Below are 57,671 nucleotides of genomic sequence, written 5' to 3' on the forward strand. Positions count from 1 at the left end.
CCTCGTATTCAAGGAGGCCATTACCTGAGTGGCTTTACTCACCCCGAAGTGCCCATTTTCGTTTACAGCCAAGCCAATGGCTTGGAACTGCGCCCCATGAAATGGGGGTTCATACCCAGTTGGTGCAAAGATGCCACCTTGGCCACCAAACTTTGGAACCAAACGTTGAATGTACGGAGCGAAAGCATGTTCGAAAAAACCTCATTCCGTGCTGCGGCCAAGGACCAACGAGGCATTGTGCTGCTTCAGTCCTTTTACGAGCATCATCATTTTGGCAAACAGAGCTATCCTTTCAATATCCGCCTCCGCTCGGAAGAAGCTATGTATGTGGCCGTGATTTGGGATGAGTGGGTAGATAAGCTGAGCGGAGAACTGCGGCCAACCTTCAGCATTGTAACGGTAGAAGGCAACGAACTGATGGCCGTGTTGCACAATAACCCCAAGTTAGAAGGGCCGCGCATGCCTCTCATTCTGAAGGAAGAAGCAGTAGAACAGTGGCTGATGGGCGATGGAGCAGAAAGCAAAGAACAGCTCTTGGCGCTGTGCAAACCCTTTGCTGCCAGCGAGATGAAGGCGCATGCCGTGCAAAAGCTAAGCGGCAAAGCGGCATTGGGCGATGTGAAAGAAGCCACACAGGTCTTCGAATATCCTGAATTGATGTTCGATACGGATCTGATGGATGCCTTGAGTGACTGAAGCCGGCCCTGAGGTTTCATTCCAAATCTTACACCAATACCCTGGAATTCCATAACGCAAGCTTGCGGCTTGAGTGCTTATTTCGTTGCGCAACGAAAACCACGGTCATCCATCGCTCCGATTTCCATAGTATCTACGCTGAATATGCAGCCCTCGTGTATAACGCGTGCCTCAACTATTTGCAAAACGCCCAAGATGCAGAAGAGGTAACACAGGATGTGTTTCTGAAAGTGCACGCCAAGATGGATGGCTTCAAGGCCGAAGCAGAACTGAAAACCTGGATCTATCGCATAGCCATTAATCAGTGCCTCGATTTTCTAAGAGCCAAGAAACGCCAGAAACGTTTCGGTTTCCTGCTTTCCATCGGAACTGCGGTGGAGGAAAATTCAGCTGCTTTTGCAGCGTTCAATCATCCAGGTGTGCAATTGGAGGATAAGGAGGGAATCGCGCACATTTTTGCCTGTATCAATCAATTGCCCGAAAGGCAGAAGACAGCCTTGCTGCTGAAAAGCATGGAGCATCTATCGCAAAAGGAGATTGCCGAGGTGATGGCGCTTTCCGAAAAAGCAGTGGAATCCTTGCTTTCGCGTGCTAAAGCCAATTTGAAGGTAGATTTGAAAAAGCGCGAAGGATAGGCAAAGAATCATCGTCTAAGGATTGAAGCGATGCAAGAAATGAAGGAACTGGAAATGTTGAGGAAAGTGAATCGGGTAGGGGCTCCGCCCTTTCTTTTTACGCGTATTGAGGCGCGGATTCAAGCACAATTGAACGAACAGTTACCTGTTAGATGGGTATGGGTTTCGCTCAGCACCATGCTGTTACTTGTTGTGGTAAACACGCTCATTTTGGTTGGTAATACACAGCATTCCAACGCATCGAATAGCGGCATCCACCACATTTCGGAAGAAATGGGAATGCAGACATCCAATCAACTTTACCGATGAAAAAGACACAATTATTGACCGTTTTAGTAGCCGTGCTGGTGCTACTTAATGTGGGAACGCTTGGTTTTCTGCTCTTAGGCAGACCGCATGGGCCACATCCACCGCATATGAAAGGGGAACAAGGTCCCAAAGCAAGGATAGAAGAACGTCTTTCATTCACAGCAGAGCAGGAAAAGGCCTTTCAGGGTTTGATAGAAGAGCATCGGTCACAGATTTGGGCCAAGGATGAGGAAATGATGGCCGCTCGAAACATGCTTTACGCGCAATTGTCCGATGGCGAGACAGCCAATAGCGATTCTCTTTTGGGCGCCATAGGTCGTATTCAGCAAGAAGTGGAACAGATCCATTTCGCGCATTTCGAACAGATCCGCGGTCTGTGCACAGTAGAGCAATTGCCCGCCTACAACGAACTGACCAAGGAATTGGCTACGTATTTCAGTCAACCCAAAGGTCCAAAGCCAAAACATTGAAAAGGCTCGTCCTAAGTAGCTTCCTCCTATTCGTTTACGGAACGATAGTGGCACAAACCCTTCGGTTTCAGCCTTCATTTCATCAACTTCCTTTGGTATTGGATAGCAGCTATGTGACTGCCGATAGCACTACAGTCGCTGTTTCCATACTGCGATTTTACGTTTCCCACGTTCAGCTTTTGAATGGAGAAGAAGTGGTTTGGCTAGAGTCCGATAGCTATCATCTGGTAGATGCGGCTGATTCGGCTTCGTTGCAAATCGTGCTTCCCTCAGGTGTCAAGGCCGATGGGCTTTCATTCCTTTTAGGATCGGATAGTCTTGCGAATGTTTCGGGTGCCATGGGTGGCGACCTCGACCCAAGCAGAGGCATGTATTGGGCGTGGAACAGCGGCTACATCAACTTCAAGTTGGAAGGAACGAGTCCTATCTGTACTTCACGGAACAATGAGTTTCAATTTCATCTGGGCGGATATGCCTATCCGAATGCCACGGTGCAGCAGGTGAAGCTAGAACTGTCGGATGCTTCTGTTACAGTTCTTGTTGATGTAGCTCAATTGCTGGAAACCGTTGACCTGAAAGCACTTTCCATGGTCATGTCTCCGGGTGCGGAAGCTGTTGCCTTGTCCAAGCAGGCTGCCACCATTTTTCGTGTAAAAGATGAAGAGTAGAGCTGTTTTGCTGCTGGTTCTGACTACTGTGCTGCTATCTGCCACGCAAGTCGGTCTGAGTAAAATAGAACTGGAGTATCCCGAAAGCTGGCCAAAGCCGCTCTACGATTTTGAAAAGAGCCCGTTGAGCAAGGAAGGCGTTGCCTTGGGTAGAGCACTCTTCTACGACCCGATACTTTCTGCCGATAGCAGCATTTCTTGCAGTAATTGCCATTTGGTGTACACCGCTTTTACGCATGTAGATCACCAGCTCAGTCACGGCATTGGCGATAGCATCGGAACACGGAATTCCCCAGCGCTGATGAATTTGGCATGGAGCAAACACTTCATGTGGGATGGCGCGGTAAATCATTTGGATGTGCAGGCATTGGCTCCGATAACTCACCCAGCCGAGATGGGAGAGACCTTGCCAAACGTAATTGCCAAACTGCAACGGTCATCCAGCTATCCGCAGTTGTTCCAAACAGTTTTTGGCGATAGCATTATCACAGGGCAGCATTTGCTCAAAGCCTTGGCGCAGTTTCAACTGACCTTGGTTTCTTCTCATTCCAAATACGACAAATTCAAAGCGGGTGAAGCGGAATTTACCGAACAGGAACAACTTGGCTATGCACTTTTTAAAAGCAAATGTGGTTCGTGCCACAAGGAACCTTTATTCACTAATGGCGACTTCGCCAATAGCGGTCTGCCAATGGATACCACCTTGAATGACCTTGGTAGAATGAACATCACCCAGTTGGCTTCAGATTCCTTACTGTTTAAAGTACCAACGCTGCGGAATATTGAGTTCTCTTATCCATACATGCACGATGGGCGTTTCAAAACCATTCGCGAAGTCTTGAATCATTACGATAGCGGTATTGTTCATTCGAATACCTTGGCCATTGAGCTTGAAGATGGTTTGCCACTCTCAAGTACTGAGAAGGTCGATCTCACCGCATTTTTGCTCACATTAACAGATAAGGAGTTCCTGTTCAATCCTGATTTCGCTTTTCCAAAAAACTAATTCCACACCTACCGAAGGATACATCAACAACTGACGTCTAAACTTTCAAATCATCATTCATATCCATTTATCCCATGAACAAAATTCTTGCGTCCTTTTTCTCGCTGACCATTGTTGGGCAGGTAGCTGCTCAAACAGACCCGGCCATAACTTCTTGGCTTCAGAACAACACTCAAACAGGAACCTACTACACTTCAGGTAATTCCACTGCCATTAGCAATGGCATACTGGTCAATTGTCAGGAGGTAGAATATTCGGACAACTTCGTGTATGTGCATACCGAAGGCATTCCAGCTTATCCAACAGGGCCGTTTTTAGATGGAAATCCATCGGTGGCCACGTCTCAAGGGGCTATCTACAAGTTCCCATTGAATCCAACGCAGAATACTGGGACATTAACAGCAACTACTGGTGGGACAATTGGCGTTTTCATCAATGGCGTTTCGTTGTTCGATTACCGCGATGGTGTTGCTTGGAATCCGAATACCAGCGCGTTGTGTGGAGGCCCTGGAAACCCAACCTGTCCGGGTGGACCAATGGCAACGATGGCTTGGAATCGTGATGCCGTTCCAGCCGAAATGGGTGGTTTCGATTGCTCAAAAGCACATCCAGCAATGGGAAACTATCACCATCATCAGAATCCTTCTGCTTTCAATCTTGATATCAATGTGGTTTCTACTATCTGCAACCTATATGATGCTGAAGGGCTTTATGCCATTAATCCGAATCAGCATTCACCACTTTTAGGATTTGCCTATGATGGATTTCCTATTTATGGTGCGTATGGCTACGCCAATGCGGATGGAACTGGAGGAATAACCCGTATAAAGTCTGGCTACGAGTTACAGACTGCCACAACTAGAACCAATGGTCCAGCTGTGAATGTCACGTATTTCGCAGGATATTTCAGAGAAGATTATCAATGGGTGGCACATCCTGGAGAAGAAGATTATTTGGATGTACACAACGGTCGTGTTTGTATTACGCCCGAATATCCGAACGGAACCTATGCTTACTTCTGCACGGTTGACGAGAATTGGAATTCAGCTTATCCGTATGCAGTTGGTCCTACATTCTACGGCACCTATGCCAATAGAAAGGTGACTTCGGTAACGGAAGTAACGACCGTTTACACGCCATCTGTTACAGGAATTGCATCTCAGGATATGGATGTGAAATTCACCGTATTCCCTAATCCAAGTACAGATCTGATCGCTTTGCAGATCTCAGGAATGACTGATCATGATATGCCAGTTGAGGTTTACGACATGCAAGGTAAATTGATCACTACAGGTGTTATCCGTCAGGGAACAACTATTTGGTACTTAGACACGAAAACCATGTATGATGGAACCTACATCGTAAAAGTTGGAACCTCAGGAGCTACCAAAACAGTAGTGCTTGCAAGAAATTGAACACAGTATTTTAGTTCAATTTTAAACAGAACGGGCTGCAACCATTGGTTGCAGCCCGTTTTCTTTCTGTATGTCTGATGTGCTCGTAAAGCTTAATTTTCACTATTCGAATTCATGAACAACTCATGAGAAGAATGTAAAGAGCTGAATGACGCGAATTGAACTCATACTATTGGTGATAGGCGCTTTTTTTACAGCTTCGACCAGTAACGCACAATCCGTAACCAAAGGAGACATTCTTTACAGCAACTCGCTTTCCAATACAGACTCATTGGCCGATTGGAAAATGGAAGGTTCTGCTACGGTATCGGCTGCAGATGGTTGGATGGAGATGTTTTCGCCAGATCAGAAAGACCATCATGTGTTCTGGTGTCCGATGGAGTTTCCTGCCGATTTTGTGGCAGAATGGGAGCTAAGGAACTTGAATCCGGCATCTGGACTTTGCATCGTGTTCTTTGCCGCCAAAGGTGTGAATGGCGAAGACATCTTTGATTCAAAGTTGAAGCACCGGAACGGGATATTCAAGCAATACACGAATGGCGACATCAGCAATTACCACATTTCTTACTACGCGAATACGCCCACGCAAAAAGATCGTCCCTTCAGTCATCTGCGTAAAAACCCAGGATTTCATAAAGTACATGTGGGAAAATCCGGGATTCCGGCCAATTCGGAATCTACTCATAAGATCACGCTCATCAAGAACAACAATCACATTCAAATGCTGTTGGATGGAAGCGTTATCATTGATTGGCTGGATGATGGAAAAGAACTTGGTGCTGTGCTAGGAAGTGGAAAGATCGGATTCCGTCAAATGAAATGGACGCATTTTGCTTATCGGAATTTTCGCGTTTGGGAACTTAGTAAATAGTTAAGTGAACAAATAACCGACAACTCCCGACTGAACCTTGGTGAAAAAGAAGTAGTTTAGTTTTACCAGCTTACATCCATTGTCCAGCAAATCCATATCGAGGTTAGTCGTGCTGCTCGCAGTATCACTGGTATTGATGTATGTGGGTAAGCATTCGCCTTTAAGCGCATGTTTTACCATGGAATATTTGACTGAAACGATTTCAAGTTCAGGAGGATTTGGTGTTTTACTGTTCATTTTGGCTTACGCCATAGGCACACTGATGAACATTCCTGGAGTCATATTTCTGTTCATCGCCTTCATGGTCTATTCAGGTATCACTGGAGTTGTGATCGGTTATTCAGGAACCTTGATTGCCATGGTGGTTCACTTTTTCTTTGTTCGAACCATGGGAGGCGAAGCACTTTCAGAGATCAAGCAACCGTTCATCAGAAAGCAGATGCAAAAACTGACCGACAATCCCATCAAAACAACGGTTATCCTACGATTGGTACTCTTCGTTTCTCCACCAGTCAATTACGCACTGGCGCTTTCATCCATCCGTTTTCGCGATTTTCTCATCGGTTCCATGATAGCCTTACCCGGAAATATTGTCTTCAATTACCTGTTAATGGTCTACGCCAAAGACTTCATCTTGGCTCAGTTTGCGTGATTTTTATCACTGCAAGTCATTTTCGTTCTCTGTAACTATGCATCGGAACATGATGCGGTTTCTCTTCACTTTCGTGCTGACTTTATTTCTGGTTGGTGTCTTTTCAGCACCTAGCGTTTGTAAGGCAGTGAATCCAACGGCAGATAGCAGCCGATTTGACGGTTTCGTCATAGCACTGGCATGGCCCAAGGCTTTGGCAAAGGAAACCAACGATTGGTACGATAACCTCATGCGCGGTATTGGTTTTAATGATGGCGGTTACTATCGTGTAGGCCATGCCGCGCTCGTTCTTGTAAATGCCAAAGACAGCAGCTGTCATTTCTTCGATTTTGGTCGATATCATACGCCTGTTGGCATGGGGCGCGTTCGAGATGAACAGAGCGATGTAGACCTGACGATGACCACACGGGCCCAGATCAACGGTAATCGAATCCAGAATTTTGACGAGATTCTGTGTGAATTAAGTTCCAATCCGGCCACGCATGCTTCAGGCACCATGTATGCATCTTACGTTCGCATTCATTTCCAAAAAGCCTACGATGCAGTCAAAAGCTTGCAAGAAACTGGGTATGTGCCTTACGGTCCATTTGAGGAAAACGGCACCAATTGTTCTCGGTTTGTGCGAACCATTATCCTTGCTGGCGATCCGAATTGGGCGCACGCCTTGCGCTTGGAAGTGGTGCCGATGATCACGCCAACCACACTTTATCCTGTGGCATCGCTTTACCACTGGACCAAGGTTCCAGGATGCTTGGATGAATTGACTGAGCGAAGAGTGATCGAACTCAAGGAGTTGCCCGATACGCTATTTCGAGGAACCTTGCCCGCTCCTGAACCACCGGCAAACTTGCCAACAGATTGCCAATGGTTGGCTGGCGAAAGTGCTGGGTCTTGGTTTCATGTTTCATTGAATGGAAATGAGTTCCTCATCACCAGATACGCACCAACTGGTGTTCAGGAGTGCTCGGGATTTTTTCTATTGCCCAGCGATTCAGATTTTGATCGTACACTTCCCTTTACCATCGATTATCCAAGTCATTGCAGCATCATCACCTTGCGACAAGAGCAACGCTCAATTGCTCTAAGGCTTAAACAGGGAGATTGACGGACGCTATTATCATCGTGGTTTCGCAAACTTGAATCCGTTGTTGATCGCAAACATCGGATTGAAGATGATAACGGCAGTGGCTTCATACCACTTGAAACCATTTTTGGCCATGGCAATGGTTCCTCGATGGATTCCTTCTCCCAAAAGAATTCCTGTCAATGGCGTCACGATCAGGTCTTGAATACTGGGTTGCTCGATGCCAGCCTCTATGACATATTCAAACAGTACGGTATGCCCTAAACAGAATAATGACGACTGCCAAATATTGGCGTTTTGTGAACGGACGGCATTGTAAAGCAATGTTCCTTTGGTATGGATGTCCGATGTAGTTGACATACCACAGATCTTGATCGAAAACAGGAGGTTTAGTATATGAGTTTTTCCAATTTCGAGTATATCTGTCGTCAACATCTTCCCATTGACTGATTTCTGGTGGAAGCACGGCCAAAATGCCATATCCCATAGCTTCGAAGGTGATAATTGGTATGCTACCGCGCCATATTTTTCGGCCGAATGTTCCCGCTTCATTTCTTAAACGGATGGTTCCGTTGTTCAACAATACGGGTGTGAATCGTCCGGGTTCTTCCAACGATTGCAAATGCAACGAATCTGGTTGAGCGCTGACCATAAAATTCATCGCTGATAAGACCATTAGTATCACAGCATGGCAGACACGAGACATTGCGATGGACGGTGCTGTTAAAATCCTCCCAAAAGTAGAATGCAGTCAATTGGCTATCTGTGACATGAATCAGGAAGAAGTGTTACAAACATCAGTCTTCCTTGCGCACGCAATATGAACAGAAGGTTTATTCGAAGTCTCGGTAGTTTCTTACGAATGCTTTATCGAAAGCAAAAATGCCAATCACAATAATGGAGATGGCGATAAAGCCAGCCACTCCGGTTATTCCTGTAACCAATGAATGTCCGCCCCAAGTGAAATAGAGTAGGGTTGCGGCTGTTCCGTTTATCATTCCATGCATCACGCAAGGACCTAAAAGGCTGTCGGTTTTAAATCGAGTGTAAGCAAAAGGAAACGCCAAAACCGTTGTAAATACGACCATCAAGCCAACACCAATTACTGGATATTCAGGATAGTTGTGTCCCATCAGGATAATGGGCGCATGCCAGAGTCCCCACAATAATCCGATAAGTAGATTGCTTTTTAAGAAGCCTAATTGTTGGGTTTCCTTCAAAAGAAGTCCGCGCCAGCCCAATTCTTCTCCGAACATGAATGGAAGGTTAACGGTAAAAGCGGCTACGATTCCCGTAGCGAATAGAATGAGCATAAACGGCACTGCTGATAATGGGATTTTGCTGATCTGGTCTTCAATATTTACCGGCAAGTCAGAGTCTTTCATCTTTTCCATTACCGTTTCCACGATCTTTTCCTTGATAGATCCTGATGAAAAATCGATAATGCCAAAACTTTCGATTCCCACACCATTGCCGAAAATTCCAATGACGCCCATCGTTCCTAAAATGAAAAGAATGGAAATGATGATGGTACCGACCATCCATTTCCATTTGATGGTCTTCCATCTCCAACCGTATTTCTCAATCCCTTCTTTGTAAAAAAGGCGTTGAACAATGAGGGTTGAAATGGCAGGGCCGGTCATGTAAAACACTGCAATTATGAAAATTGACAGGCCAGAACCGTATTCAATGCCACTGAAATAGAGTCCTATAGAACTCAACCAACTTATTCCGAAAGCAAACAATAGAAACAGGCCGATTTTTCTCAGGTTCATGGGGTCAGGATTCATTCAGATGGGAAATGTACGTCAATTCAGCTCCGTAAATACCTTACGTTCTGATGCTTTAGACTTGCAATCTAAGTGGAAAACTTGGTGGCAAAACAGTCGGAAAGCGAACCTAAACATCGTTACTTTGTTTCCCCTTCAAACTAAATTTAGATAAGACAAATGAGCATAGTGACATTGAAAGAAGGAGATAAGGCACCTGCTTTTTCTGGGAGAGACCAGAACGGGAAAACGGTTTCGTTGGCAGATTTTAAAGGAAAGCGAGTGGTGCTTTTCTTTTATCCGAAAGACATGACGCCAGGCTGCACAGCAGAAGCCTGCAACTTGGGAGAGAACTATAACGAATTGAAAAAGCGTGGTTTTGAGGTCATTGGTGTATCTGCCGATGATGAAGTGCGCCATCAGAAATTCATCGAGAAATATAGCCTTCCTTACACGCTTTTGGCCGACACGGAGTTGGAGGTCATCAAAACTTACGGTGTTTGGGGATGGAAGAAATTCATGGGAAAGGAATACGATGGTATTCATCGCACCACCTTCGTTATTGGAGCAGATGGTATATTAGAGAAAGTGATATTGAAAGTGAACACAAAAGATCATACAGCTCAGATTCTATCTGAATTGGGCGAATAGAAACCAAAACTAGAAACACGAGAAATTATGGCAAAAGACGAGAAAGCAGAAAAAATGAAGGCCTTACAAATGGCCATGGATAAGCTTGAAAAAGCGCACGGAAAAGGTTCCATCATGCGGATGGGCGATAGTGCGGTGGAAGAAGTGGAAGTGATTCCAACGGGTTCTATCGGATTGGATGTGGCTTTGGGAATCGGAGGCTATCCTAAAGGAAGGATCATCGAGATCTACGGACCAGAATCATCAGGTAAAACAACCTTGGCCATTCATGCCATTGCAGAGGCGCAGAAACGCGGTGGAATTGCTGCCATGATCGATGCGGAGCATGCCTTCGATCGTTTTTATGCTGAAAAATTGGGCGTTGACATCGATAATCTATTGATCTCTCAACCAGACAATGGTGAACAGGCTTTGGAAATTGCCGAAAATCTGATCCGTTCGGGAGCAATTGACATCATTGTGATCGATTCTGTGGCTGCACTTACGCCACGAAGCGAGATTGAAGGCGAAATGGGCGATAGCAAAATGGGACTTCAAGCACGTTTGATGTCTCAGGCACTTCGTAAACTGACAGGAACGATCAGCAAAACGGGCTGTGTTTGCATTTTCATCAACCAGTTGCGCGAAAAGATCGGTGTGATGTTCGGAAACCCAGAAACAACCACTGGTGGTAATGCACTTAAATTTTACGCTTCTGTTCGATTGGACATCCGAAGAGTAGGGCAAATTAAAGCAGGCGAAGATGTTTCGGGTAACCGTGCTCGTGTAAAAGTGGTGAAGAATAAAGTGGCGCCACCGTTCCGTAAAGCCGAGTTTGACATCATGTATGGCGAAGGAATTTCTAAAGTAGGAGAGATCATCGATCTAGGTGTTGATCATGGAATTGTGAAGAAAAGTGGTTCATGGTTCAGCTATGGCGAAACCAGATTGGGACAAGGTCGAGATGCTGTCAAGGATCTTCTACTTGACAATCCTGAATTGATGGAGGAATTGGAGATCAAGATCAAAAATGCCATCAATGGTGTGGTTGTAGCTCCAGTTGCTGAATGAGAAGGATCGCTGCTATCTTACTCTTTGCCGTCATCGGAATGGTAGGTTGCGACACGGCTACCAAAGAAGATGGTGCTTCGGAGGAAATTGCTGTTGAGGAACTTACGCCCGAAATGGTTCGGTTAGACAGTCTTTCGCAGTTGCTGAAACAATCGCCTAACGACCCAAAATTGCTGAACGAACGTGCCAAGGTATTTTTGACAGTGAATGAGGTGAATTTCGCCTTGGCAGATGTTGGCAGAGCGTTGCTTATCGATAGCACCGTTGCGTCTTTCTATCTTACCATTTCCGATGTGTATTTCAGGTTGAACAAGATGGAGCAAAGCAAGAACGCGCTTCTTACCGCTCATCGACTTCAACCGGGATATTCGGAAGCGTTGATCCGATTGGCTGAGTTTGAACTGTATTTGCAGAACTATCAGAAAAGCATCAACTACGCCAACGACATGTTGCGGATAGATGCGCGAGATGATAGACCATTCATGGTCAAAGGGCTTTGCTTTAAGGAATTGGGAGATACAGCCAAAGCCGTTCAGAATTTCTTGGAGGCCGTGACTGAAAATCCTGATAATTATGACGCATACATGGAGCTCGGAATTCTGCATTGGGGAAAGAAAGACCCATTGGCAGAGCAATACATTAAAAGTGCGCTCGATATCAGACCGAACGACCTAAATGCGTTGTACGCCTTGGGAATGCAATACCAGAATTCGGATAAACTGAATGAAGCGCTGGAAACATACACGCAGATCCTTGCTATCGATAGCACCTATAAAACGGCCTATTTCAATATGGGATATGTTCAATATGAATATCTGCATCTGTATGACGAAGCATTGGTCAATTTCAACAGAGCGGTGAAGGTTGATCCGAAATACTTTCAGGCGGTTTACATGCGTGGATTGTGCTATGAGGCTAAGGGCGATGTAGCCCGTGCGAAAAGCGAATATGCTTATTCATTGGAGTTGAACCCGAACTACAATAAAGCTGCTGAGGGAATGACCAGATTGTTAAGAATCATGCCTAAATAACGGATGGCATGTTTCTTGTCTTGGTAGCAACCTTTCAATTTTTAACTTTAACGCTCAAACTAAACAACAATCTATGAAACGCAATTTACTCTCACTCATGTTGATGCTGATCTTGCCAGCGGCCTCTTTCGCTCAAGACGCTTTTTGCGACAACCTGAAAAAAGTGGTTGATGCATCGCAAGAGTACTTTAAAGAAATCAGGGGAGAAGAAACATCGTTGGATATTCGCGGTGTGGCAAAACCTTACATGAAATCCAAAGTGGAAGTCAAAGACGGAGTTGAAATGTTGATCACTGCAGATGAGCTTTACCCAGAAGCAACAACTTATCTGATTGAGACAAACATGTACTCATCCAATTTGGAGCAGTCTTATTCAAAATTCAAAGAAGAAATGATTGCTTGCTTGGGCGATGGTTGGGTTACATCTGAAAAAGACAAGACCAACGATATTTTCCTTGAAGATACTGAGTTCAAGAAATTCGTTGCCAAAGAGAATAAGAAAGGCAAGAAAGTGAAGATTGAATTGTACATGTACAATCAGCGCGAACTCAATAAATGGGTAGTTGAGCTGAAAGTCTTCGGAATAGGAAGAAATATTTGATTGGTGTTCACAACGCCTCATTGAAAACCCCGAGCGAAAGCTTGGGGTTTTTATTTGCAATTATTCGGGAAATCCCAATCTAGCGTTAGCGTGCCATTTGAATTACGGCAGATGAAATCGCAGATGTTTAAACGATCTTCTTTACGAATAACTGAGCGGTTTCGTATTTCACCACCTCAATTCGTTCGCCTTTCTCAATGTAGCTGGTTAAGGCCGTAGCATCATAAATGTCTCCATCAATTTCTACTTTTCCGGCAGGACGGAGAATCGTGTGAGCCATTCCTGGTTTGCCGATCAGATTTCGTTCTACAGCGGCCACGCCAATAAACCCTTCCGAACTATTTTGAACAGACGATAGCACCATCGAGCTCATCATACTGGTGGAAAGGAATGTTTTGGCCAAATAAATGGAGCCGAAAAATCCACCAACTGTTGCAAGGATAACAGTTAGAAATGCATTGATGATCTGCGTTGGCATGGTCATTTCAAAGTCAAAACCAACGTTATTCACCAAACTCAGAATAAGTGAAGTCATAATAAAAGCGATGCCTGAAATTCCAGCCACGCCAAAGCCGGGAATGACAAAAACTTCCAAAGCAAGCAGTACCACGCCAACCATAAAAAGAATCACTTCCCAGTTTTCTGCCAATCCTTCCAAATACAGTGGAGTGAAGTAGAGGAGAGCAGCGGTAATGGATGCAGCAATAGGAAACCCAACTCCAGGTGTTTGGAGTTCGAAATAAATACCTCCAATAATGATCATGATCAGGATGCCACTCACAGCGGGATTGATCATCCAACCGATAAACGTCTCTAAACTGCTTACAACGTAAGTTTTGAGCTCGTATTCAGGAAGTCCATTTTGCTTCAGCACTTCATCCACAGACTCGTGCATGCCTTCGCAAAACCCATGCATCATGGCTTCGGAAGCGGTAAATGTCAGCACCTTTCCAGAATCAACCACGCCATCCACTTTCAATGATGCGTCAACCATAGCTTCGGCAATATCTGGGTTTCTACCTTTTGCTTCTGCCGTAGAACGCATGGTGCTGCGCATATAACTCTGATATTTATCGGGCATCTGTTCACCCGTTTGATTCACCACAGTTGCCGCACCGATGTTGGCGCCTTTGCGCATGTAAATACTATCGCAGGCAATGGAAATAAGCGCACCAGCAGATGCTGCGTTATTGTCGATAAAAACCCATACCGGAATTTTGCTGTTCAGGATTTTGGTCCGCATGCTGTCTGCATGAAGCACCATTCCTCCATAGGTATTCATGTGCAACAGAATAAGGTCGGCATTCCAATCATTTGCCTCTTTGAAAGCCTGCTGCATCTTGCGCCAAACGCCTGGGCCGATCTCTTCTTTCACATCGAATTGATAAACGCGCTTCGCAGATGAAGGATCAGCAAATTCTAGCTTGGAAGTTGTCGTGTCTTTGTCAACGTTCAGTGAATCTTCCTGAGAAAAAGCAGCAAGGGAAAAGAAGAAGGCAAAAAGGAGGAAAGAAAGATGGCGCATCATTTCATAAAGCTACGCAGAAGCGTTAAGAATTCTGAATGAATGTGTGGGTTAGTTGCAATGATCTCTTTCGAAAAAATCGCTTCGTCACCTCCCGAAAAGTCAGTGATCACTCCACCGGCTTCTTTCACAAGTAGCACGCCTGCAGCCACATCCCACGGACTGAGACTGTATTCGTAAAACCCATCAAACCTTCCGCATGCAACATAGGCAAGATCCGTTGCAGCCGAACCCGGTCTGCGTATGCCATGCGAATGTTTCATAAGGTGTTTGAAAAGCGCCAAATACTGATCTAGCAAGTGATAGTCGTAATATGGAAAGCCTGTGCCGAGCAATGAGTCAGCTACGGTTGTCGCTTGCGAGGTGGAAATGCGATTTCCGTTCAGAAAGGCGCCACCGTTTTTCCAAGCACGGAACATTTCATCCTGATTGATCTCGAATACGACACCGATCAAAGGTTCTTTATCAAATAGAAGGGCAATACTCACTGCAAAAAACGGCATTCCGTGAATGAAATTGGTTGTGCCATCCAAAGGGTCAATTACCCAAACGAGTGGGTTTTCATCCTTTTCTTCGGTTCCTTCTTCGGTAATGAATCCTGCTTCCGGAAGCAGTTTTTTCAGTTCCGCAACAATCAGTTTTTCGGAAGATTTATCTACGTAAGAAACAAAATCGTTGTGGCCTTTGATCTCTACTTTCTGTGCGGAAAATGCCTTGCGCTCATTCAGAATAAAAGCTCCTGCAATTCGAGCTATGTCAGTTACTTTTTCGGTTATATGAGAAAGGTCGAGTGTTGAAATATCCATTAGTATTTGGCCCATTTTTCGCCCACTTTGGGCATCACAAACACTCCAATTATTCCTAAAGTAATGAGAATGGTAGAAATGATCTCAGCTTGAGTAACACCTCCGAAAATCGGATATTCATTATTGATTCGAATCTGTTCAATGCCTAAACGCTCCGCGCCAGAAAGGATGAGATACCACGACATTACCATTCCCGGAGTTGTCCAACGCTTGCGCATGAACCATAGGAAAGAGAAAATGATAAGTGCCATGGTTGTCTCGTAAAGTGGTGTCGGCCAAGCATAACCTGTTAAACTCACGTAGCCCATTTGTGCGTAATCTGCTTTTAGGTCAATTCCGAGAACGTTATTCGGATAATTATAGGCCCAAGCCCAATCAGGAAGAAAACTCAACCATTCAGGTTTTGGGGCATCGTTGGGAATTCCCCAGTCGCCATCGCCAGCAATTTGGCAACCCATTCTGCCAATACCGTAAGCCAACATCAATCCAGGAAGTGCCGCATCTGTAAGGTGCAACATCTTGATATTATTCTTTCGGGCAAACCACAGAATGGCCAACGTGGCACAGATAAGACCACCCAAGAAGGAAAGGCCGCTGAATGAGATGAGCGCGCCAACCGGGTCGGCAATCAGGTCATCAATGTTCTCGAGGTTATGAAAAAGCTTGGCTCCCAAAATCCCAAATACAGCAGCCAAAATAGTGATAGTGCCAACTTGTTCGTAAGGATGAACGTTGATCTCTATTTCTTTCGGTTCTGGAAGTGCATCTTTTTTGTCTTCCCACATCCGAACACCTACAGAAAACGCAGCACCTAGAAGTCCGCCCAAAAGATTTCCGTCTGATGAAAGGATGAATTTCTGTGGGTTGCTTGCAACGATGTCAAAATCGAGTACCAAACCTAAAAGCTTGTATCCGATAGCAAAACCAATAACGCCTGAAATCACTTTCTCTGCCATTGTTGATGCTTTACCGACCCAAACTTTCTTCTTAACGGGAGCTAGGAGTCCAAGACCTTCTTTACGCTTCAATTCTGATTTAAGGTCCATGCTTGCGGCTAAAAAAGCCAAAGCCACCATCATTCCGAAACTTTGCACCAATCGAAAGGGAGGAATTGAAAGGCCGAATAAATCTAGAACGAGGTCGTATAACGTTGGGTACATGCGTTGCGTTTATGCTTGAAGATGCAAAGATGCACTTATTGATGCGGTTGAGGAAAACGGATGGAAATTGATAACAAAAACACTTCACAGATTTTGAAGTCTAATGGAAATCCACATTCATATTTGTCGAATAATTCTGGCACTATTTTGTACGTTTAAAGGAACATGTATAAGATAGAGCAGAGCATACCGAAGGAGTTGGAATACGCTGAGAAGTTGGTGTTGCTGATGGATGGTCAGTTCAAGATTCCGTTCTTCAATTTTCGTTTTGGTTTGGATCCTATCATTGGGCTCATTCCCATGGCAGGCGATATTGTTTCCTTCATCATTTCGGCACTCATTATAGTTGCACTGGCCAAAAATGGTCTACCGAGCAAGGTGGTATTCAAGATGGTTTGGAATATTCTTCTCGATCTGCTGGTTGGCGGCATTCCCATAATTGGCGATGCATGGGACTTTTTCAATAAGGCCAATCGCAAGAATCTGAAATTGGCCAGAAAGCATTTTGAAACTCAAAGCGGGAAATAATAGGGTTCATTTCCGTTCCACCAACGATAATCCATGACATACGGCCATTTTGGATCAATCATTTCCGCTTCCCACAAGGCGTGCTGATTCAGTAATTGTTTTACGATTTCGGGCTTCGATTCGTAGAGATTGTGTTGTTCTTCCTTGTCTTCTGAAATGTTGTAAAGTGCGTGGTTCCCACTCAGATCATCAGTGATCAATTTCCAATCGCCCATGCGGATTGCGCGATTGTAACCAGAGCGCCAGCATAATTGCTCATGAATGGGTAAGGTGAAACTATCTGTAAGCACAGGAAGTAAGGAAACGCCATCCAATTTGCGGTCAATGGTATACGGAACGCCCGCCAATTGCAGCGCTGTTGCGAAAATGTCCATCGATACAACCGATTTGTCATAGTGGCTGCCTGGTTTTACTTTTCCATCCCAGCGCACCATGAAAGGCACGTTCAGGCCACCTTCAAAATTGGTGAATTTGCCACCTTTCAGCGGGGCGTTATCGGTTGCACCAGTGTAAGTTGCGCCACCATTATCGCTCAGAAAGAATATGATTGTGTTGTCCATCAAACCTAAGCTTTTCAAATGCTGAATAATGCTACCAACCGCATCATCCAGTTGCCAGATCATCGCATTATAAACCCGTTTGTTTCGGTCTTTGATGTGCCCAAGCTTATCGTAATAATCCTTAGTGGCCTGAAACGGAGTGTGTGGTGCTAGGAACGGAACGTAGAGGAAGAACGGTCCATCTTGATTTTTATCGATGAATTGCTTGGCTTCTTCCGCAATACGGTCGGTGAGGTAATATTTTTCATCAATCACCTGGTCGTTTCTGCGAATGGCACAGTTTCCTGTTCGGCCTTTACCCCAAATAAAAGGATCGGAAAAATCCTTGTGCCGTTGATTGATGATGTTCGGGTCAGAAGTATCAGCCATATACAACGAATAGGCCTCGTAGAAACCATACTGATAATCGAAACCACGATTGATTGGAATGGCGTGTTCTCCTACGCCCAAATGCCATTTGCCTGCAATTCCTGTTCGGTAGCCTTTACGTTGCAGAATTTCAGAAAGCATAAGTTCCGAAGGAGGCATGCCGTTCTTCACCACATCTTCAAAACGTGGGAATTCTATCTGGTCAGCCACCAACCAATCTCCAGTAGCAATGAAATGCTTGTAAACGAACATCTCAATCCTATTCTTCGGATAACGGTCGTGTGGTTGGTATTCAAAACCAAAACGCTGCTGATAACGTCCTGTCAACATTCCTGCCCGTGATGGAGCACAGATAGGTGAAGTGATGTACCCTTCGGTGAAGGTCATTCCTTTCTGCCCGATGGCATCCATATTGGGCGTTTGTATGGGAGGATTACCATAGAGCGAAATATCGGTCTTGCCGAGGTCGTCTGCTATGATGATGACAATATTCGGCTTGGCAGCAGAATCGTTTTCAATGGAATTGAGAAAGGCTTTTTTCTGCCCGATCTTTTCTTGATCGAATGTGATTTCCAATTTCTTGGTCGATAGCGGCCAAAAACCGAAAGCCAAAAGTGCCACAACGGCAAAAATGAAAAAGAGGAGTTGGGGCTTGCGCTTCATGCGCCAAACTTAATTCAAAGCAATTTACTTGAGCTTGCTCAAATCGCGGATTAAGATGCTATTACGATCAAAGTTGATCAAATTCTCCTTTTTAAGGTCATTCAGCACAATGGTTACCAACTGTCGAGAAGTGCCTGTGATATTGGCCATGTCCTGATGCGTAAAACCGTGTCTGACGAGCGTTTCATCACCGAATTTCATTCCATTCTTCTCGGCCTGTTCGAGCAAGAAGCTAATAATACGGGTGCGAGCATCATCAAACACCAGTTGTTCTAAGCGTTTTTCAGAGCGTGTAATGCGTTCACCTAATTTCTCAATCATTCGCAGTCCAACTTCAGGATTTCGAGTGATCAGATCTTTAAGAATCTTAACAGGGATACGGAGTATTTCAGCTTCACCTTTTAACGTAGATGCGAAATCTGGTCTTTCAATCATCCCAGAAAGACCGAGTTCACCAAACATTTCACCCGGATAGAAGATGTTCTTAATTACTTCTTTGCCTTCATCGTTGATCGTTCCGGTCTTGACCATTCCTTTAATCACAAAAAAGACCCAATCCGCTTCTTCGCCCGGATTGTAAATGAATGTGTTTTTGGTGTAAGACTTGATTTGAATATATCTATTAAGGAATTCCCGCTGATCATCAGGCAGGGAACGCAAAACAGATAGTCTTTCAAATACGTCTAATTCCACATTCTTTATGTTTCGTGAGGTGATGCCAAATTTCATTTTTCAGCGCACACTTAGCAGTGATACTTGTTTCATCCGCTTGTAATCATGTCTCAAATTGTCAGTTTTTGACATTTTCATTTAGTATCAGATGATTTTAAAACATCAAGCTCGTTGCAATGTTCTGAATTGAGACAAGTTTGTTAGATAAATGCTTCATTGATCAACTTATTTCTTAATGCTTTTATCAAATTTCTGATTTAATGGCTTGCCAGCACTTCGTTTGTACACGTTCAACTTTCAAGTAGGATATGCGCAAGTATCTTTGCAGGTTCCTATCCTGAATAATTGATGAATCGGATTGTTCCCTTTGCCGTACTTATTTTCTGTTGGTTCACAGCACAGACTGTTTCTGCGCAGGAACTTACACAGGTAATTCGTGGAGCAGTTTTAGATCAAGATTCAAAGATTCCACTCATCGGAGCAACGGTATTTATTATCGGTTCCGATCCAATTATTGGATCGTCAACTGATGTTGACGGAAGGTTTGAATTAAGAAATGTGACTGTTGGTAGGCACGATCTTCAAGTCCAATACTTGGGGTATGAGCCTAAATTGGTACAGCAGGTTGATGTAGGAAGCGCCAAGGAAGTGGTTCTGAAGATCGAGATGCTTGAATCGACCGCCCAATTGGCTGAAGTGGTTGTTTCTGTAAAGAAAGATCCAGCCAAGCCGACCAATGAAATGGCCTTGGTAAGTACAAGGTCGTTTTCGTTGGAGCAATCCGAACGCTTTGCTGCAAGCATGAACGACCCTGGAAGGATGGCACTATCGTTTGCCGGTGTCAATCTCACAGACGATATAACCAATTCAATTTCAGTTCGAGGAAATTCTCCCAAAGGGCTTCTTTGGCGCTTAGAAGGAATCGAGATTCCAGTTCCAAATCATTTCAATATTGAAGGTCTGTATGCAGGAAATGTTTCTATCCTTTCCAATAACCTGTTGGATAAAAGTGATTTCTCTACAGGCGCTTTTCCTGCCGAATATGGCAATGCCCTGTCTGGTGTGTACGACCTTAGATTGAGAACAGGCAATGATCAAAAACGGGAATACACGGTTCAAGTAGGCTTTCTTGGTATCGAAGCATCAGCAGAAGGTCCGTTTAAGAAAGGTAAGCGCGCTTCTTATCTCATCAACTACCGATACTCAACGCTTGGCCTATTTAAAGCTGCTGGTGCAAATCTTAGTGGAGACCTGAACACTGCATTTCAGGACATCAATATGAAAATCAACTTTCCTACTAAGAAATTCGGAACGTTTTCCATTTTCGGTGTAGGTGGCATAAGTGATGCAGGTTTTACTGCCCAACGAGATTCAACTAAATGGAAGGATGGTTGGGATATTAAACGGGTTGAACAAGATTACAAGAATCACTTTTTGGTTTCGGGAATTTCCCATCAGTTCATTATTAACGAACGAAATTATGTTCACACCACCTTGGCCTACACCCAATCTGGAAACAACCTGTTACATAGTTACTTGACCGATACAATGAAATTGCTCGATTACTGGCACTATAATGTCTATAATCGAGCAATTAGATTGGCCACTCAGTTCAATACTAAGTTCAGCGCAAAGCATAACCTAAGGTATGGCTTCAATTATAATCGACTGATATTTAAGTTGGAAGATCAGTGGTTAGAAGGATGGGGAAGTTCTTACAAAGCTGTTGGTAAGGCAGATTTTTATCAGCTATATGCGCAGCATCGCTATAGAATTAACGGCAATATCACGTTGATAGGTGGCATTCACATGAGTTACTTTGATGTGAATAAAAAGTTTGCATTCGAGCCAAGATTGGCGTTTGATTGGCGCTTTGCTCCAAAACACAAGCTATCGTTGGGTGTAGGTATGCACAGCAGGCAGGAAAGCCTAGCCTTTTATTTTGTTAAGGACGATAGTACTTCATCTAATATAAATCGATATCTCGATTTTAGTAGAGCGCTGCATGTAGTGTTGGGATACGATTTTCAAATACTTCATAATCTGAATCTTCATGCCGAGGTGTATTACCAATACCTCTACGGTATTCCAGTGAAGACAAAGCCCAATTCATATTCAACCATCAACGATAATGACGCTTTTCAGAAACGAAGATTGGTTAACAGCGGACTGGGAACCAATTATGGATTGGAATTGACCATCGAAAAAAGCTTCTCAAAGAACTATTATGTGCTTTACACGTCATCGCTTTACAATTCCCGGTATCAAGGTTCTGACAATATTTGGAGGAATACGCGATACAATGGAAATTACATTACAAGTCTAACTGCCGGCAAGGATTTCCGTGTCGGAAAAAAAGGAAAGAACGTAATAGGTTTGAATATCAAATTGTTTTATGCTGGTGGAAGAAGGATGACTCCGATTGATCTTCAGGCTTCTATCATAGCAGGTGAAGAGGTAGAAGATGAGAGCAAGATCATGGAAGGCCGCGTGTCTGATTATTTTAGACTAGATACGCGAATTCACTTTAAACAGAATCTTAAGCGAGTTGCATGGCAGGTTTCTATCGATATTCAAAACACGACCAATAGATTGAATGAGATAAATAGAAAGTACAATCCAGCTTCAAAATCGATCGAAGCCAAGTATCAGCAAGGGCTCATCCCTGTTCTGAAATTTCGTGTAGAACTTTAACCCAAGTACAATGTTTAGCATCGCTTTGTGTTGTTAAATTTGCACAATTCGACAAACGGTATTAAGGAACGGTAACTTCCGTAATTCCTTTTAAGTAAAGTAAGTGCATGAAGAAGAGAATGACATTGATTGTACTGGTTTTCTGCCTGATTAATATCACGGCAGTGGCACAACAACGAAGTGTAAGCGTTATTCACGATAACCAGATGTTCAACTATACAATTACCAGGTATAGTCCTCCTTGGGAGATTCAATCCGGAGAACAAAAAGATTCAAACGGAATGCTTTCAGAGAATGCGAAGCTTTTCAAACGAGTGGATGATGCGAAGGTTGATAACTTGAAAGGATTGCTTTATTCCAAAGGCTTTGTTCCTTCAGAGATCAAAAGCGTTAATGGACGATCAATGGAGGATTATTTGGCGAGGAAAAAACTCGTCATGCATTATCGTATTCAGTATAAGGAACACACCATTTTCATTGCACACCTCAACAGCAGTGCTACTCGGTCTGTAATTCCATTTAGGGTTGAGTCAGGAAAGTGGCTGCTTGATCCTGACTTCGTAGAATCAGATTTTTTCCATCTCATTGCCCAACCTTACTTTGACGTATTTACTGGAGTATTTAATGGTCAGCCTTTTTCTTACCTCGCGTTTGAAGAAGTTGATGCCAATGGAATCATTTACGATTATTCTGGTCGTGGAAGAAACGGGAAAACCAGCAAAACAAGCATTGTTGACGGGAGAATTGGAGGTGCATTAAAGTTGACAGATGATTCACGTCTTAATGTTAGTTTCATAGATGAATCAAGCCTAAAAGGTGATAGATTCTCAATTAGTGGACATCTCAACGTCATGGATGTTGTTTCAAATGCAGATCGGCAACGAGTCGTTTTTAAAGTTCAAAACGATCTTGGAATTGCGATAGAAGTGTATTTGGAAAATGGAAATATCAATGTAAGAACGGTGGGAGCGAAATCATTGTCTGTGCCATGTCCTAAAAAGGATCTTTGGTTTCATTTTGCAATCAAACAAGCAGGCAAGAAATTGTCGTTGGAGATTGATGGAGAAGAGTTGACGGCTACCACGATTAACGCGAGCGACCTCATGTATGGTTCAGTGCTAAGTTTTGGTGGAGAAAACTCGTTCAAAGGGTATTTGGATGAGTTGCTGATAGCCAAATAATTTGCTCTTAATTTGTGCCATGCAAAGGCACGTCCTCGTTATAATTGCCTCTTTCTTTTTGTTTTGCGCGCCAGTTTGGTCAGCTCAGTTATTGCCGTTTCAAGGCAATTTAAGTTCAGAAATTGAACAGGACTTCAAAAGTTTGGTGAACGCTTCCTTAAGTAGCGACCAAAATCAATTCGTCTTGGCTCGTAATCTGTTACGGCATGTGTCTAGTTCCAATTTGGCAACACAGGCTTGGTGTCGATTGATTTATGCTCACGTGCTGTTGGAGAACGATAGCATAATAAAAGCGCGTAAGATATTCGAAGACTCTTCTTCTGTTCATTGGAATGATCAGCCCATGTGGTTGCAGAGTTACAGAAGCTATGGATTGGGCCTTGCGGCCTTGTACAGCGGAGAATATTCCGTTGCCGGCAAACAGTTTCAAAGAACTTTGGTGTTGGCAGAAGATGTTCAGCAACTTCAACTCCTCGCCACTGAAGGATTAGCTGATAATTTGAGGTTTCAAGGTAAATTGGAACTGAGCATTAACCGCTGGTACGAAGCGCTTGATCTCGCTGAGGCATTAAAGGACTCATTGGCAATTTTTGACTCTTACCAAGGAAGAGGCGTGGTTCGATTGGTGAATGGAGAATTGGATCTTGCCGAGGAAGACATTAACGCATCTTTCAGCTATTTCAAACAAGTTGGTGCGAGGAAAAGAATTGCGTATTCATATTCGTTGCTTGGATTGATTGAATACCGTAAACGTAATTATCTTGAATCGATCGATCTAAATCTCAAAGGCTATAATCTCAGAGGTGAAATATCTGATACAAAAGGCCAAGGAGAAAGTCTCAATAACCTCGCATTGGCTTATATGGGTCTCAAGAATTGGAGCCAGGCACTTCGGTACTTGGAAGAAGCTGTTCAATTAAAAACCTCAGCTAACGACCTCACTCAAATGACGGTGATCTTCAACAATATCGGCCACTGTTTTAGAAAACTCGGAAATCGAAAAGATGCCTTGAAGTATTTCGAATTAGCGCTTGAAAAGGGAAAAGCCAATGGGCAATTAGGGGATATGGTTGTCTCGTACAGAAACATCATGAATCTATATGCCAGCGAGAAAGATTTCGAATCAGCGTTCAATGCACAATCTAAACTCGTTGCTCTGCAAGATAGTTTAAGCGAAATAGAGCGTAGCGAAGCAATGGCTGAAGTTGAGATTCGGTACAATACTGAGCAGAAAGAGCAAGAAATATTAATGCTTCAGCAGAAACAGACAATCATAACCAACAGATGGTTGACGCTGGCAATGGGACTTTTCTTAACGATCATCATCGGAATTTTATTTGCTGATAATCAAAAGAGGAAACACCGACAGCAGACACAATTGTTGGTAAAGGAGGATGAACTGCAGAAAGCAGAACTTAAGATCATGTCTGACCTGCTTGAGTACAATCAACGAAAGTTGAATCTCTACATGGAGAACATGTTGAAGAAAAATGAGATGGTTGTGCAGTTAGAGAGTTCGCTAAGAAGTGCAGTTGGTGGTTCGTTGGAGGACGAAGCTCATGGGAGAAAGCTAGTGGAGGATTTTTCTGCAGTACGTATTTTAACAGAAGATGACTGGCAAGAATTCAAAGAACTTTTTGACGGTGTTCATAAAGGAATGCTTGATCGTTTACTTCGGAGCTACGAGAATCTCACATTGGCTGAACAACGCCTTTTTCTACTGATGAAATTGAACTTGTCCACCAAGGAAATGGCTAATATTCTTGGTGTTTCTCCCGAATCAATTAAGAAGGGAAGGTATAGATTGAAGAAGAAAATTGGTATTGATGATGAGACATCACTCCAAGATTATGTGACGTCCTTTTGATTTCAGATCACGCATTGTCCACCTCATTGTCCACGGTAAAAATCTTGCTTGATCAAATTTTAACGCCATATTTGTTGCGTGATTCACGTAGACAATTGGTGATATGGACATTCAAGCTAATTACATCCACTTAGAACAGTTCAATCTGTTCGACAACATTCCTAGAAGTGTATTGGAAGAGGTATCGAATTTTACCACCCTTCGTTCACGACCTAAAAATTCCTATATCTATCATCCAGGCGATGAGAGTGAAGTACTGTTCATTCTTAAAGAAGGACGTGTTAAAGTTGGAAACTACTCAGATGATGGTCGTGAAGTGATAAAAGCGATCATCCAACCTGGAGAGTTGTTTGGAGAAATGGGTTTGGCAGGAGAAGAAAGACGTAACGAGTTCGCGATCACTATGAAAGAAGAGTGCTCTTTCTATATGATCTATGTTGCTGACCTACGTACTGTGATGCAAGGAAATGCGGAATTGAGCCTTCGATTGATTGATCGCATTGGGTCAAGGATCAGAAGAACGGAGAGTAGATTAGAATCAATCATATTTAAAGATTCACGTACTCGCGTAGTTGAGTTCATTAAGGAATTGGTAGATAAGGTAGGTCGGGTGTTTGGAGATGAAGTGCTCTTAGAGCATTTTCTAACACATCAAGATATTGCAAATCTTACAGGAACATCACGTCAATTCGTAACCAGCGTGCTGAACGAGTTGAAAAGAGATAAGATCATCAAATTTGATAGGAACACGATTTTAGTGTCGGATACCAAGGGGTTGGCCGCACTAACTTCAACTGGTCTGGCATAGCGAATGTAATAGGGGTTGGATTCGTTTTTGAGAATTTCTCTGTCAGGCCAAAGCCGCGAGCATCACTGCTCGCGGCTTTTTTATAAAGAAAAAGGTGCGTCCTGAGACGCACCTTCAACCAACAAACCGGATTCTTCTGAATTATTGGTGAGGAAACCTAAAAACCTCACCTATTTCATTTCCTGCCAAGGACAAAACCTATAAAAGTCCTTTCTAGTTCGGAGACCAATCCGAAAGTGGTGGCAGTATTTTAGAATCCAATAACTGTATATTTTAGAAGTCTGTTTCTTCAAGCCCAATAATGTAAGCTTGTTTTTCAAGATCAGCTTTTGTGATGTTGTTTTTAGCAGCTAGTTTCTCTGCGGTTGAAGCGTCAAGTTTTGCAGCTTCGTTACTCGATACAACTCCGAATGCGATAAGTACAGCGATCAATAATTCCATAGTTCCTTGTTTTTAATTGGGTTAGACTGAGGTTTTATATGGAAGCCGAGATGCTTTCGTTTGGTCGTTTATCGATACCTTAGTTTTTTATCGATAAACGACACAATACGCCTTGAAAGGACTTGAACACCTCCGCAGTATCCTATTTATGATGGATAAGAATGAGAGTGTTGCGTTGCGTAACTACCTCAATTGTTTTGAGTCTAGAAAGACCGGCCACAAGCCGAAATCGGTGATTTTACTGGACCTATTGGAGAAGTATGATGATGACGAAAAGGTCAATCAATTACTAAAGAAGAAGATACCATCTGAAGATGCTCGTAGAATGGTCATTTCTAGGCTAAGGGATAAGATGCTCGCTTCCTTATCGTTAGATATCAACCTTACACGAGAAGAGAATTATGACGAACAGGCACAAGCGAGGGCTAGTGTGATTCAGGGAAAACTACAAGGAGGACTCCTTTTAGGAAGAGGTCAACGGAAGCTTGGATTCTATGTGTTGGACAAAGCCATTCAGCAAGCTAAACACTATGAGTTTTATGATGACCTGGTTGATATGTTGTCTATGGAGCGTCAACTTATCAAAGCATTGATTGGTACCGATAAGGCATATTATAACTTGGATTCGCAGATAAGTAACTACGCAGTATGCCGCGATGCAGCGAATGTTGCGAAGAAATACTTTGAAGAGGTAACCATGAAATATGGTTTCAAAGGATTGAGTAGGGTTCCAACCGATAATGCACAGTTGGAATTCTTAAGTGAACGGATCGATCATTTACATCAACTTTTTGAAAAGACCAGTTCTGCTACGGTTGGTTACTATTATTATTTCCTGCTTGTTGAATTTCGGCAGTTGCAGAATAAATTGGAATCAGCATCAGAGTCGTTAGATATGTTGGTGCAGATACTTGAAAACAATCCAGCAATCAAGCGAAAGGTTCGATTGGCAAGTGTGTACGCCAACATGGGTGTAAATGAACTTTGGTTGCATCGTTTCGATGCTGCTGGTTCGCTCTTTGAAACCAGCCTCACTCATTTAAGGAAGAATACCAGGAACTATATGACCATTGCAGAACTCTTGTTCTATTCGCAGTTCTATTCGGGTAAGTTTGAAGCTGCGAAGGTTAGTTTGGAATCGTTGGTCGAAAGCAAACATGCGGATCAAAGCGAATTCCGAAGGGCGGTGAGAAATTACCTCTTGGCCTGTGTGGCTTTTGTGATGGGACAGTTCAAACTGGTCAACCGCTACTTGCTTGACAGTCAGTCTATAGGTCAAGATAAAGAAGGATGGAATATTGGTTCGCGTGTATTGAGCATCATGTTGGCCATTGAGCAACAGAAATTAGACTATGCAGATACGCTAGTGGTCAATTTGAGACAATTTGTGCGAGAGGGACTGAAGGGAGTTGATGTGCGCAAAAGAGATAAATTGGTGCTCGAGGTGTTGCTTGAACTTAGAAAGAAGAGCTATGACTTTGAGGAAGTTCGAAAAATAAAGCATGGAGTGCTAGAAGAACTCCATAAGGAAAATCATGAGTCTGGCTGGATGTTGCAAACACCCGAAATGGTTTGTTTCCACACTTGGTTTGATGATAAATTGAATGAACGTTCATACGTTCCGGTCTATACTAAAGACCATCTGTACCGAGAATTCATCGATCAAGAATAGTAATCAGACTGCTTTTAATTGCGTTTCGTCTATGTGGGGTTTTCATCGCATGGATTTCGCTGTTCGTCTATGATTTAAAGACTGTTGGTCTGTCAGAAAAGGCGTTTATAGAAAGGTTACAGTCGTTTATCTAGTTTTTTCACTGAGAATTATTGTGAATATTGGAATTCCTAAAACCCTTTATTTATAAGGCTTTTAGAGTGATAATGTAATTATTGACTGTTCGAATTTGCCGTATGTCTTGACACCCATTGTATAAAGACAGCCCACCTTTGGATCAACAAATCGGAATAACTGAAACAAAAACAAAAACATTCACCCCGCCAATCGGACTGACCACCGAGAAAGCACAAAACCTAAAATCATGAGCGTACTAAAGAATTTCAAAAAACTTAAAGCAGAAGGAAAGAAAATTGTTGTAGTAACTTCTTACGATTACTGGAGTGCTAAAATCCTTAACGAGACCAACGTAAACGGTATTTTAATTGGAGACTGCTCGTCAATGGTAATGCACGGACATGAGGACACGTTGAACTCAGATGTCGAAACGATTGCAATGCACACCAGAGCTGTAAGAAAAGGAGCTAAAGACAAATTTCTAATTGCTGCCATGCCTTTCATGAGCAACCGTAAAGGGATGAAAGAAACAATGGATAACGTTGAAATTCTGATCAAAGCAGGAGCTAACGCTCTTAAGATTGAAGGTGTTGATGGAAACGAAGCGTTGTATGCGCATCTTTCTTCATCAGGTATTCCTGCAATCGGACATATCGGCCTTACGCCATCTCACCACAATATGATCGGTGGATTCAAGGTTCAAGGTAAAAGCTACGAAGAAGAATTGGCAATTGTAGAAGATGCCAAGAAACTGGAAGCACTTGGATGTATTGCTGTTGTTCTAGAAGCTGTTCCTGAGCACGTTGGAGCTGCCGTAAGAGATGCAGTATCTATTCCAGTAGTTGGAGTAGGAGCAGGCCTAGAGGTTGATGGACAAGCACTTGTACTGCAGGATATGCTTGGATTCTCAACCGACTTCAAGCCAAAGTTCGTTAGAACATACATGTACGGTGCTGACCTTATCAAAGATGCTGTGAATCAGTTTGCTGCCGATGTGCACGCAGAATCGTTCCCATCTGCTAAGGAAACGTACGCTCCAGCAAAGCAACAATTGCTTAAAGTAGCGTAACACCATCACAAACCTATTAAAGACCTAGCTATGAAAACGTCATACCTAAAAGTTGTAAAAAGCCTTTCTCCGGAGATAGCATATCCAAACTTCAACTCCTTCATGGACAATCTGAACCAGCAGGAAATGGAATGGTACGCCACGTTCAGAAATCACGTAACCGATAAAATCGAGAACTATGATTTCGAAGAACTGACAGACGAAGGAATCAAAACACTTCTACCGGTTAGGACGCTTGCTGCCATGGCCATCATGAAAGAGGGATTTGGTTGGGGAGATGCACAGCTGATCAACGAATGCAAAAATGACCTCAGAGTACGTCATGCGCTTGCAATCAACGATTCAGGAGATGTACCAACTGTAAGCATGATGAACAAGTTCAGGTCTTTGCTACTAACGTTTGAAAGAAATACAGGAATCAACCTCATGTCAGAATTGATTGAGAAAGTTACTGCCGATAAAGGTCCGGTAATGAAACTCGGAGGTGGAAGAATAATGCTTTGGGCTATGCGAGTGGCCTAACAGGAAAAAGAGACTCGCGACCTACAAACCTGGAACTGGAACTCCAAACAAAAGGGCGTCAACGAAAGTTGACGCCCTTTTTGATTAGGAATATGATGAATTAGGGAAACTATGAACCTGCAAGTTTCTCTGTGCAATCGCAACCAAGTGCTTTTGCGTTAGCCACTGCTGCATTGTAATCGTCTTTATTGTCGTACTCATCTACGCAGAAGTCACTCGATATGCCTAATGGGCAATTATCGCATGAAGCACATTTTTTGCACGATGAGACTCCGAAAGCCATTATCATCAGCATTACAGGAATAAGTGTCTTTTTCATTGTTTTTAGGTTGAATTGTTTTGCCTTGCAAGGTTGTAAATTTAGTCGACCATCAAGCTTATCTCAGTTAAAACTAACTTATCTGAGAACAGTGACTGTTCCAACTTGGTGGTATTCGCCATTCTGGTCTATCATTCCATCCCAAAGATTACCATTGGCAAATATGGCATCAATACGCCAAACATAAGATCCTTGAGGAACTTGTTCTCCATCGTAAGTGCCATCCCAATATTCAGTAGGAGAACCCGCTTCTAGCTTGGTTGATTCCCAGAGGATATTTCCCCATTCATCGTAAACCATGCATCGATAATTTCCGAGCCCAGTTCCTTTGGGTTGAAATACGCGAACTTCAGAATTCGGGTCTTGTGGAATGATCGCGTTTGGAACGTAAAGTCCACCGAAAAACTCCACTGGAACATACATTTGAACGGTATCAACACAGCCATTTGCATCCTCAATTGCAAGTGTGATCAGCTTATTTCCGAATATGTCGTAGTTGTGAGTAGTGCTCTCACTTGTAGATGTTCCACCATCTCCAAAATCCCACCAACTTTTTACGTGTGGGGTAGAGGTGTTGTAAAACGCCACTGTTCCGTTAGCAATCGGGGTTGGAACGTTAGCATATTCGAATTGGGCAGTTGGATTTGGCCAAACGGTAACAAGATTGCTATAGTTCAGTGTATCAGCACATCCGCCTAAACCTTCAACAATTAGTTGAACGGAATAGCTACCAGGATTGTAGAAAATGTGTGTTGGATCGGTGAGTGATGATCCATCTGCATCGCTAAAATCCCAACTGTAGTTAATGGCATTCTCAGATAGATCGGTGAAGGTTACACTCCACGGTTCACATCCTGTAGGGAATGTAGATTCGAAACCTGCAATAACTGTCGGAAAGACCTCAAACAATTGGGTGCTGCTGTCTTGGCAACCATATTGGTTGGTAACTAACAATTCAATGTTGTACTGGCCAACCGTGTCAAAGATGGCAGTGCTGTTGAATGGCGTTTCGATAGTTCCATTATCATGATTCCATTGAAACTGATTTGCACCTGTAGATTGATTGAACAGGTTGACAGATGCAGGTGAGAAGCATGAAGAACTCGAGGTCATCTGAAATGCGCTTACAGGCAATGGATGAACGGTTATGGCACCGGATACGCCATCGGTACAACCTTGATCTGAGGTTACGGTGAGTGAGTAAACGTAGGTTTGACTATTTGCGTAAGTATGAGAAGGATGCTGATCTGTAGATGTGTTCGAATCACCAAAATTCCAACTCCATTCTGCAATGTTTCCTGAGTTGATTGAACTTGAATCTCCAAATTGAATTGCTTCGCCTAAACAGACGTTAGCCGCAGTTGCGACTGCATTTGGTAACGGAAATACTTCAACAGGTTGAGTGATGGTATCCGTGCAGCCACCAGTCGCAGTTACAATTAATGTTACCTGATAGACCGAATCTTGGAAATATGTGAGCGATGGATTCTGAAGTGTGGATGTCGTTCCCGTTCCTAAAGACCAGTTCCAATTAGTGATGGAGCCTGGACTGACTGTCGATTGATCTGTTAAGAATGTGGTCTCAAACAGGCAGGTATCGTTGGCAGAAAATGCAGCGTTCGGAGTTGGGTTTACCATCACCGTGCCAGTACCACTGCTTGAACAGCCTGATGAACTTTCCAAAACCAGTGAAACATCAAATGTGCCTGCGCTAGCGTAGGTGATGGAAGGATTAGTGTCTGTGCTCAACGATTCGGCAAGATCCCAACTCCAAGAAATGATGCTATCGGGAGAAGCAATAGTAGAGAAATCGGTGAACTGAGAGATTGTTCCAAAGCATACTTCATTCGCCACAAAACTTACCTGAGGAGCTGGATTTACGAATACTGTGATAGAATCACTGTTCTGGCATTGCCCTAAACTGATGGTCACTAAGTACGTTGTAGTTACAGATGGACTTGCTGAAGGGTTTGCCACACTCGGGTCGCTCAATCCTGTTGAAGGCGACCAGCTATACGAATCTCCGCCAGTAGCGCCTAACTGAACGGATTCAGACTCACAAATGGTTTGAGAAAGGCCAGCATCAACCGCCAGTGGGATGATTTCCAAGGTGTCGGCAGATTGGTAGATAAACGTACAACCGTTATCGTCCTCTAAGATCAACGTAGGTATGAACGAACCTGTTTCTGTGTACGTATGTGCAGTATTTGCTCCAGAACCTAAAAATCCGTCTCCAAAATCCCAAGTATACGTGGTCACGTTTTCCGCAATGGAAGCGAAGTTGATATCATATGGCGGACAACCAACAGAGTCTGGGAAAAACGTGAATTCGCCTGAAGGTCCTGAAAGTTCTATAAGTTCAGGTCTGAAAATCGTATCAGTACAACCGTTGGCATTGGTAACGACCAAGTAAACGGTATACATGCCAGATTGTGTGTAGATGTGAGATGGATTCTGAAGGTTGGAAGAACTTCCATCTCCAAAATTCCAGAACCATGAAACAGCATCAGTCGAGCTCAGGTCTGTGAATCCCACCAATAGAGGAGGGCAGAAGGCAAAGGTTGGAAAGGCAGAGAAATCAGCATCTGGATGCTGGATATTGATCAATTGAATCTCAGTCACTGAGCTATCGCAACCGTTCGTGTTGAACGCGGTGAGCGTAACGCTGTAGGTTCCTTCTGCACTATAACTGTGAATCGGGTCGGAGTCGGTTGAAGTGCTTCCATCACCGAAATTCCACAGGTAATTCACCGCGTTTCCAGTAGAATTATTGGTGAACGTGAACGGTTCTCCAATGCAGCCAGCCGTTACATCAACAGTAAATGAAGGCGATGGATACGGGATGTAATTGACCAGATCATCCAATTCGATGGTGTTGGTGCAACCTCCAATATCAGTTATGGTCAGAGATACATCATAAACTCCTGCGTTCGAGTAAACATGTAGTGGATTAGAAGAGGAAGATGTTGTTCCATCTCCAAAATCCCAAAGCCAAGTAGAAACAGTTCCGGGCGGATTCGTAAGGTCTGTAAACTGAACAGACAGTGTTTCGCAACCGAATGTGGTATCAACGCCAGCATTCACAACTGACCCCGTTACCGTAACAAGATTTGGCATTATGAGCGTGTCCTTACATCCATTGATGTCCGTTACAATTTGACTAACGGAGTATGTTCCGATATTGGAATAAGTGTGAGAAGGATTCTGCTGCGTTGAGTTTGGACTACTGCCAAATAACCATTTCCAGCTCACAGCTCCTGTACTTTCGTCCGTGAAATCAACCGTCAGTGGGCCGCAATCTTCCACATTGGATGCACTAAAACCAGCCTCAAGCCCCGTTACGAAAACTGTATCAGAATCAATTTCTGCACAACCTGCTGTGTCATTGTAGGTCCAAATTCGCATGATGTATTCTCCCACATCGGGAAAAGTCACTGTTATTGGATCTTGTGTACTTGTAGTTCCATCAGGTAATCTCCATTCCCAATCTGTGTAAAGGAATGATTCGTTGGTAAATGTGAAAGTATTTGGCTCATTGCAACTGAAAACGGTAGATAGGTTAGCCAATGGAGGGCTGACGTAGATAAGGTCGTCTACGATCAATGTGTCCGAGCAACCATTATTCAGCGTTATCAACGTGATGCTGAAATATCCTGTGTCAGCAAATTCGTGAATCGGATTTTCCTCTGTGGAACTGAGTTGGTCGCCAAAATCCCAGTACCAATCAGTTCCATTCTGGGAGTTATTCGTGAATGAAACCTCTTCTCCAGGACAAACAACTTGCGATACCTGTATGAAATCGGCAACAGGTGGTGTGTATACGAAAATATAGTTCGACCGAACTAAAGTGTCTGAGCAACCAAGATCATTTGTAATGATCAAACTCACATCAAAAATGCCAGTATCAGCGTAGGTGTAAGTAGGGTTTTGAAGGTTGGATGTTCCTCCATCACCAAAATCCCATTGGTAGTTCACAATTGGCGATCCTGAAATACTTGTATCTGTAAAATTCACCTCTAGCGGTTGGCAAAAACCGAATACATCAGGAAGGAAATCTGCTTGCGTAAGCGCTACATTGATAAAACTTGGTTTGCTCGCAGTACTGCTGCATCCATCACTGTTTGTGGTGGTCAGCGTTACATCATACGTTCCGTTTTCCGTGTAGATGTGAAGCGGATCTTGTTCTGTGGATGTGTTGACATCTCCAAAGTCCCAGAAGTAGCTTAAGGTCCCGTTTCCAATAGAACCGTTGGTAAATTGAACAGGGAATGGTGTTTCACAGCCACCAACAACATCGGCAGTGAAATCCGCAAAAGGAATTGAGCCAACGGTAATGTACGAGGTCTTGGTTTCTGTTCCTTGGCAAGAGGCGCTGTATGTTGCAGTCAATGAAACTTCGTAGTTGCCTGGTGTTGTGTACAAATGCGTTGGGAATTGGTCTGTAGAGGTAGCACCGTCTCCAAAATCCCAAGCCCAGCTAATTGGTGTTGAGGTAGATAGGTCAACAAACGAGACCTGCTCCCCTAAACATACCGTTGTATTGTTGGTTACGAAATCAATGGTCACATCATCTACAATTTGAATATAGGCCACTTCGAGCTGCGTGTCGCTACAACCGTATTCATCGGTCACTGTCAGGCTTACATCAAAATTGCCAGCAGCGGCATAAGTGTTATCGGGTGTCAAAAGAGTTGAAGTATTACCATCTCCAAAATCCCAAGCGTAAGTCAAATTTCCCGTTCCTCCAGACGATGTATTCGAAAACGAAACATCTGATGGGGGAAGGCAGCTTACGGTCGGGTTTCCCGTGAAGGCGGCTGTTGGCCTGATGTTGATGGATTCGACCACATCATTGAATGATTGATTGGATGAACAACCATTTGCATCTGTCAGGATCAATGTCACATCAAAGATCCCCGGAGTGGTGTATGTATGACTCGGGTTCTGTTGGGTTGAAGTTCCTCCATCTCCAAAATCCCAAGACCAAGTAGCAATGGGCGAATCGCCAGTAACAGACAGGTCAGAGAAATTGACCGTAAACGGATAGCACCCGATGCCTTGAGAAGGTGAAAGATTCGGAACCGGAGGTGTGAAAACCGTGATGTAGCTGGTTTTTGTTTCCGTGTCTGTGCCACCAGGCCCTGTGGCTGTTAATGTAATGGTATACGTTCCTGGTGTGATGTAACTGGCAGAAGGATTTTGAGATACGGATGTGTTGCCATTTCCAAGATTCCATTGATAGGTGAGTCCTGTTCCAGTGGAAAGATTCTGAAAGTTCACGATCAACGGACCGCAACCAGAAGTTACAGGCGCACTGAAATCTGCATTTACTTGAGCTTGCGTTGCTTCCGAAGCAACGAACACGAATAAGCAGAGCGCTAGTAGCACTCTATTCAACTGGTTTTCTATCATTCTTCTCATCTACCGTAAAGAGCTACGAAATAAGCGATTCAAAGTTCCTTAAAATCGCGAATTACATATCGCATCTTATTAACATCTACAATGGATTACCTTTGGCAAGTAGACATCAAGATCATTATAAAGTTGTTTCCTTTTCGACAAACGTTCATTTTCAGCGTCATCATGCTAATGGCCTTTGGCGCCAATGCACAATTGGTGGATGGCATTATTGGACAGCGAAGAGACCTGGTCCATGTTTATTTGCGGCCATATCGCATCATCGATTACAAGATGGAACGGATGGTGGTAAATGTGGATAAAGGAATTCATCAGACAGCTTTGTTCGAAAACGATACCTGCACTCGGTTTTATTGGGCAGTAACTCCTGAGAGCATACAGAATTTCAAGGTGATGCTATTGGAATCGGGTTATAGTATCAACTCTTCGGGTGATGGATTTGTTAAAGACAGTTTGGAGTTGACAATAAAGCCGCTCGATTCTGGTAAAGCAACATTATACATCGCAAGTATTTCCTCTGGCCTTAAAGGAAAACGAGAGGTTTCTGGCAAGCCTGCAAAGGTGAAGAAGGTGGTTGAGGTACAAGCCATGCCCTTACTACAGCAAGCCATTTTGGAGGCAGAAAAAGACACGACAGCCAAACCACCTAAAGACCCCAAACGCCATTGGATAGGAGGGAAATATGGTTCAGCAAATCTGTTGGGTTATTGAGTCTTTTCATTCTGAATCCAGTAGAGTTCATTTACTGCCACGTTTTACGGTCTAAATTTTTCTAATGCATATTCAATCACTATTCTCAACAAAAACGAATGCGGCCTCTGTGCTATGGTTTGTACTGCTTCTTTTTATTGCAGGATGCAAAAAGGATAACGGGCCGGATGTTGCAGGTAAACAGTTGTATGCCATTCGGGGAGAAAACCCTGGTATTTATGATCATCAAGGTCGTTTCATGATCTTAAGAGGAGCGAATTACAACGTATTGGGCGATTATTGGGAGGGAAATGCAAATGTTCCCGCAACCAAGGAATATGCCGCAACAGATATGGCCATGATGGCCCATTACGGATTCAATTGTATTCGATTGATCTTCAGTTGGAGTAGTTTGGAACCTCAGCCTGGACAGTATGACGAAGGCTATATTGCTCAAATCCGCTCAGTGATTACAGAAGCCGATAAATACGGCATTTATGTCATGCTCGATATGCACCAAGATGCTTGGGGTAAATACATTGCCACCCATCCAGATTCATCCTGTACTTACCCAAGTAAGGGCTGGGATGGAGCTCCTGCGTGGGCCACACTTACGGATGGAGCCACCAATTGCAGTGTTGATGGAAGTCGCGAGAATGCACCTGCAGTGTATCACGCCTTTCAAAACTTTTGGGATAATACCGATGGTGTTCAGGATGCTTGCATTGCTGCTTGGCAGCATCTCGTTACGGCAATAGCAGCTTATGATAATGTGCTAGGATACGACCTACTGAACGAACCAGGCTTAGGCTATAAAGTGCCTGTTGAGCAAGAAATGTTGAAGATGTCGAACTATTACGCCACCTTGATCACAGCCATCAGAAATGCTGAAGGTTCAAAGAATGAGCACATCATATTTGTAGAGAATGCCATTACTTGGAATGGACAAGGAACACTTGCTGGTGTTCCTAATCCACAATTCTCAGCAGAAGACAACCTGATGCTTGCCCCACATAGTTACTTCGAAGCTATTGGTCCATCGTCTGCCACTATTGAAGATGGCTATCTTTTGTATCAGTTCGTTAGTTCGAATTTTCAGTCTAAGGCCTTTATTGGCGAGTGGGGTTTTTTCGGAAACCCTGCTGATGATGTGGAAAAGGTGAAACGTTTTGCTGCCATTGAAGATTCTTACTTCGGTTCGTCCACTTGGTGGCAGTGGTGCCAAGCTCCGGGTGATCCTCATGGAATGAGCTGGGATGGCGCTACGTATGATCAAACTTCCATGCACTTGATCGAGTTGGATGCTTCGGGCAATTTTACTGGAAATGTAAACGAACTTTATCTCAACGTGCTCAGTCGAACACGCCCTAATGCTATACATGGCAATCCTGTTGCGCTCATTTCAAACTCGAACGATGGAATGATGCATTTTGAAGCCATTGCCACAACAGAGGGCGTTACTGAACTTTGGATATCCGATAGATTCGGTACACCTGTGGTGAGCGGAGAGAATGTCTCGCTGAAAGAATTAGTTCCTGTTGATGGTGGTTATCTCGCTTCCGTTACGGTAAACGGAAGCTACACGATTGATGTGAGCTTTTGATTTTTGCGAGTAATTGGCTGGCATTTTTTTGGAAATGATTGATTGCCCAATGATATTAACCGATAGGAATTTCGAATGAAAACGTGGAAAAAACTGGTATTGATAAGTTCAATTGCGCTGATCTCTTCGTGCAAAAAGGAAGAAGATTGTTTGCAACTCACAGGAGATGATTATTTGATTTTCGGCCATTTTTTTGGTGAGTGTGGCGGGGAAAGCTGCGTTGAAACTTACAAACTTACCGATGCGCAATTGTTTGAAGATCAGACCGATGACTACAACGCAGTGCTTCCTTTTGTGTTTGTAGAACTGGATAATTCCACATTTTTGGAAGTAAACGACCTAATGGATTATTTCCCGGCTGAACTTTTAGCCATCAGCGATTCAACCTTTGGCTGCCCAGATTGTGCAGACCAAGGCGGCCTTCTCGTGGAATACTATCATGAAGGACAATTGCACAAATGGCGATTGGATAGAGCGCAATCTCCTGAAACAGCATTCTTGCAATCCTTTGCCGATAAAGTGGTGGAGAAGATTGCGATCATAAACGATTGAGCTCCGTGTTTTTAAGATGAATATTGAGTTCAATTGACGCATCGTTTGCACTCAGATCATTCATTTATCGGGAGTTGATTTCAAGAATACAGTTCTTGTAAAATCGTGTAAAGCAGCTATCATAAGTTGAGTTGTAACAAGTATTTTCAGCGCCATGAAAAAGACCATCAAACTATGCGTTGTAGGCCTAGGCAGAGCCGGCAATTTCCATCTCACTTCCATCAAACAATTGGATAATCTTGAGTTGCATTCGGTTGTTGATACCAATGTGGAATTGGCAATGGAAACAGCTGAAAAATGGGGATGCAAATGGAGTACTGATCTTGTCGACTTATTAAACGATGAAGATCTGGATGCCGTGGTTGTTGCATCTCCAACAGATGCTCATTTCGATTATATCGTTCAGGCACTTTCGGCCGGAAAACATGTGTTTACTGAAAAACCTGTTGGGCATACAGTAAAGGAGATCAAAACCTGTTTTGCCTTGGCTCGTGAGCACGGTAAAGCCTTGCATTTGGGTTTTCAACGAAGGCTCGATAAGAATTTTGTTGCCTTAAAAAGGCGTTTGCCAGAATTAGGCGCAGCCAAAATTGTGAAGGCAAGTTCAAGGGATAATCCGAAGCCGTCTTATGAATATCTGAGCATTTCTGGCAATATCTTTCATGATATGCTTATTCATGATTTTGATATGCTCATGTTCCTTTTTGGAGCGCAAGTACCTCAAACGGTATTCGCGGCAGGTCATACTTATGATGCCACAATCAAAGGTTTCAATGATTATGATACAGTTCTAGTGTCTATCAAATTTGCTAACGGATTGGTCTGTTCCATTGATACGAGTCGAACATCAGCCTATGGTTATGACCAACGAATTGAAGTGTTCGGAGAAAAAGGAATGGCCACCGTTGATAATGAGCGAAATAATGCGGTGAACGTTTACACCGAGGCAGGTGGAAACCACGAGCCCTTCAATTATTCGTTTCCTCAGCGTTACAAGGATGCATATTTGGAAGAATTGCTTCAGTTTTCTGAAGGAATTCAGAACGGTGTATTTACTAATGTGGCCGAAACTGAATGCGTGCTTTCGCACGAGTTGGCAGACGCGGCTTTGGAATCAATTAAAGCAGGCGAGGCCATCGATTTCAAAGCCTTTACTGGACGAAACTGATTTCCTAACTACCGTTCAGTACTGAGCTTCTTTCATCATCTTACTACAGTCACGTGGCCTGTGTATTGATGTACAAAGGTGAGCGGAACCACTGAAAATGAGAGTGAATAGGCATAAACGGCCTGATCGGTCAATGCGCCTTTGAAGTAGCCATCCCAACCTTGTTTAGGATCGGTGCTGGTAAAGATCTCTTCGCCCCATCTATTGTAGATATGGAGCGTGTAGCTATGGACAAAAGCTCCGCTAATAATGGGCAGGAACACATCGTTTATCCCATTCTCTTGGCCAGGCATGTGAGGCGTGAACGCGTTCGGAATGTAAACCGTAAGATCAGGTTTCAGAATCAAACTATCGCAGGTTTGGCCAACGCAACCATCTGCATTCACTTCTAAACAAACATGGAACGTATGCGGCAGATCATTCGGAAGCGTGATGTCGAAACTATCCTCAACGCTTTCCATTAGCAACATTCCTGTTTCATCTACGATGGTCCAATTGCGAATACCATCAGGTGACAATGCTTGGAACGTGACCGTGTTCAGATCTGTAGTTGGTTTTTGCGGATCGAATGTGAAAGCAGGAACCAATTGAGCTGTTGGTCGCAAGGTGATGACCAGAATACTGTCGCAGCCATTCGTGCTCGTTAACGTACTGGTGTGGCTAATTTCTTGTGTGAGTGAATCGAGCACGGTTCCATCTGGGAAGGTATAGTCTGAACCTAAACAGAGATCAAAGCTGGTACGGCTAAGCGTAGATTGATTGACCGTTACTTGCGTTACCACTACCGAATCGCAACCAGAACCGTTTGGCCAAATGGAAGTGTGGTTCGTATTGGTAAGTACCGTTTCTGTCGATCCATCTGGATACGTGACAGTTGTTCCAGCGCAGACCGTCAAGTTTTCATTCCCCATAAAACCGGTTGATAATGAAACATTCGTTGTAATGATAGAATCGCATCCAGCACTGGATGTAAGGGCCGAAATGTGCGAAGTGTTCGCAGTAATTAGTTCCGATGTTCCATCAGGATAGACAACAGTTGTTCCTCCACATACATTCAGGTTTTCGGTCGTTGTGAATCCGGCCACCACAGAAACGTTCGTGGTAACGACAGAATCGCATCCAGCATTGGTAATTAAAGCTGAAATATGCACAGTACTTGCTGCAATGACTTCCGATGTTCCATCTGGATAGACGACCGTTGCTCCAGCACAAACATTCATGTTTTCGGTAGAAATAAATCCTGCTACAACTGAAACGTTCGTGGTCACGGTAGAATCGCATCCTGCACTTGTTATCAAAGCCGAAACGTGTGAGGTGCTTAATACAATGAGTTCGGATGTCCCATCAGGATAGAAGACTATTGTTCCTGCACAAACATCCACGGTTTCGCTTGAAGTGAAACCAGCCACAATGGAAACATTTGTGGTAACGGTAGAATCGCAACCTGAACTACTTGTTAGGGCAGAAACGTGGCTAGTGTTCGCAGAAATCAGTTCAGACGTTCCGTCAGGATAAACCACTGTTGTTCCACTACAAACATCCACGTTTTCGCTTGAAGTAAAACCACTGACTACTGAAACGTTTGTGGTAACTATCGAATCGCAACCAGAACTACTTATTAAAGTGGAAATATGACTGGTGTTGGCTGTAACGACTTCCAATGTTCCATCTGGATAAGTAACGGTAATTCCTTGACAGACATCCATTAGTTCTGTGCTGCTGAAGCCCGAACCATCGTCCAATACAGTCACGTCAACCGTGTCTGAACAACCAATGGAAGAGCTGACAATGCAGTGATAGTTTCCCGAACATAAACCTGTTGCTGTAGCTGTTTGTATGCCTAATGACGAATAATTGCTGGCTGTCCAATTATAGGTGTAACCGGGAATGGAACCCGATGCCAAAACCGAGGCAGTGCCCGAGCAAGCACCACACTGACTATCGGTGCTGCTGCCATTTACCTGCAATGCAGTAACGGGCACACAATTATTGTTGAATTGTCCAATGTACGCTGCGTTGGCTGCATTGTTCGGTAATCCAGGTGTTTCATCGCCTCCGCTAGAAGCGGAACCTTCGCTCCAATTGGCTTGGTTGTTAGGGTCTCCACCATTGAAATACCACACTTTCTGAGAGCCAGAGCCGAAAGAATCGAAATAGATGAGCGTGTTATTGGAGCAAGAAGCCCAACAGACCGAGAAAACTTCGCAACCAGAAAGGTCGACCAAGCGCGCACAATCTCCCGAATTTGCCAAGAAAGTGAAAGTCCAATCGCCTCCTGCTATCCAACCTGAGGAAGGATAACTGCAACTGGCAGCGCCAGGAGTCGTGAAATTGTGTTCAAATAGAAAGCTATCACTGATAGGAGCAACTATACGACAATTGCCGTCCGCTAAGTTCAGATCATCAGGAGGAACAGAAAGCCCTGGATCGGCATCGTTGTAAACCAGAATGATGGTTCCCACCGGAACACAGGCCCAAAGCGGGTCGTAAGAAAAACGTAAAGCGCCATTTGCAATTCCGCCCGAACCGTGGTAGCCCGAATTGTCATCGAATATCCAACCTCGGATATCAATGCAGGGCGGGGCATTATTGCTGCAATCGAACGAAAGGTTTTCGTCTGCTACAACGAATTCTACAAATTCCTTGTTCCCGTTCGCACCGTTCGAAACCTCATTTATAATCAGCGTTTGAGCACCCGCGTTGCTAAAAAGCAAGACCGACAGCAACCCCCAAATAGCCAACAAGGCGAACTGCGCTCTTACCTTCATTTTCGTAGCGCAAGGGTACGCTTTCAGTGTCACATTACATGGTCTTCAACTTTACGAATTCGTTAGATATCATGCCTTTCCTTCAAAGAAGTTGCTTGATTGCATTCCGATATGTTACCAAAATACTTTTTGAGCCCATGTTGCACAGGTTTTCGTGCTTGTTTGTTGCTTTTATTGGATGTTGGTTAACACTTTTTAAGAAGTCGTTAACACCACTTAGGACATTCTGCTGTTAAGGGTATGCAGCGATCTCTATTTTTGCGCAACTAAATGAAATTTTAATCATGACAGACATCAAGCAGATCAACGAGATGATCGAGAAGGAAAGTGCCTTTGTCGATATCGTCACCATGGAAATGGACAAGGTGATCGTAGGACAAAGACACATGGTGGAAAGCCTCCTGATCGGTCTGTTATCAAAAGGACACATTCTATTAGAAGGTGTTCCTGGACTGGCAAAAACGCTTGCCATCAACACACTTGCATCAACCATCAGCGCTGGATTCAGTAGAATTCAGTTTACGCCCGATCTGCTTCCAGCGGATTTGGTCGGAACGATGATCTACAATCAGAAAACAGGTTCTTTTGATGTTCGCAAAGGACCATTGTTCTCCAATTTTATTCTTGCGGATGAGATCAACCGTGCTCCTGCTAAAGTGCAAAGTGCGCTGCTTGAGGCAATGCAGGAAAAGCAAGTGACCATCGGTGATACGACCTTTAAAATGGAGGAACCATTCTTGGTAATGGCCACCATGAACCCGATTGAGCAGGAGGGAACCTATCCGCTTCCAGAAGCGCAAGTTGACCGTTTCATGCTGAAAGTGGTCATCACGTATCCGAATAAAGCCGATGAAGCGCAGATCATCCGTCACAATTTGGCAGGTGAATTTCCTAAAGCCAATTCGGTGTTGAAGCCAGAAGATATTCTAAAAGCCCGCGAAGTGGTTCGTCAGGTTTACATGGATGAGAAGATTGAGAAATACATCGTGGATATTGTTTTCGCCAGTCGTTATCCTGCAGAGAATGGTCTTGCTAAACTGAAAGACCTGATCAGCTTCGGTGGTTCGCCTCGTGCAAGCATCGCTTTGGCCAAAGCGGCTAAAGCCTATGCTTTCATTAAGCGAAGAGGCTACGTTATTCCGGAAGATGTTCGTGCTGTCTGTAACGATGTGTTGCGTCACCGTATTGGACTAACTTACGAAGCAGAGGCAGAAAACATCACTTCTGAAGAGATCATTGCTGATATTCTGAACACGGTAGAAGTTCCGTAAACAGGCGTCAGATTTGAGACGTGAGATATCAGATGACCCTAACTGGTCGCTGGTCGCTTATCACTTAGTCGCTTAAGAAAATGGAAACGTCAGAGCTTTTAAAACGCGTACGTAAGATTGAGTTAAAGACCAGAGGTCTGAGCAATCAGATATTCTCAGGTCAATATCACTCTGCCTTCAAAGGGCGTGGTATGGCTTTTTCTGAAGTGCGCGAATACCAAATGGGTGATGATGTGCGGACCATTGATTGGAACGTGACGGCTCGTGCTGGTGATCCGTATGTAAAGGTTTTTGAGGAAGAGCGGGAACTGACCGTGATGTTGTTGGTGGACGTGAGCGGATCGGGCGATTTTGGTTCTAAAGGAATGCTGAAACGCCAGTTGATGACAGAAATATGTGCAGTGCTTTCGTTTTCTGCCATTCAGAATAACGATAAAGTGGGTATTATTTTCTTCAGCGATCGAATTGAAAAATTCATTCCACCTAAGAAAGGAAAGAGCCACATTCTGCGCATCATCCGCGAGCTGATTGATTTTACTCCCGAGCACAAAGGCACCAATTTGAGTGAAGCTTTACGTTATCTGACCAACGTTGTAAAGAAGCGAAGTATCGCCTTCTTGCTTACCGATTTCATGGATAAGAATTATTCTGATGCGCTGAAATTGGCCAATAAGAAGCACGATCTGGTGGCCATTCGTGTTTACGATCATTTAGAGCAGGAAATTCCGAATGTTGGTTTGCTTCCGATTACCGATGCGGAAACGGGACAGATGGTTTGGTTAGATACATCAAACAAGGAAACACGCACAAAACTGAAGGCAAACAGCTTGCGTTTCGAGGCTGAGCTGAAAGATACATTGATGAAATCGGGTGTGGATATGGCTCAAGTAAGAACCGATGGTTCGTATGTTGTTCCGTTGATGAACTTGTTTAAACGAAGAGGAGCGTGATGATGGAAAGCAGCAAGCATCAAGTTTCCAGTTTCGAGCGTGTCATTGCGAGCGTAGCATGCGAAGCGCGGCAATCTTCTCATGTCATTTCGAGTGAGGAACGAACCGAGAAATCTCTGATTTCTAAATTTCAAGATTCCTCCGCTGCGGTCGGAATGACATTGATTTTGCTGATGTCAGCATTTGGCACATTCGCTCAAAACGCGTCTGTAAAAGCTGTTCTCGATAGTCAGCAGATTCTGATTGGCGATCAGATCAACCTCGACCTTTCCGTTGAGTTCAATAACGAATTGCCCATTGCTTGGCCCATTTTTAAGGATACGATCACTGGCAAACTTGAAATCGTACAATCGTCCATTCCGGATACAGTAAAGAAGGAAACTGGCGAAACCGTCATTCATCAACGTCTCGTGCTTACCAGTTTCGATACGGGATTTATCATTCTACCACCGATCACGTTTGTATTCAATAACGATAGCACACAATCGCTTTCTACCGAAGCACAGTTGATTTTCGTCTCAGACATTCCAGTTGAAATGGAAGCGGATATCAAGGATATTAAAGAACCCTTGGATGTTCCTTACAACTGGAGAAAGTGGCTGAAATACGCATTGATCGTTCTACTGGTTCTTGCGTTGCTGATCGGTGGATTTTTGCTGTGGCAGAAGTATCGAAAAGTACCAGAAGTTCCGATGGCGCGGCCAAAACCGAAGCGTCCAGCGCACGAAATTGCCTTAGAGAAACTGGAAGCCTTACGCAACAAAAAGCTTTGGCAGAACAATCAGACCAAGGAGTTCTATATCGAATTGTCGGACATCATAAGAGAATACGTTGAGTTCCGTTTTGATGTGTTGGCACTGGAAATGACAACCGATGAAACCGTTTCCGCTCTTAAATTGAAAGGTTTGGAAGACGGAAAGGTGCAAACACTGAAGCAAATGCTACAGATGGCCGACCTTGCCAAATTTGCCAAGTACACGCCTATGCCTAACGAGAACGAGCAGTGTTTTGACATTGCACGGACTTTTGTAAATACTACGTTGGTTATGCCGCTCGATGAACCGAAAGAAGAGGAGAAAGGATGATGGGCGATATCACATTCAATAATCCTGAACTGCTTTGGCTGCTGCTTCTGTTGCTGCCGATGGTGGCCTACTACGTTTTCCTACAAAGGAAAAACCGGGTAGAATTCAGGTATTCGAATGTGGCAACTTCCGTTGGGGCTGAAGCCAGTTTCAAAGGGAAGTTGGTTCATGTGCCATTTGTGCTCAGAATGTTGGCTATTTCCTTGATCATTGTGGTGTTGGCAAGACCACAATCAACCAGTAGTTGGCAAGATGTGACCACAGAAGGAATTGATATCGTCATGGCTTTGGATATCTCAGGTTCCATGTTGGCCGAAGATTTCAAACCGAATAGGCTTGAAGCCGCCAAAAAAGTGGCCAAGACATTTATCGGTAGTCGCCCGAATGATCGATTGGGTTTGGTGGTGTTTGCTGGGGAGAGTTTCACGCAATGTCCGCTTACCACCGATCATTCGGTCATTCTCAATCTTTTCAATGATGTGAAGAGTGGTATGCTTCAGGATGGTACGGCAATCGGTATGGGGCTTGGTACTTCCATTAAGCGATTGAAAGACAGCGAAGCCATCAGTAAAGTGGTCATTCTTCTAACTGATGGAGACAACAACTCAGGATCTATTGCGCCAGGAACCGCTGCTGAGATTGCCAAGGAATTCGGCATTCGTGTTTACACCATTGGTGTTGGAACTCGCGGAACAGCGCCTTATCCGCAAGTAGATCCATTCGGAAGAACGGTTTATACTGATATGGAAGTGAAGATCAATGAAGAACTATTGACTCGAATTGCCGAAATGACAGGAGGAAAGTATTTCAGAGCCACGGATAATGCCAGTTTGGAAGAGGTTTATACGGAGATTGATGAACTAGAGAAATCGAAGATTGATGTGACAGAATACCGCAAGCGCAAAGAGGAGTTTTTGCCTTTTGCCATTGTAGCCTTGCTGTTGCTTGGTATTGAAGTATTGTTGAAACAAACCGTTCTACGAAGTATAGTGTAATGTTCCGATTTGCGAACGAAATATGGTTGTATGCGCTGCTGGTAATTCCAGTGCTTGTGCTTGTTTTCTGGTTCAATGCCAGATGGCGCAAACGCGTATTGCAACAATTGGGCGACCTCAGCATCATCGAAACGCTCATTCCAACATTTTCCAAAGTGCTTCCGCGTTGGAAACGCTTTCTTTTCACCTTGGCAGTTGCATTCGTTTTGGTTGGTATGTCAAATCCGCAGATCGGAACCAAGTATGAAGAAGTAAAACGTGAAGGATTTGAACTGATGGTCTGTTTGGATGTTTCCAATAGTATGTTGGCTGAAGACCTTACACCAAACCGATTGGAACGGGCGAAACAAGCTATTTCCCGATTGGTTGATCGGTTGAAGAACGATAAGATCGGAGTGATCGTGTTTGCTGGCGATGCATACATCCAACTTCCGATGACGGTCGATCATTCAGCAGCGAAACTTTTCCTTCGTTCCATCGATACGGATATTGTTCCAACTCAAGGAACTGCTATTGGTAAAGCCATTGAACTGGCCATGACTTCTTTCAGTGCCAATTCAAAGGCAAACAGATCCATTATTGTTATTACCGATGGAGAGAATCACGAAGATGACGCATTGGAACAAGCAGCCGCTGCGGCAGAACAGGGAATTAAAGTGCATACCATCGGCATTGGCTCTATTGACGGAACTCCGATTCCTGTCTATCAGCGTGGTCAAATGATGGGTTATCGAAAAGATCGAGCAGGAAATACAGTGGTTACGAAGCTGAATGAAACCATGCTGCAGCAGATAGCAGCGGCAGGCGGAGGAACATATGTTCGCGCTAACAACAGTCGAACAGGTCTGAATGTCTTGATGGACGAGTTGGAAGGCATGCAGCGCGAAGAGTTTGATAGCAAGATGTTTACTAGCTACGAAGACCGTTTCCAATATTTCTTTGGAGTGGCGCTGTTGCTGTTGTTGATTGAGCTGCTGTTACCTTCGCGCAAATTGAAAGTGTTTGGTGGATTGAACCTTTTTAAAGCTAAATAGCTCGTTAAGTGATCAGAAAATTAGACATATCGAAATTCAAGTCATTGCACGATTTGCTGCAATCGCAAACTCTTTGGGTTGGTCGCGTTCGTGCATCTTTGGCTATGATGTTCTTGTTGTTTGGATTCATTACAGCAGCATTCGCTCAAGAACCGAATGACCTTATTACCAAAGGAAACGCAAAGTACAAGGAAGGTAATTTCGGTGAAGCTGAAATGACCTATCGTGAAGGGCAGGAAGCGGGAGCGGATGCCTTTATTTCGGGCTTCAATTTGGGCGATGCACTCTTCAAACAAGAACGATACGAAGAAGCGGCCAGCGCATTTCAGGCGTTGCCAAATCTTACCGAGGACAAGGAACAGAAAGCAGCAGCATTTCACAATTTGGGTAATGCATACTTAAAGGCCAAGAAATATCCTGAAAGTGTAGACGCCTTTAAACAATCGTTGCGCAATAATCCACAAGATCTGGATACAAAGTATAATTTGGCTTACGCCAAACGTATGTTGCAGCAAGAGCAAGAGCAAGAGCAACAGCAGCAAGATCAGAATAAAGACGATCAAAAAGATCAGGAGAAGAAGGACGACCAGCAACAGAAGCAAGATCAGCAAAAGCAGGACGAGAAGAAGGATGATGAGCAAAAGCAGGATCAACAGCAACAACAAGATGATCAGCAGCAAGAACAAAAAGAACAGGAGCAGCCGAAAGAGGGTGAGATTTCCAAAGAAGACGCTGAGCGGATGCTAGATGCGCTGAATCAGGATGAAAAGAAGATCCGCGACCGATTGGAAGATCAAAAAGTGAAGAAAGTATCGAAGGGTACTATTGAGAAAGATTGGTAATGTCAATTATCAATTAAGAACGAACAATTAAAAATTAAGTGAGACTGAAAGCCACACATCTGATCATGTTTCTGTTGGGAATATTTTTCTCAGGAACTGTCGTGGCCCAGAGTCTGACGGCTTCTGGTCCAAGTCAGGTTCAGGTTGGGCAACGCTTTCAGGTAACTTGGGAGTTGAATGCCAACGGTTCCAATTTTGTGGCTCCGGAAATAACCGATTTCCAAGTGCTTGGTGGACCAAACCAAAGCACCAGCATGCAGTTCATTAATGGAAGCATGTCGCAGTCTATTTCCTATTCCTACGTGCTTCGTGCAGCCAAAGAAGGCGACTTTACCATTGCGTCAGCGAAGATTAAAGTAGGAGGGAACATCATCAGTTCAAACGAATTGAAGATCAATGTATTGAAAGTCGCTTCGCAATCCGCTCAATCTACCGGTGGAGGACAGCAACAGCAACAGCAGCAAACGAAAACCGCAACTACTTCAGGAGATGGAAGCGACCTTTTTGCTCGTGTGGAAGTGAGCAAACGATCGGCCTATTTGGGAGAAAAGATCACAGCCGACCTGAAGATCTATAGTCGTGTTACCATCGTCAATTTTGATGATTGGAAAATGCCATCGTTCGAAGGTTTTTGGATGAAGGAAACCACCACCAATCAACAAATTCAGCTGCAGAATGAAGTGATTGATGGCGTGATGTATCAAACGGGTCTTATCAAACAGGTGATCTTGTATCCAACAAAGTCAGGGGAGATAACCATCGATCCTATGGAGTTGAGCGTCATCGTTCGCGAACGCGCTTCTGGAAGAAGTCGATCGGTGTTTGATCAATTCTTTGGTGGATATCAAGATTCCAAACGACCGATCAAGTCCAATTCGGTTACGATCAATGTGAAACCATATCCTGGTGGCAAACCAGCTGATTTCAGTGGCCTTACGGGTAATTTGACCATGAAGGCCACTTTGGATAAGCAGGATACGAAATCGAACGAGGCAGTAAATCTTAAAGTGACCGTTAATGGAGATGGAAACCTGTATCAGCTGCAAGCTCCAAACCTTGAGTTTCCACCCGACATAGAGGTGTACGATCCAAAAACCACTGATAACATCAAGGTTTCTTCAAATGGAATCTCGGGAAGCAGAACATTTGAATATGTTCTGATTCCAAGATATGCTGGAGATTTTGAGATCGGACCCTTCTCCATGAGTTACTTTGATGCTGCTTCTGGGACCTTCAAAACCCTTTCTCAAGAAGCCTTTACGCTCGTGGTTGAAAAAGGCGAAGGTGAAGAGGCTGCTTCGCCTTCGGTGAACATTGCGAATAAAGAGGACATTCGATTGATCGGTAGCGACATCCGCTACATCAAACAAGGGCAATATCCGATATTGAATGGGTCGCATTTCTTCTATCGGTCGATGCCATTTTACGCTGCCATTTTCGTTCCGTTGCTGCTGTTCGTGCTGTTTATCGGTTACGTGCAGTTCCAGAAATCGCAAGGAAACGACATGGGCAAACTCAAAAGCAAACGTGCCACTGGTCTTGCCAAAAAACGACTTACCAAAGCCAAAAAGCTTTGGGATGAGAACAATACGGCTTCGTTCTACGAAGAGGTTTTTAAAGCACTTTCGGATTATGCTGCAGACAAATTCGGTATTCCGGTTTCTGCGCTGAGCAAGGATAAGATCCGTTCGGTGCTTGTCGAGAAGAAAGTTCCTGAAGAAACGATCTCTGCGTTTATCGGTGTGCTAGATAAGACCGAGTTTGCTCGGTTTGCACCAGGTGCCGATAAGCAGATGGGAGGTGTTTATGACGAGGCCTTGAATGCAATTGTAAATGTGGAGAACCATGCGTAGCATCCGAAACATATTCGTCATTGCGTTGGTGCTTGTCGCCACGGTTGGAAGTGCCCAAGTGGATGCGCTTAAAACTACTGCTGATCAAGCGTATATTGATGGCAATTACGAAGATGCCATTGCCAGCTACGAAGAGATTCTGGCTCAGCAATACGTTTCAGCAGAAGTGTATTACAACCTTGGTAATGCTTATTTCAAAGCTGGGAAGGTTGCTTCTTCTGTCTTGAACTTTGAGCGCGCCTTGAAATTGGCTCCCCATGATGATGATATTCAGTTCAATCTGAAGTTGGCCAATCTCAGTGTAAAGGATAGAATAGAGGAGATGCCGAAGTTGTTCTTCGTAACCTGGTGGGAAGCGCTTCTGAAAACGTTTTCTACCGATGGTTGGGCTTGGTCAATCATCATTTCTGTTCTGTTGGGGCTTGGAGGTCTGCTGCTCTTTAAATTCTCGAACGAAGAAGGAATGAAACGTTTGACATTCTATACAGCACTTATCTCCTTTGTTTGGGCCGGACTTTCTGCCTATGCAGCAGAGAACAATTACAATCATGCAGTGAACGATAATCGGGCGGTAGTATTCATTGCAACCATCAACGCCAAGAGTGCTCCAGATCAAAAAGGAAAGGACCTTTTCGTTATCCACGAAGGATTGGTGGTGGAGGTTACCGATCGATTGAATGGATGGTGCCGTATCAAACTCTCTAATGGAAACGTGGGTTGGATACCTGAGCAAAGCGTGATCGCTGTTTAATGAAAAGGATCGGCCTACTATCAGACACACATGGATACATCGATCCATCCCTGAAGAAATACCTCGATTCCTGCGATGAGATATGGCATGCGGGAGATATCGGAACACTGGAAGTGACCGATACGCTGGCATCTTGGAAACCACTACGGGCCGTATACGGTAATATAGACGGAGATAAATTACGCCTGAGTTTCCCAGAGAATCAATTGTTCGTGTTGGAAGGCGTAAAGGTGCTCATAACCCACATTGGCGGTTATCCCGGTAGGTATACGGCACGCGTAAAAGAGCTTATAAGCACGCAACGGCCAAAACTTTACATCTGCGGCCATTCGCACATACTTAAGGTAATGCACGATAAGCACTTACATTGCCTGCACATGAATCCTGGTGCCGCGGGCATACACGGATTCCATCAGGTAAAGACCCTCTTGCGCTTTACAATAGATGCTGGCGACATCAAAGACCTGGAAGTGATCGAACTGGGAAAACGTGCGGAATTGAAACCGAGCTGAGTTTCTATTGATTCAGTGATTTCCCGTACTCAATGATCTGTTGGCAGTGCTGCTCTACGCTTAGACCGTTGTCCGTTGCAAATGTTGTTGGAATGGAATAAGTGGTTTTCAGTAGCTGTTGAATAGCGTTATTCCAATCGTCCAATTCAAACCCGTTCACAACCATCCCCACGGCATCATCCACAATTTCCTTGGCGCCCACCATGTCCGATATGAGTACAGGTGTGCCACACTGAATGGATTCGCTTATCACTTGCCCAAAAGGTTCGTACAATGCCGGATGGATCAGTGCATCTGCCGCCCAAAGCAGCTCTTCGGGCTTATCGGCATAGCCCACATACCTAACATTGGGCAGATCGGTGGCCATAGGCTTTACACCGGCCACCACAAGTTCTATCGGTTCATCGCTAAGCCGTTCCATCAGCTTCAGCAACAGCGGATAGCCCTTGCGCTCGTTTCCCGTGGTCAGAAAAAGCAAGGATTTCTTGGTGTTTGAAAAGCCGTATTTCGTTCGAAGTTCCTGTTTCTGGGCTTTTCCTTGGGTATGGAACCTTCGGATGTCAATAGGAGGGAGCAACACCTTTATCTTGGCCGCATCCACCTTATAAAGCGTTATCAATTCGTCCTTCATCATCTGCGAAGCGGCCAAAATGAGCTTGCTCTTGCGGTAGGCTTTCCGATCGAGGTAGGTATTCAGCAGATCAACAGGTGTCGGTAGCCATCGGCCCAAGGCTTTCAGGTATCCAAGATGGTTTCCGGGGCACAACACAAGATCTTGGTTGGAAGTGCGCCCAAGCGAGAACGAAAGGTCAAAGTTTCCGTTGGGAATGATGCGTTCCAAGGCCTTGTCGAAGAAGTAAAGCCGCAAAGGCTTAGGTACGAGCTTCAGGTCAACCTGTTCTACACGGATATGGGGATGTAGCTTCACTTCGGGATCGATCTTCGATACCACCAAGGTCACCTCGTGGCCCATCTGCCTGAATTCGTTCAGGTAATTGAAAAGTCGGGTCTCCAAACCACCGTTCCGAAGCAAGCGATAATGAATAAGCGCTATCCGCATGCTGCGAATTTAAGCAAGGTATGCGCGCAACTTGGTTTTCTTTCGTAGAATTGAGCGAGCAATTGCCCATGAAAGACCGCTGGCTAATCATTATGAATCCGCAATCTGCCGATGGCCAGGGCGCCATCAGGTGGAAGCCGGTGCATCAGGAGTTCCTGAGGAATAATTTCGACCCTGTAGTGTGGTCTTCTGAGTATAATGGGCACATCGAACAGCTGGTAGAGCGCGCGTGCACCGAAGGCTATCGGAAGATTGCCACCTTTGGTGGAGATGGATCGCTGAATGCGGCTGTCAACGGGTTGATGATCCAGCGTTCGTGCCCTCCAGAGGAAGTGCTACTGGCGCATTACCCCAGTGGCACGGGCAACGACTGGTGCAGGTTCTTCAAGGTTCCCGATAACCCCAAAGCTTGGGTAGATACCATCCATAATAACCTTGTTTTTAAGCATGATCTGGGCCTGATAGAGCTTATCAAGAACGGAAAGCCTGCCAAACACTATTTTGTGAACATTGCAGGGGTGGCTTACGAGTCCATGTGCGCGGTGCTCATCACCGAATCGCGCAAAACCTCCAATCTATTCCAAGGGAAACTGTTCTACGATTTCATTGTGCTCAAAGGGCTGTTCTCGTTCCAAGCGCCAGAGCTCGTTCTCAAGTATAACGGCATCACCAGACAGCAGAAGATGTTCAACATGTGCGTGGCCATATGTCGCAATAACGGTGGGGGAATGATTCCGGCACCTTATGCCGATCCGGCTGATGGTATTTTTGACGTCACAACCTTCGATGATATGTCGAAACTGACCGTTCTTAAAGATTATCCGAAGCTGCGGGCCGGCACCATCTTCAAAAATCCGAAGATCAAAAGTTTCCGTACCGAGAAGATTGAGATAAGCAAAGTAGGAGGAGCTGATTACGTGGAGGCCGATGGCGAATTCGTAGGAATGACACCTGCCACGTTCACCATTCAGAAACAGGCCTTACGTTTTATCATTGGTCAGGTGCCCGAAGCAAAGGAATACCCGTATTAAGGATTCTCTCCGTAATTCAAACAGTTTTAAAGAGGAGTTTTCATTCGCAGCTTACTTTTGCCACATGCTGCTACCAAAGGATAACTCCATTAGATCGCTGCGCAAGCTGTTCCGCGATCATCTTTCTGATATGTACGAGGTGGAAGAGATAGATGCGCTTTGTCGTTATGCCGTACAGGATACCTTGGGTTACGATCCCAATACGGTAGCAGCAGATACCCCAACACTCACAGAGAGTGATCTTAACCGCGTGATCCCTGTCTTGGACAGACTTATTATCGGAGAGCCTTATCAATACATCATTGGCCACGTGCAATTCCTTGGTTGCAAACTGAAGGTAGATACCCGCGTGCTCATTCCACGTCCCGAAACAGAAGAGCTCTGCGAGTTGGTGTTGAATGAGAACAACCGAACAGAACAACTCCATGTCATCGACCTCGGAACAGGCAGCGGTTGCATTCCCATTGCCCTCAAAAGCAAAGCCCCCGCTTGGAAGGTAGACGCGGTAGAAGTGGACGAAGGCGCTCTTGCCCTTGCCAAAGAAAACGCCACCCTCAATAACCTCGAAATAGGCTTCCATCAAGTAGATCTACTATCCACTTACGACTTACCACTTTCTACTTACGACTTAATAGTAAGTAACCCTCCCTACATAGCTCAAAAAGAAGCAGTTGACATATTGGATAACGTACTAGTGCATGAGCCGCATCTCGCACTCTTCATTGCCGATGACGACCCCTTGTTGTTCTATCGGAAGATGCTGGATATCGGGCAGCATTCGCTCGCAAAAGGCGGCAAATTCTACTTCGAATTCAACGAACAGTACGGTGCGGAAATGCAGGAGTTGATGGAGGAAAAAGGTTATTCCGATATTCGAATTATCAAAGACCTAAGCGGAAAGGATCGGTTTGCGGTGTGTACGAGGAGATGATAGATGTCAGATTTCAGACCTCAGATTATGAAGTTGATACATCTGAATTTCCATGAATGCTCGGCAAGCCCCGAGTTCCCCCTTCTAAAGGGGGTGCCGAGGAACGAGGCGGGGGATTTATGATAAGATCAAAGCGCGCATTCCAAAGAAATCCGTTTTTCTTTGCGTCTCCGCGCCTCTGCGTGAAATCATTAATTGTATGAATAAAGAAGAAGCCAAGAACCGCATTGCTGCCCTCAGTGCAGAACTGAACGAGCACAACTACAAGTACTACGTGCTCAGCGAGCCCTCCATTTCAGACTTTGAGTTCGATAAGAAACTGGAAGAACTGATGGCGCTGGAAACGGAGTTCCCAGAGTTTTTGAGTTCAGAAAGCCCAAGCCAACGGGTGGGAGGTACCATTACCAAGGATTTCCCAACGGTGAAGCACCAATACCCGATGATGTCGCTGGGCAACAGCTACAGCAAGGAGGAGATGCAGGAGTTCATGGCGCGTATCACCAAAGCATTGGAACGCGAAGTGGAATATGTCTGCGAACTCAAGTTCGATGGAGTGGCCATTGGCATCCGCTACGTGGATGGTAAGATGACACAGGCCATAACCCGTGGCGATGGCGTGCAGGGCGATGAGATCACGGCCAATATCCGCACCATTCGCAGTCTGCCTTTGCAAGCCAAGGGAAGCACGTATCCGAAGGAGTTTGAAGTGCGAGGAGAGGTTTATTTTCCACGCGACAATTTTGACCGACTGAACCGCGAGCGTGAAGAGATAGGCGAGCCCTTGTATGCCAATCCGCGGAATACGGCATCTGGCACGCTTAAATCGCAAGACAGTGCCGTGGTGGCTTCTCGTGGACTAGATTGCTTCCTGTATGGTGCTATGGCCTCTGAGCGCATTGCAGACACGCACTACGGCAGCCTGATGAAGCTGAAGGAATGGGGTTTCAAGGTCTCGGAGCACATGCGGCTTTGCAAAAGTGCCGATGAGGTCTTTGCCTTTTTGGAAACGTGGGACACGGAGCGCTTCAAGCTAGGCTTCGATATCGATGGCGTGGTCATCAAAGTGAATAGCCTCGATGACCAGGATGAATTGGGCTTTACGGCCAAATCGCCACGCTGGGCCATTGCCTACAAGTTTGCTTCCGAACAAGCCGTCACGCGACTGAATGAAGTGACCTATCAAGTAGGGAGAACAGGTGCCATTACGCCTGTAGCAAACTTAGAACCTGTGCTGTTGGCTGGTACAACCGTCAAGCGGGCTTCCTTGCACAATGCCGACCAGATAGCCAAACTCGACCTGCATCTGGGCGATATGGTGCAGGTGGAGAAAGGAGGGGAGATCATTCCCAAAATTGTGGGCGTTGACCTTACGCAGCGCGCTGCGAATGCAGTGCGCGTGCAATACATTGATACCTGTCCCGAATGCGAAACTGCCTTGGTGCGCAATGAGGACGAAGCCAAGCATTTCTGTCCGAATGAGTTGGGTTGTCCGCCTCAGGTGAAAGGAAAGATGGAGCATTTCATCTCGCGCAAGGCCATGAATGTGGATGGACTGGGAGCAGAGACCGTGCAGCAGTTTTACGATGCTGGCTTAGTTGAAAACGTGGCCGACCTCTACGAACTCACTTACGACCAGATCATTGCCCTCGACCGTATGGCCGATCTGAGTACCAAGAACATCTTGGCAGGATTGGAAGCTTCTAAGCAAGTTCCCTTTCCACGGGTCTTGTTCGGTATTGGAATCCGCTTTGTAGGAGAGACGGTGGCCAAGAAACTCGCCAAGCATTTTAAGAACATCGATGCCTTGATGGCGGCCACGCAAGAAGAGTTGGTAGCAGTAGATGAGATAGGCGACCGCATTGCCGAAAGCGTGCTTCAATTCTTTGCAGACGAACGCAACCGCGCCATTATTGAGCGCCTGCGCCAACATGGACTTCAACTCGAAGTAGAAGAGAGTAACGAATTGACATCAAACGTATTGGAAGGAAAGACCTTTGTGGTTTCGGGTGTGTTCTCTCAATTCTCCCGTGATGAGATAAAAGCAGCCGTAGAGCAACATGGCGGCAAGAACATCAGCTCCATTTCTAAGAAAACAGACTACGTTCTGGCAGGCGATAAGATGGGCCCATCCAAACTCCAAAAGGCCGAAGAACTCGGTGTTCCGATCATCTCGGAAGAGGATTTTTTGGGGATGATTAATCCTTAATCACCCGAATACCCATCTGTCCTTTTTCGGAAGAAATGGATAGGAGGTAAGTACCGCTGTGCAGACCTTTTGGGAAATCAAGCGCTAGCTGATGTTTGCCAGTCTGTTGTTCCTTTTCGCTTAGAAAGGTTTTGATGATTCTTCCTTCCATATCGAACAGCGAAATGCTGAGTTTTTCAGATTCGGTAAGTTCATACTGAAATGTTGCCTGTTCCTGTATCGGGTTCGGATAGAGCAGCGTGTTCGAAACGTTTCTGCTGAATTCGACTATACCGATGTTGAGGTCGGTTAGGATGCGGGCGATGGCAAAATCGCGTTCATATTCCTGTTCAGGATTTCCGGATATTCCACCGACTAGAAGCTTCTGGTCGATTTGGATGGCTCCGCAGGTGACCTGATTATCATCACGAAACGTAAAATCAAATAGTCCATTCGTTCCAAAACTGTTATCGAATGAACCGTTCAAGTTCAATCGAAAAACTTGGTTATAATTGCCCAAGGTTTCTCCAACTCCGATAATCTTTCCATCAGCCTGAACAAGAATTGCTTGAACGGCAGCAAATTCCTCACCAGGGTTGAATTTCAATATTCCATTGTCAGCAAATGTGGAGTCCAATTGCCCGGTTCTCTTAACTTTTATCAAGCAATATCCGGTGCTTTCCTGTGGAGATTCGTAACATCCACCGCCAATTAACATGTCACCGTTTAGAAATACGTGAAGGGATTGCAATCTGTCTATGCCACCTTGAAGATTTGAAGCCTCAGATAGATAGAAGGAAGCCGTTCCATTCGTTCCAAAGCCTGAATCTAAAGAGCCATCTGGAAGTATTCGAGTAACACCAATTTCCCAGTGGTATAAAATGTGGTTTTCGCCAGTGCAAAGGACCCTTCCGAAGAAGTCAGTACCGATGTTGTCAACTGCATGTGCTACGTTGAATATTCCGTTGTTTCCGAAAGAACTATCTACTATTCCATTAGGCATGAATCGGGCAACGAATCCTGTGCCTGTAGCAGTTCCACCTATCAGCAGTTTGCCATCATTTAAAACGAGAACCTTAGTAGGATCGATA

At 44.5% G+C, this 57,671-nt stretch carries 53 protein-coding genes (1 of these 53 running past the window's edge); 38 read left to right on the forward strand and 15 right to left on the reverse strand.

Features of this window, described 5'->3' with window-relative positions; genetic code table 11:
• The 8 genes from K9J17_12585 to K9J17_12620 form a co-directional block, all read left to right on the forward strand.
• On the forward strand, positions 1-696 hold a 696-nt coding region (locus K9J17_12585; GenBank protein ID MCF8277562.1), incomplete at its 5' end, for an SOS response-associated peptidase.
• Between the two features lie 155 nt (positions 697-851).
• On the forward strand, positions 852-1,331 hold the full coding sequence (locus K9J17_12590) for an RNA polymerase sigma factor (GenBank protein ID MCF8277563.1): 480 nt from the start codon (positions 852-854) through the stop codon (positions 1,329-1,331).
• Positions 1,332-1,370: 39 nt separating this feature from the next.
• Entirely contained in the window at positions 1,371-1,640 is a 270-nt protein-coding gene (locus tag K9J17_12595; protein ID MCF8277564.1) for a hypothetical protein, read from the forward strand.
• Positions 1,637-2,110 carry a hypothetical protein gene (locus K9J17_12600; protein ID MCF8277565.1) on the forward strand — a complete coding sequence of 158 codons (474 nt, stop codon included), beginning with the start codon at positions 1,637-1,639 and terminating at the stop codon, positions 2,108-2,110. The genes K9J17_12595 and K9J17_12600 overlap by 4 nt, the downstream gene beginning before the upstream one ends.
• Positions 2,107-2,778, forward strand: coding sequence for a hypothetical protein (locus tag K9J17_12605; protein MCF8277566.1), 672 nt, complete (start codon positions 2,107-2,109; stop codon positions 2,776-2,778). The genes K9J17_12600 and K9J17_12605 overlap by 4 nt, the downstream gene beginning before the upstream one ends.
• Positions 2,768-3,784 (forward strand): cytochrome-c peroxidase, encoded by a 1,017-nt coding sequence (locus K9J17_12610; GenBank protein MCF8277567.1) that lies wholly within the window; start codon positions 2,768-2,770, stop codon positions 3,782-3,784. The genes K9J17_12605 and K9J17_12610 overlap by 11 nt, the downstream gene beginning before the upstream one ends.
• 74 nt (positions 3,785-3,858) lie before the next feature.
• On the forward strand, positions 3,859-5,199 hold the full coding sequence (locus tag K9J17_12615) for a YHYH protein (protein MCF8277568.1): 1,341 nt from the start codon (positions 3,859-3,861) through the stop codon (positions 5,197-5,199).
• Between the two features lie 148 nt (positions 5,200-5,347).
• On the forward strand, positions 5,348-6,070 hold the full coding sequence (locus tag K9J17_12620) for a YesU family protein (protein MCF8277569.1): 723 nt from the start codon (positions 5,348-5,350) through the stop codon (positions 6,068-6,070).
• On the opposite strand, the gene K9J17_12625 is transcribed toward K9J17_12620, so the two are convergent.
• Positions 6,071-6,250, reverse strand: coding sequence for a hypothetical protein (locus K9J17_12625; GenBank protein ID MCF8277570.1), 180 nt, complete (start codon positions 6,248-6,250; stop codon positions 6,071-6,073).
• Between K9J17_12625 and K9J17_12630 the strand changes: the two genes are divergently transcribed.
• Positions 6,249-6,722, forward strand: coding sequence for a VTT domain-containing protein (locus K9J17_12630; protein ID MCF8277571.1), 474 nt, complete (start codon positions 6,249-6,251; stop codon positions 6,720-6,722). The genes K9J17_12625 and K9J17_12630 overlap by 2 nt on opposite strands.
• A 49-nt stretch (positions 6,723-6,771) precedes the next feature.
• Positions 6,772-7,827, forward strand: a complete 1,056-nt coding sequence (locus K9J17_12635; protein ID MCF8277572.1) for a hypothetical protein — start codon at positions 6,772-6,774, stop codon at positions 7,825-7,827.
• 12 nt (positions 7,828-7,839) lie between these two features.
• Here the strand turns inward: K9J17_12635 and K9J17_12640 are convergent, their stop codons facing one another.
• From K9J17_12640 to K9J17_12650, 3 genes are all read right to left on the reverse strand, one after another.
• The gene (locus K9J17_12640; GenBank protein MCF8277573.1) at positions 7,840-8,166 is read right to left on the reverse strand and encodes a DUF3943 domain-containing protein; all 327 of its coding nucleotides are present in this window, start codon (positions 8,164-8,166) and stop codon (positions 7,840-7,842) included.
• The gene (locus tag K9J17_12645) at positions 8,048-8,458 is read right to left on the reverse strand and encodes a DUF3943 domain-containing protein (protein MCF8277574.1); all 411 of its coding nucleotides are present in this window, start codon (positions 8,456-8,458) and stop codon (positions 8,048-8,050) included. Before K9J17_12645 ends, K9J17_12640 begins: the two co-directional genes overlap by 119 nt.
• Before the next feature lie 181 nt (positions 8,459-8,639).
• Positions 8,640-9,581 carry a CPBP family intramembrane metalloprotease gene (locus K9J17_12650; protein MCF8277575.1) on the reverse strand — a complete coding sequence of 314 codons (942 nt, stop codon included), beginning with the start codon at positions 9,579-9,581 and terminating at the stop codon, positions 8,640-8,642.
• A gap of 180 nt (positions 9,582-9,761) precedes the next feature.
• Between K9J17_12650 and bcp the strand changes: the two genes are divergently transcribed.
• The 4 genes from bcp to K9J17_12670 all read left to right on the forward strand — a co-directional run bounded on the left by bcp (position 9,762) and on the right by K9J17_12670 (position 12,908).
• On the forward strand, positions 9,762-10,226 hold the full coding sequence (gene bcp, locus K9J17_12655; protein ID MCF8277576.1) for a thioredoxin-dependent thiol peroxidase: 465 nt from the start codon (positions 9,762-9,764) through the stop codon (positions 10,224-10,226).
• Between the two features lie 27 nt (positions 10,227-10,253).
• Positions 10,254-11,276 (forward strand): recombinase RecA, encoded by a 1,023-nt coding sequence (gene recA / locus K9J17_12660; GenBank protein MCF8277577.1) that lies wholly within the window; start codon positions 10,254-10,256, stop codon positions 11,274-11,276.
• Positions 11,273-12,307 (forward strand): tetratricopeptide repeat protein, encoded by a 1,035-nt coding sequence (locus tag K9J17_12665; protein MCF8277578.1) that lies wholly within the window; start codon positions 11,273-11,275, stop codon positions 12,305-12,307. Before recA ends, K9J17_12665 begins: the two co-directional genes overlap by 4 nt.
• Before the next feature lie 73 nt (positions 12,308-12,380).
• Positions 12,381-12,908 carry a hypothetical protein gene (locus tag K9J17_12670; protein MCF8277579.1) on the forward strand — a complete coding sequence of 176 codons (528 nt, stop codon included), beginning with the start codon at positions 12,381-12,383 and terminating at the stop codon, positions 12,906-12,908.
• 127 nt (positions 12,909-13,035) lie between these two features.
• Here K9J17_12670 and K9J17_12675 read toward each other — a convergent pair whose 3' ends face one another.
• The 3 genes from K9J17_12675 to K9J17_12685 are packed head-to-tail and all read right to left on the reverse strand — an operon-like array spanning position 13,036 to position 16,399.
• Positions 13,036-14,433: a nodulation protein NfeD gene (locus K9J17_12675; protein MCF8277580.1), complete on the reverse strand. Its 1,398-nt coding sequence runs from the start codon at positions 14,431-14,433 to the stop codon at positions 13,036-13,038.
• Positions 14,433-15,254, reverse strand: coding sequence for an inositol monophosphatase (locus K9J17_12680; GenBank protein MCF8277581.1), 822 nt, complete (start codon positions 15,252-15,254; stop codon positions 14,433-14,435). The genes K9J17_12675 and K9J17_12680 overlap by 1 nt, the downstream gene beginning before the upstream one ends.
• Entirely contained in the window at positions 15,239-16,399 is a 1,161-nt protein-coding gene (locus K9J17_12685) for a prolipoprotein diacylglyceryl transferase (GenBank protein ID MCF8277582.1), read from the reverse strand. The genes K9J17_12680 and K9J17_12685 overlap by 16 nt, the downstream gene beginning before the upstream one ends.
• Before the next feature lie 165 nt (positions 16,400-16,564).
• Here K9J17_12685 and K9J17_12690 point away from each other — a divergent pair, with 165 nt between their 5' ends.
• Entirely contained in the window at positions 16,565-16,927 is a 363-nt protein-coding gene (locus K9J17_12690; GenBank protein ID MCF8277583.1) for a DUF4112 domain-containing protein, read from the forward strand.
• Here K9J17_12690 and K9J17_12695 read toward each other — a convergent pair.
• Both K9J17_12695 and K9J17_12700 read right to left on the reverse strand, forming a co-directional pair.
• The gene (locus K9J17_12695) at positions 16,912-18,519 is read right to left on the reverse strand and encodes a sulfatase-like hydrolase/transferase (protein MCF8277584.1); all 1,608 of its coding nucleotides are present in this window, start codon (positions 18,517-18,519) and stop codon (positions 16,912-16,914) included. The genes K9J17_12690 and K9J17_12695 overlap by 16 nt on opposite strands.
• A gap of 24 nt (positions 18,520-18,543) precedes the next feature.
• A complete protein-coding gene (locus K9J17_12700; protein ID MCF8277585.1) occupies positions 18,544-19,248 on the reverse strand; it encodes a Crp/Fnr family transcriptional regulator in 705 nt (234 codons plus the stop codon).
• A gap of 291 nt (positions 19,249-19,539) precedes the next feature.
• Between K9J17_12700 and K9J17_12705 the strand changes: the two genes are divergently transcribed.
• The 4 genes from K9J17_12705 to K9J17_12720 all read left to right on the forward strand — a co-directional run bounded on the left by K9J17_12705 (position 19,540) and on the right by K9J17_12720 (position 25,741).
• Positions 19,540-21,885, forward strand: coding sequence for a carboxypeptidase-like regulatory domain-containing protein (locus K9J17_12705; GenBank protein MCF8277586.1), 2,346 nt, complete (start codon positions 19,540-19,542; stop codon positions 21,883-21,885).
• 107 nt (positions 21,886-21,992) lie between these two features.
• Entirely contained in the window at positions 21,993-23,066 is a 1,074-nt protein-coding gene (locus K9J17_12710; protein ID MCF8277587.1) for a LamG domain-containing protein, read from the forward strand.
• A 184-nt stretch (positions 23,067-23,250) separates the two neighbouring features.
• On the forward strand, positions 23,251-24,933 hold the full coding sequence (locus tag K9J17_12715; protein MCF8277588.1) for a tetratricopeptide repeat protein: 1,683 nt from the start codon (positions 23,251-23,253) through the stop codon (positions 24,931-24,933).
• Between the two features lie 103 nt (positions 24,934-25,036).
• A complete protein-coding gene (locus K9J17_12720; protein MCF8277589.1) occupies positions 25,037-25,741 on the forward strand; it encodes a Crp/Fnr family transcriptional regulator in 705 nt (234 codons plus the stop codon).
• Between the two features lie 273 nt (positions 25,742-26,014).
• Here the strand turns inward: K9J17_12720 and K9J17_12725 are convergent, their stop codons facing one another.
• A complete protein-coding gene (locus K9J17_12725; protein MCF8277590.1) occupies positions 26,015-26,182 on the reverse strand; it encodes a hypothetical protein in 168 nt (55 codons plus the stop codon).
• A gap of 112 nt (positions 26,183-26,294) precedes the next feature.
• Here K9J17_12725 and K9J17_12730 point away from each other — a divergent pair, with 112 nt between their 5' ends.
• From K9J17_12730 to K9J17_12740, 3 genes are all read left to right on the forward strand, one after another.
• Positions 26,295-27,854, forward strand: a complete 1,560-nt coding sequence (locus K9J17_12730; protein MCF8277591.1) for a hypothetical protein — start codon at positions 26,295-26,297, stop codon at positions 27,852-27,854.
• A gap of 364 nt (positions 27,855-28,218) precedes the next feature.
• Positions 28,219-29,040, forward strand: a complete 822-nt coding sequence (gene panB, locus K9J17_12735; GenBank protein MCF8277592.1) for a 3-methyl-2-oxobutanoate hydroxymethyltransferase — start codon at positions 28,219-28,221, stop codon at positions 29,038-29,040.
• Between the two features lie 30 nt (positions 29,041-29,070).
• Positions 29,071-29,562 carry a transposase gene (locus tag K9J17_12740; protein MCF8277593.1) on the forward strand — a complete coding sequence of 164 codons (492 nt, stop codon included), beginning with the start codon at positions 29,071-29,073 and terminating at the stop codon, positions 29,560-29,562.
• A 109-nt stretch (positions 29,563-29,671) separates the two neighbouring features.
• Here the strand turns inward: K9J17_12740 and K9J17_12745 are convergent, their stop codons facing one another.
• Positions 29,672-29,881 carry a hypothetical protein gene (locus K9J17_12745; GenBank protein MCF8277594.1) on the reverse strand — a complete coding sequence of 70 codons (210 nt, stop codon included), beginning with the start codon at positions 29,879-29,881 and terminating at the stop codon, positions 29,672-29,674.
• 78 nt (positions 29,882-29,959) lie between these two features.
• On the reverse strand, positions 29,960-35,302 hold the full coding sequence (locus K9J17_12750; GenBank protein ID MCF8277595.1) for a PKD domain-containing protein: 5,343 nt from the start codon (positions 35,300-35,302) through the stop codon (positions 29,960-29,962).
• Positions 35,303-35,383: 81 nt separating this feature from the next.
• Here K9J17_12750 and K9J17_12755 point away from each other — a divergent pair, with 81 nt between their 5' ends.
• The 4 genes from K9J17_12755 to K9J17_12770 all read left to right on the forward strand — a co-directional run bounded on the left by K9J17_12755 (position 35,384) and on the right by K9J17_12770 (position 39,312).
• Complete coding sequence (locus K9J17_12755) at positions 35,384-36,010, forward strand: hypothetical protein (GenBank protein ID MCF8277596.1); 627 nt, start codon at positions 35,384-35,386, stop codon at positions 36,008-36,010.
• Positions 36,011-36,074: 64 nt separating this feature from the next.
• Positions 36,075-37,592 (forward strand): glycoside hydrolase family 5 protein, encoded by a 1,518-nt coding sequence (locus tag K9J17_12760; protein ID MCF8277597.1) that lies wholly within the window; start codon positions 36,075-36,077, stop codon positions 37,590-37,592.
• Positions 37,593-37,667: 75 nt separating this feature from the next.
• Positions 37,668-38,144 carry a hypothetical protein gene (locus tag K9J17_12765; protein MCF8277598.1) on the forward strand — a complete coding sequence of 159 codons (477 nt, stop codon included), beginning with the start codon at positions 37,668-37,670 and terminating at the stop codon, positions 38,142-38,144.
• 154 nt (positions 38,145-38,298) lie between these two features.
• Positions 38,299-39,312 (forward strand): Gfo/Idh/MocA family oxidoreductase, encoded by a 1,014-nt coding sequence (locus tag K9J17_12770; GenBank protein MCF8277599.1) that lies wholly within the window; start codon positions 38,299-38,301, stop codon positions 39,310-39,312.
• A 35-nt stretch (positions 39,313-39,347) separates the two neighbouring features.
• Here the strand turns inward: K9J17_12770 and K9J17_12775 are convergent, their stop codons facing one another.
• Positions 39,348-42,080, reverse strand: a complete 2,733-nt coding sequence (locus tag K9J17_12775) for a gliding motility-associated C-terminal domain-containing protein (GenBank protein ID MCF8277600.1) — start codon at positions 42,078-42,080, stop codon at positions 39,348-39,350.
• Between the two features lie 284 nt (positions 42,081-42,364).
• Here K9J17_12775 and K9J17_12780 point away from each other — a divergent pair, with 284 nt between their 5' ends.
• The 9 genes from K9J17_12780 (at position 42,365) to K9J17_12820 (ending at position 51,373) form a co-directional block, all read left to right on the forward strand.
• Positions 42,365-43,351, forward strand: a complete 987-nt coding sequence (locus K9J17_12780; GenBank protein ID MCF8277601.1) for an AAA family ATPase — start codon at positions 42,365-42,367, stop codon at positions 43,349-43,351.
• Positions 43,352-43,431: 80 nt separating this feature from the next.
• Positions 43,432-44,301 (forward strand): DUF58 domain-containing protein, encoded by an 870-nt coding sequence (locus tag K9J17_12785; protein MCF8277602.1) that lies wholly within the window; start codon positions 43,432-43,434, stop codon positions 44,299-44,301.
• 155 nt (positions 44,302-44,456) lie between these two features.
• A complete protein-coding gene (locus K9J17_12790) occupies positions 44,457-45,386 on the forward strand; it encodes a hypothetical protein (protein ID MCF8277603.1) in 930 nt (309 codons plus the stop codon).
• Complete coding sequence (locus K9J17_12795) at positions 45,383-46,381, forward strand: VWA domain-containing protein (protein ID MCF8277604.1); 999 nt, start codon at positions 45,383-45,385, stop codon at positions 46,379-46,381. Before K9J17_12790 ends, K9J17_12795 begins: the two co-directional genes overlap by 4 nt.
• Entirely contained in the window at positions 46,381-47,415 is a 1,035-nt protein-coding gene (locus K9J17_12800) for a VWA domain-containing protein (protein ID MCF8277605.1), read from the forward strand. Before K9J17_12795 ends, K9J17_12800 begins: the two co-directional genes overlap by 1 nt.
• A gap of 8 nt (positions 47,416-47,423) precedes the next feature.
• On the forward strand, positions 47,424-48,257 hold the full coding sequence (locus tag K9J17_12805; GenBank protein ID MCF8277606.1) for a tetratricopeptide repeat protein: 834 nt from the start codon (positions 47,424-47,426) through the stop codon (positions 48,255-48,257).
• Between the two features lie 38 nt (positions 48,258-48,295).
• The gene (locus K9J17_12810; protein MCF8277607.1) at positions 48,296-50,110 is read left to right on the forward strand and encodes a BatD family protein; all 1,815 of its coding nucleotides are present in this window, start codon (positions 48,296-48,298) and stop codon (positions 50,108-50,110) included.
• Positions 50,103-50,861, forward strand: a complete 759-nt coding sequence (locus K9J17_12815; GenBank protein MCF8277608.1) for a tetratricopeptide repeat protein — start codon at positions 50,103-50,105, stop codon at positions 50,859-50,861. Before K9J17_12810 ends, K9J17_12815 begins: the two co-directional genes overlap by 8 nt.
• Positions 50,861-51,373: a metallophosphatase family protein gene (locus K9J17_12820; protein MCF8277609.1), complete on the forward strand. Its 513-nt coding sequence runs from the start codon at positions 50,861-50,863 to the stop codon at positions 51,371-51,373. Before K9J17_12815 ends, K9J17_12820 begins: the two co-directional genes overlap by 1 nt.
• A gap of 4 nt (positions 51,374-51,377) precedes the next feature.
• On the opposite strand, the gene K9J17_12825 is transcribed toward K9J17_12820, so the two are convergent.
• Complete coding sequence (locus K9J17_12825) at positions 51,378-52,433, reverse strand: glycosyltransferase family 4 protein (GenBank protein MCF8277610.1); 1,056 nt, start codon at positions 52,431-52,433, stop codon at positions 51,378-51,380.
• A 20-nt stretch (positions 52,434-52,453) separates the two neighbouring features.
• Between K9J17_12825 and K9J17_12830 the strand changes: the two genes are divergently transcribed.
• The 3 genes from K9J17_12830 (at position 52,454) to ligA (ending at position 56,601) form a co-directional block, all read left to right on the forward strand.
• On the forward strand, positions 52,454-53,464 hold the full coding sequence (locus K9J17_12830) for a hypothetical protein (GenBank protein MCF8277611.1): 1,011 nt from the start codon (positions 52,454-52,456) through the stop codon (positions 53,462-53,464).
• Between the two features lie 64 nt (positions 53,465-53,528).
• Entirely contained in the window at positions 53,529-54,395 is an 867-nt protein-coding gene (gene prmC / locus K9J17_12835; GenBank protein MCF8277612.1) for a peptide chain release factor N(5)-glutamine methyltransferase, read from the forward strand.
• Positions 54,396-54,594: 199 nt separating this feature from the next.
• Positions 54,595-56,601 carry an NAD-dependent DNA ligase LigA gene (gene ligA / locus K9J17_12840; GenBank protein ID MCF8277613.1) on the forward strand — a complete coding sequence of 669 codons (2,007 nt, stop codon included), beginning with the start codon at positions 54,595-54,597 and terminating at the stop codon, positions 56,599-56,601.
• On the opposite strand, the gene K9J17_12845 is transcribed toward ligA, so the two are convergent.
• Positions 56,591-57,671, reverse strand: the 3' portion of a protein-coding gene (locus tag K9J17_12845; protein ID MCF8277614.1) for a T9SS type A sorting domain-containing protein. The gene runs 509 nt beyond the window's last position; 1,081 of the gene's 1,590 nt are visible here — the last part of the coding sequence; the start codon falls outside the window, past its right edge; the stop codon is at positions 56,591-56,593. The genes ligA and K9J17_12845 overlap by 11 nt on opposite strands.

Source organism: Flavobacteriales bacterium (genome assembly GCA_021739695.1).
GTDB lineage: Bacteria > Bacteroidota > Bacteroidia > UBA10329 > UBA10329 > UBA10329.

What these genes read in the sequence shown, in the direction of transcription:
- panB (MCF8277592.1), top strand. Translation starts at nt 28,219, where the DNA reads ATGAGCGTACTAAAGAATTTCAAAAAACTTAAAGCAGAAGGAAAGAAA.
- ligA (MCF8277613.1), top strand. Translation starts at nt 54,595, where the DNA reads ATGAATAAAGAAGAAGCCAAGAACCGCATTGCTGCCCTCAGTGCAGAA.
- K9J17_12595 (MCF8277564.1), top strand. Translation starts at nt 1,371, where the DNA reads ATGAAGGAACTGGAAATGTTGAGGAAAGTGAATCGGGTAGGGGCTCCG.
- K9J17_12825 (MCF8277610.1), bottom strand. Translation starts at nt 52,433, where the DNA reads ATGCGGATAGCGCTTATTCATTATCGCTTGCTTCGGAACGGTGGTTTG.
- K9J17_12695 (MCF8277584.1), bottom strand. Translation starts at nt 18,519, where the DNA reads ATGAAGCGCAAGCCCCAACTCCTCTTTTTCATTTTTGCCGTTGTGGCA.
- K9J17_12745 (MCF8277594.1), bottom strand. Translation starts at nt 29,881, where the DNA reads ATGAAAAAGACACTTATTCCTGTAATGCTGATGATAATGGCTTTCGGA.
- K9J17_12785 (MCF8277602.1), top strand. Translation starts at nt 43,432, where the DNA reads ATGGAAACGTCAGAGCTTTTAAAACGCGTACGTAAGATTGAGTTAAAG.
- K9J17_12780 (MCF8277601.1), top strand. Translation starts at nt 42,365, where the DNA reads ATGACAGACATCAAGCAGATCAACGAGATGATCGAGAAGGAAAGTGCC.
- K9J17_12800 (MCF8277605.1), top strand. Translation starts at nt 46,381, where the DNA reads ATGTTCCGATTTGCGAACGAAATATGGTTGTATGCGCTGCTGGTAATT.
- K9J17_12720 (MCF8277589.1), top strand. Translation starts at nt 25,037, where the DNA reads ATGGACATTCAAGCTAATTACATCCACTTAGAACAGTTCAATCTGTTC.
- recA (MCF8277577.1), top strand. Translation starts at nt 10,254, where the DNA reads ATGGCAAAAGACGAGAAAGCAGAAAAAATGAAGGCCTTACAAATGGCC.
- K9J17_12675 (MCF8277580.1), bottom strand. Translation starts at nt 14,433, where the DNA reads ATGCGCCATCTTTCTTTCCTCCTTTTTGCCTTCTTCTTTTCCCTTGCT.
- K9J17_12775 (MCF8277600.1), bottom strand. Translation starts at nt 42,080, where the DNA reads ATGAAGGTAAGAGCGCAGTTCGCCTTGTTGGCTATTTGGGGGTTGCTG.
- K9J17_12710 (MCF8277587.1), top strand. Translation starts at nt 21,993, where the DNA reads ATGAAGAAGAGAATGACATTGATTGTACTGGTTTTCTGCCTGATTAAT.
- K9J17_12760 (MCF8277597.1), top strand. Translation starts at nt 36,075, where the DNA reads ATGCATATTCAATCACTATTCTCAACAAAAACGAATGCGGCCTCTGTG.
- K9J17_12790 (MCF8277603.1), top strand. Translation starts at nt 44,457, where the DNA reads ATGACATTGATTTTGCTGATGTCAGCATTTGGCACATTCGCTCAAAAC.
- K9J17_12650 (MCF8277575.1), bottom strand. Translation starts at nt 9,581, where the DNA reads ATGAACCTGAGAAAAATCGGCCTGTTTCTATTGTTTGCTTTCGGAATA.
- K9J17_12635 (MCF8277572.1), top strand. Translation starts at nt 6,772, where the DNA reads ATGATGCGGTTTCTCTTCACTTTCGTGCTGACTTTATTTCTGGTTGGT.
- prmC (MCF8277612.1), top strand. Translation starts at nt 53,529, where the DNA reads ATGCTGCTACCAAAGGATAACTCCATTAGATCGCTGCGCAAGCTGTTC.
- K9J17_12700 (MCF8277585.1), bottom strand. Translation starts at nt 19,248, where the DNA reads ATGAAATTTGGCATCACCTCACGAAACATAAAGAATGTGGAATTAGAC.
- K9J17_12670 (MCF8277579.1), top strand. Translation starts at nt 12,381, where the DNA reads ATGAAACGCAATTTACTCTCACTCATGTTGATGCTGATCTTGCCAGCG.
- K9J17_12750 (MCF8277595.1), bottom strand. Translation starts at nt 35,302, where the DNA reads ATGAGAAGAATGATAGAAAACCAGTTGAATAGAGTGCTACTAGCGCTC.
- K9J17_12680 (MCF8277581.1), bottom strand. Translation starts at nt 15,254, where the DNA reads ATGGGCCAAATACTAATGGATATTTCAACACTCGACCTTTCTCATATA.
- K9J17_12645 (MCF8277574.1), bottom strand. Translation starts at nt 8,458, where the DNA reads ATGGTCAGCGCTCAACCAGATTCGTTGCATTTGCAATCGTTGGAAGAA.
- K9J17_12665 (MCF8277578.1), top strand. Translation starts at nt 11,273, where the DNA reads ATGAGAAGGATCGCTGCTATCTTACTCTTTGCCGTCATCGGAATGGTA.
- K9J17_12755 (MCF8277596.1), top strand. Translation starts at nt 35,384, where the DNA reads ATGGATTACCTTTGGCAAGTAGACATCAAGATCATTATAAAGTTGTTT.
- K9J17_12630 (MCF8277571.1), top strand. Translation starts at nt 6,249, where the DNA reads ATGGAATATTTGACTGAAACGATTTCAAGTTCAGGAGGATTTGGTGTT.
- K9J17_12815 (MCF8277608.1), top strand. Translation starts at nt 50,103, where the DNA reads ATGCGTAGCATCCGAAACATATTCGTCATTGCGTTGGTGCTTGTCGCC.
- K9J17_12685 (MCF8277582.1), bottom strand. Translation starts at nt 16,399, where the DNA reads ATGTACCCAACGTTATACGACCTCGTTCTAGATTTATTCGGCCTTTCA.
- K9J17_12770 (MCF8277599.1), top strand. Translation starts at nt 38,299, where the DNA reads ATGAAAAAGACCATCAAACTATGCGTTGTAGGCCTAGGCAGAGCCGGC.
- K9J17_12600 (MCF8277565.1), top strand. Translation starts at nt 1,637, where the DNA reads ATGAAAAAGACACAATTATTGACCGTTTTAGTAGCCGTGCTGGTGCTA.
- K9J17_12765 (MCF8277598.1), top strand. Translation starts at nt 37,668, where the DNA reads ATGAAAACGTGGAAAAAACTGGTATTGATAAGTTCAATTGCGCTGATC.
- K9J17_12820 (MCF8277609.1), top strand. Translation starts at nt 50,861, where the DNA reads ATGAAAAGGATCGGCCTACTATCAGACACACATGGATACATCGATCCA.
- K9J17_12740 (MCF8277593.1), top strand. Translation starts at nt 29,071, where the DNA reads ATGAAAACGTCATACCTAAAAGTTGTAAAAAGCCTTTCTCCGGAGATA.
- K9J17_12690 (MCF8277583.1), top strand. Translation starts at nt 16,565, where the DNA reads ATGTATAAGATAGAGCAGAGCATACCGAAGGAGTTGGAATACGCTGAG.
- K9J17_12620 (MCF8277569.1), top strand. Translation starts at nt 5,348, where the DNA reads ATGACGCGAATTGAACTCATACTATTGGTGATAGGCGCTTTTTTTACA.
- K9J17_12625 (MCF8277570.1), bottom strand. Translation starts at nt 6,250, where the DNA reads ATGGTAAAACATGCGCTTAAAGGCGAATGCTTACCCACATACATCAAT.
- K9J17_12610 (MCF8277567.1), top strand. Translation starts at nt 2,768, where the DNA reads ATGAAGAGTAGAGCTGTTTTGCTGCTGGTTCTGACTACTGTGCTGCTA.
- K9J17_12725 (MCF8277590.1), bottom strand. Translation starts at nt 26,182, where the DNA reads ATGGAATTATTGATCGCTGTACTTATCGCATTCGGAGTTGTATCGAGT.
- K9J17_12640 (MCF8277573.1), bottom strand. Translation starts at nt 8,166, where the DNA reads ATGTCAACTACATCGGACATCCATACCAAAGGAACATTGCTTTACAAT.
- K9J17_12795 (MCF8277604.1), top strand. Translation starts at nt 45,383, where the DNA reads ATGATGGGCGATATCACATTCAATAATCCTGAACTGCTTTGGCTGCTG.
- K9J17_12705 (MCF8277586.1), top strand. Translation starts at nt 19,540, where the DNA reads ATGAATCGGATTGTTCCCTTTGCCGTACTTATTTTCTGTTGGTTCACA.
- K9J17_12830 (MCF8277611.1), top strand. Translation starts at nt 52,454, where the DNA reads ATGCGCGCAACTTGGTTTTCTTTCGTAGAATTGAGCGAGCAATTGCCC.
- K9J17_12615 (MCF8277568.1), top strand. Translation starts at nt 3,859, where the DNA reads ATGAACAAAATTCTTGCGTCCTTTTTCTCGCTGACCATTGTTGGGCAG.